This window comes from Bradyrhizobium sp. CCGUVB23 (assembly GCF_024199885.1).
In the GTDB taxonomy this organism is placed as follows: domain Bacteria; phylum Pseudomonadota; class Alphaproteobacteria; order Rhizobiales; family Xanthobacteraceae; genus Bradyrhizobium.
Window position 1 is genome coordinate 6,194,577 of record NZ_JANADQ010000001.1, and the last position, 57,671, is coordinate 6,252,247.

Consider the following 57,671-nt stretch of genomic DNA (forward strand, 5'->3'; position numbering starts at 1 on the left):
AGCGGCACCACCATCATCGGCAATGCCGGCACGGCCTATGCCGGCATGGCCTTCACCTATTCGGGGACGACCTCGCAATCGATCACGGTGACGTCGACGTCGGGGATCGCCACGCAGCTCTACCAGATCGCCAAGAATGCGTCGTCCAGCACCGGCTCGCTGCAGACGCTGATCACCAACCTGGAAACGCGCGACGACGACCTGCAGCAGAAGGTCGACGATATCCAAAGTGCCGCGTCGGCCTATCAGACGCAGCTGGAAGCGCAATATGCGAAGTACCAGGCCGCGATCGAGAGCGCGAACAACACGCTGACCTATCTCAAGGCTTTGCTCAACTCCAGCTCGAGTAGTTAATGATGCATAATCCGATGGCGTACATGGCCAATCAGGCCTATCGGGGTGCGGCCACCACCGTGCCGCCGCTCAAGGCAGTGTCGATGCTGCTTGGCGGCGCGACTACGTTTCTTCAGAAGGCGCTGGCTTCGCAGGAGGCGCGGCGCTTCGAGGAGGGGCACGAGTATCTGATGAAGGCGACCGCGATCCTGCGCGGGCTCAGTCACAATCTCGATTTCACCAAGGGTGGGGCGGTGGCCGAGCGGCTCTACCAGACCTACAATGCGATGATCCTGGCGAGCCTGCGCGCCTATGGCCGGCCGCACGCACGCGAGAGCTATCGGCGGATCATCGCAGGGCTCACCGAGCTGCGCGAGGCCTGGGAATTCGTCGATGCGACCGTGCGGACGGCCAAGCCCGGGACGGGCGATTCGGCGCAGAAGCGCTGAGGCCTTCGGGCCGGTTTCCGCTTGGAACGGCCGGGTTCCGGCGTCTCGTATTTCTCCGCTCGGGAGGACGGCGGTTTCGGCGGTTGTTCCGCGCGGCATGGCCGTTCCTTGTCGCGTCCGGACAGGCGAATTCGGTTTCCGGCGCCTCTGCAATGCTTTATGACAGGCCCGGGGGTGCGGGACCCGGGCGATGGATATCACCGAGTTTGAGGATCTGATCGATCGGTTGGGCGAGGACTTGTCCCTCTGGCCCGAGGACCGTCGTTCGTCCGCCGAAGAGCTGCTTGGTCATTCCGCCGATGCCCGCGCCCTTCTCGAATCGGCGCACGCGCTCCGCAATGCGCTGGCCACTCCTCCTGTGCGGGCGCCTGCCGGACTTGCCGATCGCATCGTCGCCGCCGCCAAGCGCACGGCCGATCCCGCCGAGCCCCACGCCGAGGGCGAGACGGCGGGGAACTGAGGCTCTTCTCCAACTCACTTCCAACGGCGTCAACGTCGAACCGGACGCTCGATGCTTCTTACCTTGCCCCGCTTGCGGGGAGAGGTCGGAATGCGCGCGTAGCGCGGATTCCGGATGAGGGGGAGCCTCCGCGAGTCGATCTGTCACCGTGATTGTGGAAACGCCGCTCACCCCAACCCTCTCAGCGCGAGCGTAGCTCGTCGCGGTCCCGTAAGAACGGGCGAGGGAGCGCACCACCGTGGCCGCGACAGCGCGATTCTTCTCTCTGCTCTCTCTTCTCCTTTCTCGCGCGCACACGGCAGATTTTGCCGCTTCGGAAAGCGCATCGTAGCGCGCGAATCCCCGCCTGAATTCACGCGCCCACGCGTTTCATCAGCACACAGATTTCAAGCGCAACCGAACGCGTTCGTTAGCCGCGCGTTGCACATGAACCGGGGTTTTCGATGACCGTTGCCGCGACGACGTCCACTTCGACAGCAACGACGACGACATCGTCGTCGAGTTCCTCATCCACCTCATCGCTGACGTCGAACGAGTTTCTCAGCTTGCTCGTCAGCGAGCTGCAGAACCAGGATCCGCTGAACGCAACCTCGACGACGGACTTCATCAACCAGCTCACCTCCTACGCCAATTTCAGCCAGCAGCAGTCGATCAACACCAATCTCAGCGCGCTCGCGAGCTCGTTCTCGAGCCTCGTGACGCTGAACTCGGTCAACTATATCGGCCACACGGTAGAGGCGAAGACCGACACCGCGACGCTGACCAACGGCTCGGCGACGTTCGGCTACTCGCTGTCTTCGGCGGCTTCGAACGTGTCTATCACCGTCAAGGATTCGTCCCGCAACACGGTGTGGACAGGAACCGGCACCGGCAATTCCGGCTCCAACACCTTCACCTGGGACGGCAAGGATTCCAGCGGCAACCAGCTCACCGACGGCGGCCAGTACACGATCTCGGTGACCGCAACGGATTCCGCCGGCAACTCGGTCCTCAACTACACGACGGTCACTGGCACGGTGACCGGCATCGACACCTCGACCTCGACGCCATCGCTCACGGTGAACGGCGTCTCGGTCAGCGCCGCCAACATCATCGGCGTCACGTCCTGATTTTTTCGGAGTTCGATCATGAGCCTCAGCGGCGCACTTTCCTCGGCAATCTCGGCGCTCAGCGCGCAGAGCCAGTCCTTGTCGATGATCAGCGACAACATCGCCAATTCCGACACGACCGGCTACAAGACGACGTCTGCGATGTTCGATGACCTCGTCACCGCATCGAGCAACGCAACCTCCTATGCCTCGGGTGGCGTCACGGTGTCCGGCCGGGCCAATATCACCCAACAGGGCCTGCTGGCTGCGACGTCCAACGCGACTGACGTCGCGATCCAGGGCTCGGGCTTCTTCGTGGCGACCAACGCGACGTCCGGCGGAACCGTGTCCTACACCCGCAACGGCGCTTTCACCATCGACAACGCAGGCTACCTCGAGAACAACGGCTACTATCTCGAAGGCTGGCGTACCGACGCCGACGGCAACGTGACGGGCAATGAATCGGCGAGCAATCTCGAGGCCATCAACACCCAGGTGGCATCGACCAGCGGCAGCGCGACCACCAAGACGACGATCGCGGCGAACCTTCCGTCGGATGCCGCCACGGGCGACACCTATACCAGCTCGATGACGGTCTACGATTCGCTCGGCGCGGCGAACTCGATCCAGATTACCTGGACCAAGACCGCCACCAACACCTGGAGCGCGAGCTTTGCCAATCCGACCTCGTCGTCGGACACCTCGACCACGACCGGCACGACCAGCGGCACGGTGGCGATCACCTTCAACAGCGACGGCTCACTGGCAAGCACCAGCCCGAGCCCGGCGACGATTTCGGTGACGGGCTGGACCGACGGCGCGGCCGACAGCACCATCACGCTGGATATGGGCACCGCAGGCGGCACCGACGGCCTGACGCAATATGCGTCAGGTGAAACCACGCCGTCCGTCAACGTCACCAGCATCACCTCCGACGGCCTGTCCTACGGAACGCTGTCGAGCATTGCCATCGGCAAGAATGGCGTGGTCGATGCCACCTATTCCAACGGCAAGACGATCGCGATCTACAAGATCGCGGTGGCGACCTTTGCCGATCCCAACGGTCTTTCCGCCAGCAGTGACCAGATGTATTCGGCGACCGTCACGTCGGGAGATCCGACGCTGCAGGCCTCCGGCGAGAATGGTGCGGGCACGGTCTATGGCAGCGAGCTGGAATCCTCCACCACCGACACCTCGAGCCAGTTCTCCAGCATGATCTCGGCGCAGCAGGCTTACTCCGCCGCCTCACAGGTCATCTCGACCGTCAACAAGATGTACGACACCCTGATCTCGGCGATGAGGTAGGCGATGCGCGGGGAAAGGAGCTATGCCGCGGGAGAGGCGCTGCTGCTGCGACTGCAGCGGTTGATCGCGCGCGCCCGCGCGGCTGGCAGGGAACGCGGAGAATTGCTCGCACTGCTCGACGACATCGAGACGGCGCGCCGCGGCCTGATCCGCGAATCCAAGGCAATCGAAGACGAGACGCGGCAGACGAGCGTGAGAACCACGGCGATCGGCGCCTATTTACGCGGCGCCCAGATAGGCCGCGGCCGGCAGCACAATTGAGACCACGAAAGCAGCGAACATGAAACAGGCTCAAATCACCAGGACCAGCGCCGCCGAGGGCGACGCGCGCATCAAATCCCTGATCGCCCTGATCGACGGCTTGACCGCGCTGGTCGCCGAAGAGAACGCCGAGCTCGCCAAGGGGCTTCCGGCCTCGCGCCTGAAGCAGGTCGACGAGAAGAACCGGCTGGCGGAAATATTCGAAAGGACCGTTGCGGAATGCGCCGCCGGTTCGACCAGCCTGCATGTCCGCGACCGGATCCTGCGCGAACAGCTCATGGAGCGGATCCTGAAGCTGCGCGCGGCGATGGATGAGAACCTGGTGCGCCTGCGCGCGGCGATCGAGGCCAGTAACCGCCGTATCGAGGCGGTGATGCAGGCGATCCGCGAGCAGATCGCCGCGGTGTCGCCCTATGGCGCGTCGGGCCGGCTCGCCGCGCGCGCGGTCTCCAGCGGCACCATTCGTCAGGCCTGAGGGCAGGGAAAGGGCAGCCGCCGTGTCGCTCGATATCGCACGATTGATCGCCTTCAGCGGGCTGTCGGCTACGCAGGTGCAGATCAGCGTGACGTCGTCGAACATCTCGAACGCCGACACGACGGGCTATACCGAGAAGACCGCAAGCCAAGCGAGCAGCGTCACCAATGGCGTCGGCACCGGGGTCACGGTGACGGGCATCACCTCGAACGTCGACAAGCTATTGTTGAAGTCGCTGATCTCTGCGACCTCCGACCTCGGTTCGGCCGACACGACCAACACGTACCTGGCCTCGCTCGAGAAGCTCTACGGCTCGACCAGCAGCTCGGACTCATCGTCGACCGGAACGTCGCTTGCCAATTCGATCGCGTCGCTGGAATCGGCATTGTCGTCGCTGGCCAGCACGCCGAACAGCGCCTCGCTGCAATCCAACGTCATCAGCGCGCTCGACGACGTCGCGAGCCAGTTGCGGGAGACCTCGAGCGGCATCCAGAAACTGCGCTCCAACGCCGACCAGGACATCTCCTCGTCGATCGACGACGTTAACACCGACCTCGAGCAAATCGCCGAGCTCAATGCCGAGATCAAGCAGACCGCGGCGGCCGGCCAGTCGACGGCGGACCTGGAGGACCAGCGCAACACCGCGCTGCAGGACGTCGCCTCCAAGATGAATGTCAGCTACTACACGGCCTCGAACGGTGATCTCCAGATCTACACCACGTCCGGCCAGGCGCTGGTCGACAGCACCGCGCACACGATCAGCTACACGACCGCGGCCAATGTCTCCTCATCGACAATCTACACCGCCGGGTCCTCCTCCAGCGGCTTCAGCGCCATCACGGTGAACGGGGTCGACATCACCTCGCAGATCACCGGTGGCGACATCGGTGCCCTCATCACGCTCCGCGACAAGACCCTGCCGGCGGCGCAGTCCCAGCTCGACCAGCTTGCCCAGCAGCTCGCCTCGGCAATGAACGGCGTCTCCAACAGTGCCTCGTCGGTGCCGCCGCCGACCAGCCTCACCGGCACGACCAGCGTGACGAGCGCGACGGCGCTGTCCGCAACGGGCACGGTGCGCCTTGCCGTCACCGATCAGAGCGGCAACCTCGTTTCCTACAGCGATCTCGACCTTTCATCCTATTCCACAGTCGGTGACCTCGTCTCCGCCATCAACGGCATCTCCGGGCTATCGGCTTCGATCGATTCTAACGGCCACCTGACCATCACGTCGACCGACTCCAGCGATGGCGTCGCGATCAACGAGATGACGAGCTCGGTGGGAAGCGCCAGTGAAGGATTCTCGGAGTATTTTGGTCTCAACGATCTGGTGACCGGCACGAGCGCATCGGATATCGCCGTCAACAGCAGCATTCTCTCCGGCACCAATGAATTGCAGCTCGCGACGCTGGATTCCTCATCCAGCCTGACCGTCGGCAGCCAGGTGCTGACGCCGGGCTCGGCAGCCGTGGTCAACGACTTCTACGACGCGCTGACGGACTCGCGGACATTCGCGTCGGCCGGCGGGCTGGCCGCGACCACCGGCTCGTTCGCCGACTACACCGCGGCGATCGTCTCCGACGTCGCGAGCAAGTCGTCGCAGGCCTCCACCAACTACACCGCCAAGGAGACCGCACAGTCGACCTATGCCAGCTCGCTGTCGTCACAATCGGGCGTCAACCTCGACGAGGAATCGGCGCGCCTGAGCACGCTGCAGAACAAGTATACGGCGGCCTCCGCGCTGATCCAGGCCATAAACACCATGTATTCGGCGCTGCTCAGCGCCGTGCAGTCGTCCTAAGGCGGGAGCGGATCCATGGTCGCGATGAGGGTGGCCACCTTCGCACAGTCGAACACGATGATCGCGGACGCGCTGCGCGTGCAGGCCGTCATGGCCAACGAGCAGATCCAGGAGTCATCGGGCGTCATCTCGAACGATTTCGGCGGCTACGGCTCGACCGCGCAGCACGTGGTCAATCTCCAGGTCTCGGTGACGCGGGCGCAATCCTATATCGACGCTGCGACGCTCGCCGACAGCAAGGTTCAGGTGATGTATTCGGCGGTGGGCTCGATGACCGATATCATCACCCAGCTCCGTTCCCAGCTCAGCGCTGCCTCGACCGGCAGCTCGACGGAGGGCAACTCCGTGATTTCCTCGGCGCAGCAGATGCTCGAGGAGATGGGATCGCTGCTCAACACGCAATATGACGGCCAGTTCGTGTTTGCGGGCGGCAAGACGGAGACGGCGCCGGTCGATCTCACCAGCTTCTCCGCCGGCACGGGATCCACCACGACGGCTGATACCAGCTATTATGTCGGCGACAGCGAGATCGCTTCGGTCCGCGTCGCGACCGACCAGAGCGTGCCCTACGGCGTGACCGCGGACAATTCGGCGTTCGAAGAGGTGATGCGCGTCCTCAAATTCGTCGCCAACAGCTCGTCGCTGTCGTCGTCCGACATCACCAGCGCGCTGGATCTGGCGAGCTCGGCGCTGGACGACACCGCCGCCGTGCAGGCGAAGCTGTCGAGCTCGGCCTCGCAGATCGAGACGGCCAGCGCGCGCCAGAGCGATTACAAGAGCTACGCCGAGACGCTGGGAAGCGATCTCACCAGCGTTGACGTCGCGGCGGTCACGGCGCAGCTATCGACCTATCAATCCCAGCTCACCGCGTCCTATTCGGCGCTCGCAAAAATCCTGAGTATGAATCTTGCGAGCTACCTGAAATAGACCCCGCTATTCCGCGGCGATCCTTTCCATGGCCATGGCGCGCAGCCTAGCGCGCTGGATCTTGACGCCATTGGCGCTGTCGGTGACGGGGAAGGCGTCGATGAAGTAGATGTGTGCGGGGATCTTGTATCCGGCCAGCCGCTCGCGCAGGCGCGCGATCAACGCGGCCTCTCGCGGCGGTTCTCCCGTTGGGATCACGAAGGCGGCGCAGCGGGCCTGTCCCTTGAGATCGACGGCGACGACCTGCGCATCGGAAATGCCGGCGCAGGACTTCAGCTCATCCTCGATCTCGCCGGGCGCGACCAGGAAGCCGCCGAGCCGCATGGCATCGCCCGCCCGCGTCTCGTAGACGAAGGAGCCATCGCCCCGCAGCCGGCCGATGTCTCCGGTGCGGAAGAAGCCGTCGGCCGTGGTCGCCTCGCGCGTCGCTTGCGGATTGTTGAAATAGCCGAGGAAGCGCGAGGGAGCGCTGATCTCGAGCTCGCCGGAGACACCGGGCCCCACCAGCTCGCCGCTGTCCGTATCGCGTATGCGCACGCGGGCGTCCGGCGACATCGGCCAGCCGCCGCCTTCGATGCGGTCGGCAAAAGCGGTACCCCGCCGGCCGATCGAGAACAGGGCCTGCACCTCGCTCGAGCCGTACAGGCCGAACAGCGGCAAGCCCCGCGCCTCGGCCTCAACCGCAAACTCGCGCCAACCCGGCTGGAACGCGGCGAAGCCAAACACTTCGGCGTGTGCGAACGGCCGTGGCGCATCGGTGAACGCCAGGATACGGCGAAACATCTCGTCCGAGCCGAAGGAATGCGTGATCCTGTACTCACTGAAGATTTTGAGCGCCGGCGCGGCCTCGAACGCGTCGAGCACGTGGATGGTGACGCCGGCTGCGAGAAAGGCGAGCAGGGCCGTCATGCCGAAGGTGCCGCAGAAGGGCAGCATCGCGAGCAGCGAATGGCGCTCCGGCGACAGCGCAAGCGCCTCGGCGACCGCGTCCGCATGCGTGGCCAGCGTCGCTTGCGAATGCGCCACCAGCTTCGGCCCCCTTGTGGTGCCAGAGGTGGTGTAGAGCAGCACGGGCAGATCGACGTCGCCGCGTGGTGGCGTAGCCGGATAGGCTCTCTCGAAGGCGTCGAAGCGTACGCAGGGCCATTGTGCGGGAATCGTATCCGCACCGGCCACGGCGAGCTTTTCAAGCGCCGGCACATCGCTCTTGGCGATACCAGCGAGAATCGCGGCAAAGTCGATCGAGCGGAACGCTGCCTCCATGACCAGAAGCTTCGCACCGGAGAGGTGGAGGAGGTGGGCGACTTCCGCGCTGCGGTAGCGCGTGTTGACCGCGGCAATGATTGCGCCAAGTCGGGCGGCGGCCAGCAGCAGCGCGATCCATTCGATGCGGTTGACCAGCCAGACTGCGACTACATCGCCTTTGCCGATACCTTGCGCGGCGAGCCACGCTGCCGTCTGGTCGATCCTGCCTGACAACTCGGGGCGCGAAACGGGCGTGCCGTCAAACACCAGCGCCGGATCGGCGAAGGTCTCGATCCTGATCAGCGATTGCAGCGAGCGATCGTTATGGCGCATGGCTACCCGCAGTAACCCGATCGCGCAAAACTGTCTACTTGGTGCCGAACATCCGGTCGCCGGCATCGCCCAGGCCCGGCACGATATAGCCGTGGTCGTTGAGCCGCTCGTCGACCGCGGCGGTCCAGATCGGCACGTCCGGATGTTCCGTCTGGAACTGCGCAATGCCTTCCGGGGCGGCCAGCAGGCAGACGAAGCGGATGTCGCGGGCGCCGCGCGCTTTCAGCAGGGACGCGCCTGCGCAAGCCGAGTTGCCCGTCGCCAGCATCGGGTCCATCAGGATGACGGTGCGATCGGAAAGATCCTGCGGCGCCTTGAAGTAGTACTCCACGGCCTGCAGGGTCGCGGGATCGCGATAGAGCCCGATATGGGCGATCCGGGCGGAGGGCATCAGTGCCAGCATGCCATCGAGGAAGCCGACGCCGGCGCGCAGGATCGGCGCCAGCGTGAGCTTCTTGCCGGCGATTTTAGGCGCCTGCATCGGCGAGATCGGCGTCTCGATTTCCACAAGCTCCAGCGGCAGGTCGCGCGTCACCTCGTAGCACAAGAGCATCCCGATCTCGTTCAGGATTTCGCGAAAGCTCTTGGTCGAGCGGTCCTTTTCCCGCATCAGCGAGAGCTTGTGCTGGACCAGGGGGTGATCGACGACGTGGACGTTGCTGCTACCCATGGTAACCGCTCTACACGGTTCCCTGAGCTTTCGCCAGATCGGCCGCAGCGTTTTCCCTGCGCATGAGCTGCCTAACCGGCGGGCATCGCGACCTCAGTCCTGGCCCGGTTGCCGGCCTCGTAGGCTAGGCCTAGACGCCCAATCCGCGCGCGATAAGCGTGATCACGAGCGTCAGGATGCCGCCCCAGATCAGGCTCAGCGTCATGGTCAAGATGGTGACCGTGAGCGCGTGCTCGAGATTTGCCTTGGCGGGCTGCATGCTAGTCGCCCGGTGCCGCACCGACGCGCATGCCGATGAGCAGCGTCCCCATCAGCGCGATCATGACGATGATCTTGAGTTCGATCATGTGCGTGCTCTCCCGCAAGGGTTACCTGGTCGTAAGCCGCGCCAGATGGCGCGTCGCGCGGACCATCCACTTTGCGAGTTCTCCAACGAGTGGATTGCCGCGGTTCTCGATATCGAGCTCGAACGTTTCGGACGGAAAGATCAGCGCGCACCGTGCAGGTCGGCTCTGCGCATGGGCGAAATGGACCGCCGAGCTCTTGAACAGGAAGAGCCCGCCAAGGCGGCCCTGCGCTTCACGCGCAACCCATAGGCCGGCCTTGTTGCGACCGATGAAGAAAGCCGGAATGGCGGCGCTGACGATTTCAGGATCGAGCGGTTGAAGATTGGGGTGCACGACCACGGCTGTATCCGCCTTCTCCCACCTCCGGCGGCGCGGACGGGTCGGACCGGCGTCGTTGAAGGTGATTGCGGCCATGGCAGCCTCCTCGAGAAATTCGCTCGCCGTATCGTGCGCCGGGAGGCCATAGGAATGCGAGAGGACCAAGGGCGGCATCGCATAGGATGGACATAAAGGCGGTTCCCGCGGCGCGATCTGCCGCCGGGCCGATCAGTAGTGGAATCGCGACATATAGATCACGGTCTTCAAGGCGACCAGCGCGGTCAGCACGCTTCCCATCGACAGGAGCGCCAGCGTGCGCAAGCAGACGCGCCGGATGGTCGCGGCGTGGGCGTTCGAGATCCAGGCTTCGGGAGCGCTCTTCCTTCCAGGTGGATGAAAGGGCTGTTCGAGGCGATGCGTGAGCATCGACATGATGAAATCCTCTTGTTGTGATGGGTATTGCGGTCAGCCGAAATGGTCGCAGTTGACCGGCTGGTAGAGCTGGCCCGCGGTCTGCTGGACCGATGGAACGCTGGGCCGGCTGGCTTCGGCGGTGAGCACTTGCGCCTCGGCAAAGGCCGAGAGCAATGCGAGCGCGAGGTCGGAATGCCGTCCCTCGACCGAGCTCTCCAGCCAATCCGGCAACTCGCGTTCGCGCGAGAGCGCGCAATACCATTCGCCTTCGTCATAGGCGATGCGGCGAACCTGCCACAGCGGCAGCTCCAGTTCCAGCAGCGCGAGCGCAGCATCGGTCCAGGCGTCGGCATCGATCAGGCGCGTCAGCCGTGCGGTTCGTTCGCTCTGTCCAAGCGAGGGGAAGCGGCGGCAGGCCTTGTCGATGAGGTCGAGCATCAGGGGCCGCGTCACCGTGTGCGCGCTGCGAAGCTGCTCGCCGAGCGAAACCGGATCGAAGTTTTGCAGAACGGAAGACATGACGGCGTCTCGATCTTGGGCCGGCCGCAGGTCCGCAACCGACGCCATCAAGATCGCGGGAAGGGCATTTGAAAGCGAGATGGGGCAGGGGAGCGAAATATAGGTATTTCATAAAGGTCGGAGCGGGCTGCGGAAGGGGCGGGGAACGCTCACCCAACCCTCAACTGTGGCGTTAGCCGGATGGTCTCCCAAGCATCCGCGTCCCCCGGCCTTTATGAGATTCCTATATCGTCGCCATAGCCTCCCTCTCGAAAACCTATGCCTTGGGTGGCACGTCTCGGCCCGACAGCGCGGCATCCGACTCCGGCCGCGTCCGGTTGCATAGGACATTCTCATGCTCGACATCATCATGCTGGCGCTGGGCTTCGCCTTCTTCGCGCTCGCGATCGGCTACACCTACGCCTGCGAACGGCTGTGACGGGAGCGACGCCATGATCTTCGATTATTCGCTCGCCGGTGCCGTCTCGCTCGGCCTTCTCTTCTACCTCACCTACGCGCTGCTGCGGCCCGAGCGGTTCTAGGGGTGTTGCTGCTCCTCAAACTGCTTCTGGCCGACGCCGCCCTCGTGGCGGTGCTGCTCGCGGTTCTTCTGCCGCTACTGCGCGGAAGGCCGGTTCTCAAGGACCAAATGCCATGACTGTTATCGGTTGGCTCCAGATCATTTTCTTTTGCGTCATCATCCTCGCGCTGGCAAAGCCGCTCGGCTGGTACATGACGCGCGTATTCAATGGCGAGCGCACCTTCCTGTCCCCGGTACTGCGCCCGGTCGAGACCGGGCTCTACTGGATCTCCGGTGTCGACGAGAAGCGCGAGCAGCATTGGTTGACTTATACGGTCTCCATGCTGCTGTTCCACGTCGGTGGCTTCCTGATCATCTACGGGCTGATGAGGCTTCAGGCCGTTCTGCCGTTCAACCCGGCCGGTCAGTCCGCGGTCGCGGAGGATCTCTCCTTCAATACCGCGATCTCCTTCATCACCAACACCAACTGGCAGAACTACGGCGGTGAGAGCACGCTGTCCTATCTGGTGCAGATGGTCGGCCTGACGCACCAGAACTTCCTGTCGGCCGCCACCGGCATCGTGCTCGCGCTTGCGCTGATCCGCGGTTTTGCGCGCGCATCGGTGCGGACTGTCGGAAATTTCTGGGTCGATGTCACCCGCTGCACGCTCTATGTGTTGCTCCCGATCTGCATCATCTACACGCTGTTCCTGGTCTGGGACGGTATCCCGCAGACGCTCGGGGCCTATGTCGAGGCGACCACGCTTGAAGGCGCCAAGCAGACCATCGCGGTTGGCCCGGTCGCCTCGCAAGTGGCGATCAAGATGCTCGGCACCAATGGCGGCGGCTTCTTCAACGCCAACGCGGCGCATCCCTTCGAGAACCCCACGGCGCTGTCCAACTTCGTGCAGATGATCTCGATCTTTGCGCTCGGCGCCGCGCTGACCAACGTGTTCGGCCGCATGGTCGGCAACCAGCGTCAGGGCTGGGCGATCCTGGCTGTGATGGGCGTGCTGTTCCTCGCCGGTGTTGCAATTACCTATTGGGCGGAAGCCAGCGGCACCTCGACGCTCCAGGCGCTGGGACTGACCGGCGGCAACATGGAAGGCAAGGAGGTTCGCTTCGGCATCGTTGCCTCCTCGCTGTTTGCCGTGATCACGACGGCTGCCTCCTGCGGCGCGGTCAACGCCATGCACGACAGCTTTACCGCGCTTGGCGGCATGATCCCGCTGATCAACATCCAGCTCGGCGAAATCATCGTCGGCGGTGTCGGCGCCGGTATGTACGGCATGCTGCTGTTCGTCGTTCTCGCGATCTTCGTTGCCGGCCTCATGGTCGGACGCACGCCGGAATATGTCGGCAAGAAGATCGAGGCGCGCGAGGTCAAGATGGCGATGCTCGCCATCCTGGTGCTGCCGCTGATGATCCTCGGCTGGACGGCCGTTGCCGTCGTGCTGCCCTCGGCGGTGGCCTCGATGGCCAATGCCGGCCCGCACGGCTTCTCCGAGGCGCTCTATGCCTACACCTCGCAGACCGGCAATAACGGTTCGGCCTTCGCAGGGCTCACCGGCAACACGCTGTTCTACAACGTCACCGGCGGCGTCTCGATGTTCGTCGGCCGCTTCTTCATGATCGTGCCGGCCATGGCGATCGCAGGATCGCTGGCGGAGAAGAAGTCGATCCCGCCGTCGATGGGCACGTTCCCGACCACCGGCGGGCTATTCGTCGGTCTCGTCGTCGGCGTGATCCTGATCATGGGCGGCCTGACCTTCTTCCCGGCGCTCGCGCTCGGCCCGATCGTCGAGCACCTCGCGATGAACGCCGGCCAAGTTTTCTGATCAACAAGTCTTCTGATCGAATTGTCTGGAGCGACCTCCATGGAAACGATGAAACTGCAAAAACGTGCTCCGATGTCGGCGATGCTCGATCCGAAGATCGTCCTGCCTGCGATCCGCGCTTCCTTCGTCAAGCTCGATCCGCGGCTGATGATCAAGAACCCCGTGATGTTCGTGGTCGAAATCGTCGCCGCGCTTACGACCGTCATCTTCCTGCGCGACCTCCTCACCGGCGGAACGAACCTTGGATTCACCTTCCAGATCATCCTCTGGCTGTGGTTCACTGTGCTCTTCGCCAATCTCGCGGAAGCCGTTGCCGAAGGCCGCGGCAAAGCCCAGGCCGAATCGCTGCGCAAGACCCGCACCGAAAGCCAGGCCAAGCTGCTGACCGGCTCCGATCGTAGCTTCAGGCTCGTGCCGGGCACGAGCCTGAAGGTTGGCGACATCGTGCTGGTCGAGGCCGGCGATACGGTTCCATCCGACGGCGAGGTGATCGAGGGCGTCGCCTCCGTCAACGAAGCCGCCATCACCGGCGAATCCGCGCCGGTGATCCGTGAATCCGGCGGCGACCGTTCCGCGGTGACGGGCGGCACGCAGGTGTTGTCCGACTGGATCCGCGTCCGCATCACCGCGGCCCAGGGCTCGACCTTCATCGACCGGATGATCAAGCTGGTCGAGGGCGCCGAGCGGCAGAAGACGCCGAACGAGATCGCGCTCAACATCCTGCTTGCGGGCCTCACCATCATCTTCGTGTTCGCAACCGTCACCATTCCGAGCTACGCGGCCTATGCCGGCGGCTCGATCTCGGTGATCGTGCTGGTCGCGCTGTTCGTGACGCTGATCCCGACCACGATCGGTGCGCTGCTGTCGGCGATCGGGATCGCTGGCATGGACCGCCTGGTGCGCTTCAACGTGCTGGCGATGTCCGGCCGCGCTGTCGAGGCCGCCGGCGACGTCGACACGCTCCTGCTCGACAAGACCGGCACCATCACGCTCGGCAACCGCCAGGCGACCGCGTTCCGTCCCGTGCGCGGGGTGACCGAGCAGGAGCTCGCGGATGCGGCGCAACTCGCCTCGCTCGCCGACGAAACCCCGGAGGGCCGCTCCATCGTCGTGCTGGCGAAGGAGAAATACGGCATACGCGGCCGCGACATGGCCGAGCTTGGCGCCACCTTCATCCCCTTCACGGCGCAGACTCGCATGAGCGGCGTCGATGCCGGTGGCGTATCGGTGCGCAAGGGCGCTATCGATGCCATGCTCAACTATATCGGCGGCGGCGCGCCGCAGGCGGTCGCCTCCGGCAACACGATGCGTGCCGTGCAACCGTCCGCGCTCTCGGAGGTCGGACGCGAGATCCAGGCGATCGCGGATGAGGTGTCGAAATCGGGCGGTACGCCGCTGGCGGTTGCCAAGGACGGTCGCCTGCTGGGAATCGTCCAGCTCAAGGACATCGTCAAGGGCGGCATCCGCGAGCGTTTTGCGGAGCTGCGCCGCATGGGCATCCGCACCATCATGATCACCGGCGACAACCCCATGACGGCGGCCGCGATCGCGGCGGAAGCCGGCGTCGACGACTTCCTTGCGCAGGCAACGCCCGAGGACAAGCTCAAGCTGATCCGCGACGAGCAGGCCAAGGGCAAGCTGGTAGCGATGTGCGGCGACGGTACCAACGACGCGCCGGCGCTCGCGCAGGCCGATGTCGGCGTCGCCATGAACACGGGTACACAGGCCGCGCGCGAGGCCGGCAACATGGTCGATCTCGACTCCAACCCGACCAAGCTGATCGAGGTGGTCGAGATCGGCAAGCAGTTGTTGATGACGCGCGGCGCGCTGACGACGTTCTCGATCGCCAACGACGTCGCGAAATATTTTGCGATCATCCCGGCGATGTTCTTGGCGTTCTACCCGCAGCTCAACGTGCTCAACGTCATGAACCTGACGAGCCCGCAGAGCGCCATCCTGTCTGCGATCATCTTCAACGCGCTGATCATCATCGCGCTGATTCCACTGGCGCTGAAGGGGGTTGCCTACCGCGCCGTCGGTGCCGGCGCGCTCCTGCGCCGTAACCTGATGGTCTACGGCTTTGGAGGCATCATCATTCCCTTCATCGGTATCAAGGCGATCGACCTCGTGGTTACCGCCCTGCACCTTGCTTAATCGTCATTGCGAGGAGCGGAGCAACGAAGCAATCCAGATCCTTCGGCAACAGCCTGGATTGCTTCGCTTCGCTCGCAATGACGGAGAATTAGGAGACGCAACATGCTCAGAGAAATCCGCCCCGCCATCGTCCTGCTGGTCGCGCTCACTGTCATTACGGGACTGGCCTATCCGCTCGCGATGACCGGCATTGCCGGCGTGCTCTTCCCAAGCCAGGCGCAAGGCAGCCTGATCGTGAAGGACGGCAAGGTCATCGGCTCCGCCTTGATCGGGCAGGAGTTCAGGGATGACAGATATTTCCACGGCCGCCTGTCGGCGACGGTCGCGCCGGATCCGAATGATTCGACCAAGACCGTGTCCGCGCCCTACAACGCTGCCAATTCCGGCGGCTCCAACCTCGGCCCGACCAGCAAGGCGCTGGCCGACCGGCTGAATGAAGATGTGGACAAGCTGAAGGCGGATAACCCGGGCCAGCCCGTGCCGCTCGACCTGGTCACGACGTCCGGCAGCGGTCTCGACCCGCACATCTCGCCGGGAGCCGCCCAATTCCAGGTGCCGCGCGTGGCCAAGGCGCGCAACATGCCGGAGGAAACCCTCAGGCAGATCGTGGCCGCCAACACCGAGGGCCGCCTGCTGGGCCTGATCGGCGAGCCCCGGGTCAACGTGCTGGCGTTGAACCTCGCGCTCGACCGCGCCGCCAAGTAGCGGCCTAGGCTCCCCGTGGCCGGATGATTATAATGCGCTGATGGTCAGAGAGCGCCGCGATCCCGAACAACGTCCTTCGCCCGAGGCGCTGCTGGAAGCGGCGCGCCGGGAGGAGAGCGCGAGCGGCAAGCTCAAGATATTCGTCGGCGCCGCCCCCGGCGTCGGCAAGACCTACGAGATGCTGCAAAGCGCGCACGCCAAGCGCAAGGCGGGTACCGACGTCGTCGTCGGGTTCGTCGAGACCCATGGCCGCGCGGAGACCGAAGCGCTGCTTCGTGGGCTCGAAGTCGTCCCGCGTAGGAAACTCGACTATCGCGGGCAGGTTCTGGAGGAGATGGACCTCGATGCGGTGATCGCTCGCCGGCCGCAAATCGCCCTGGTCGACGAACTCGCCCACACCAACGTGCATGGGAGCCGACATCCCAAGCGCTATCTCGACGTCGAAGAGCTGCTCTCGAACGGCATCGACGTCTACACCGCCGTCAACATCCAGCACATCGAAAGCCTGAACGACGTCGTTGCCCAAATCACCCATGTCCGGGTGCGCGAGACCGTGCCGGATTCGGTGTTCGACCGCGCCGACGCGATCGAGTTGATCGACCTCACGCCCGACGATCTGATCCAGCGGTTGAAGGAGGGCAAGGTCTATGTGCCCAAGCAGGCCGAGCGGGCGCTGGAGCATTACTTTTCGCCGGGCAATCTCACGGCGCTGCGCGAGCTGGCGCTGCGCCGCACCGCCGAGCGTGTCGACGAGCAGCTCCTCACCCATATGCAGGCCAATGCCATCGCGGGCCCCTGGGCCGCGGGCGAGCGTATCCTCGTTTGCGTCAGCGAGGATCCGCGCGCGGCAGGCCTCGTGCGCTACACCAAGCGTCTCGCCGACCGGTTGCACGCGCCATTCACCGCGATCTCGATCGAGACGCGGCGATCGCTCCAGCTCTCGGACACGGAGCGCGATCGGCTCGCCGACACGCTGCGACTTGCCGAGTCCCTTGGCGGTGAGGCGCTGACAATTCCCGGCGTCGGCCGCCGCATTGCCGACGACGTCATCAACTTCGCACAAGGCAACAACGTCACGCAGATCGTGATCGGAAAATCGACGCGCTCGCGCTGGTTCGAGATCACGCGCGGCTCGGTGGTGCATGACCTCGTGCGCCGCTCCGGCAACATCACCGTGCACGTCATTTCCGGTGACGAATTGCCCGGCGAGGCGGCGCCGAAAACAGCGGTGCAGACGGCGGCCCGCACGGAACCGTTCGATCCGCGTCCCTATCTCAAGGCGCTGGGAATCGCCCTGCTTGGACTCGGCGCCGCCGAGCTGATCCAGCCCTATTTCGGCATCGAGAATGTCGATCTCGTGCTGCTGACGGCGGTGGTCGCTGTTGCGGTGCGCTACGGCCTCTGGCCGTCGCTGCTTGCCACGGTGGTAGCGTCGCTTTGCTACAATTTCTTTTTCCTGCCGCCGATCTATACGTTCACGATCACAGATCCGACCAACGTCGCGGCCTTCGTGCTGTTCATGGTGGTTGCGATGCTGGTATCCAATGTCGCGGCTCGCGTGCGTACCCAGGCCGATACCGCGATCGGCCGGATCAGGATGACCGAGCAGCTCCATGCCTTCAGCCGCAAGCTGGCGGGCACCGCGACCCTCGACGATGTCTTGTGGGCGACCGCCTACCAGATTGCTCTGATGCTGAAGGTTCGCGTCGTGCTGCTGCTGCCGGAGGAGGGACTGCTGACGGTGAAGTCGGGCTATCCGCCGGAGGATGAGCTCGACCAGGCTGACCTTGCCGCCGCCAACTGGGCCTGGAGCAACGACCGCTCTGCCGGCCGCGGCTCCGACACGCTGCCCGGCGCAAAGCGCCTGTTCCTGCCGATGCGCACTGGGCGTGGCCCGATCGGCGTCATCGGCATCGACAACGACCGCACCGGTCCGCTGCTGACGCCCGATCAGCGCCGGCTGCTCGATGCGCTGGTCGACCAGGGCGCGCTCGCGATCGAGCGCGTGCTGCTGGTCGAAGACATGGATCGGGTCAAGCGCACGGTCGAATCCGAGCGGCTGCGCTCGGCGCTGCTCACCTCGATCTCGCACGACCTGAAGACGCCGCTCGCCTCCGTTCTTGGCGCGGCCTCGACCATGCGTGACCTCGCCGGCGCCCTGTCCGATACCGAGAAGCGCGACCTGCTGGCAACCGTGATCGACGAATCCGAGAGGCTCAATCGCTTCATCGCCAATCTGCTCGACATGACCAAGCTCGAATCCGGCGCGATCGTGCCGAACACGGCGCTGCACGACGTCAGCGAAATCGTCGGTAGTGCGCTGAGGCGCACGAGCAAGATCCTGACGCGCCACAGGGTCGATCTCCGGCTCGCGGCCGACCTGCCGATGCTCGAGCTCGACGCCGTGCTGTTTGAGCAGGTGCTGTTCAATCTGCTCGACAACGCGGCAAAGTATTCGCCAGCGGATACCACCATCGCAATCCGCAGCCAGCGCGACAAGGACTGTGTCGTGCTCGAGGTGGCCGACGAAGGCGAGGGCATCCCGCCGGGCGAGCTCGAGAGCGTGTTCGACAAGTTCTATCGCGTGCAGAAAGGCGATCATGTCCGGCCCGGCACCGGGCTCGGACTTGCGATCTCCCGCGGCTTCGTCGAGGCGATGCACGGCACGATCACGGCTGCGAACCGCGGGGATCGCAGCGGTGCGGTGCTGACCATTCGCCTGCCGATCCCGGCGCAGACCAACGCATTGGACACCGCCGCATGAGCACACCATCGATCAAGGTTCTGGTCATCGACGACGAACCGCCGATCCGCAAATTGCTGCGGATGGGGTTGACGACACAGGGCTATGACATCCTGGAAGCGCCGAACGGCAGGACCGCGCTGGAAAAACTCACCGAGGAGCCGGCGCTGATCATCCTCGATCTCGGCCTGCCCGATATCCAGGGCCATGAGCTGCTCCGCACCATCCGCGCGCGCAACGAGAGCGTGCCGATCGTGGTGCTCTCGAGCCGCGGCGACGAGGCCGGCAAGGTGCAGGCGCTCGATCTCGGTGCCGACGACTATCTGACAAAACCGTTCGGCATGGACGAGCTTCTGGCGCGGCTGCGGGCCGCGCTGCGGCACCAGCTCCAGGTCAAGGGCGAGCGTCCGGTGTTCCGCACCGGCGATCTCTCCGTCGATCTCGTTCGCCGTATCGTCAAGGTCGGCGAGCGCGAGATAAAGCTGTCGCCGAAGGAATACGATCTCCTGCGCGTGCTGGTGCAGCACGCCGGCAAGGTGCTGACGCACCGGTTCCTGTTGAAGGAGCTATGGGACGAGCTGACCGATGCGCAATACCTACGCGTTTACGTCCGCCAGCTTCGCCAGAAGATCGAGGCCGATCCCGAGCGGCCGCAATATGTGCTGACCGAAACGGGGATCGGGTATCGGTTGAAGGCGGGGGATTGAGCTCGCTGTCCGGGCGTCACCCTGCCTCCTCACCATGAGGGGTTAGGGCGATGCGCGTTGCGCAGGCTATCAACCTGCCTTCCGATGCCTCGCCGCCGCGCGATGTGTCTTACGCGTGCTGCGATGCCGGCTCGTGCTCCGCCGTGGATGGGAGCGCGCCGACGCCCGTCCCCTGCCTCGTCCTTTCAAGCTTTGCTTCAGCGCGTCCATCAGATTGATGACGTTGCTTGGCCGCTCCTCGGGCTCGGGCAGCTCGATCTTCTTGCCGCTCGCTTTTCGCTTTACCAGCGCCTTCAGCGCGTCCTCATACTCGTCCTTGAATTTTCTGGGGTCGAAATGCGCAGCCTTGGTGTGCAGGATATGGCCGGCGAGCTCGACCATGTCCTTGGTGATCTTCGGGCTCTTGATGTCGTCGAAGAACTGGTCCTCGTCGCGCAGCTCATAGGGGTAGCGCAGCGTCGTGCCGAGCAGGCCCTTGCCGAGCGGTTCTATGGTCATGACGTGCTCGCGGTTCGTCAGAACGATCTTGGCGAGCGCCACGCGGTCCTGGTCCTTCAGTGCATCGCGGATCACGGCAAAGGCTTCGACCGCGGCCTTGCCTTCAGGGGCGATGTAATAGGGACGGTCGAGATAGCGCTGGTCGATCTCATCTCGCGGCACGAAGCTCTCCATCTCGATCGTGTGGTTGCTCTCGATCTGGACGGCTTCGAGCTCCTCCTTGTCGATCTCGACATATTTGCCCTTGCGCAGCTCATAGCCCCGCACTTTCTGGCCATCCTCGACGACGTCGCCGGTCTCGGAATCGACCATCTGCTGCTTCAGGCGGTTGCCGGTCTCGCGGTTGATCATGTGAAAGCGCGTCTTCGCAGCGAAGGTGGTCGCGGGGTAGAGCGCGACCGGACAGGTGACGAGCGACAGCTTCAACGTTCCTTTCCAATAGGCGCGGGGAGCCATTGCAATCTCCAGCGGTTTCAAGGTGTTTTAGGAACTCCAACCAATGCTATGGGTTTTGGTTCCTGATGCGGCTTTGGCCGTGATAGGCTCGAATGCACTTACGAAAATGCGGGACCGGTCGTGCTGAGAAACCTCTCCACCTATCGGAAAAAGCGGGACTTCGAGATCACCCCGGAGCCATCAGGCGAGACGAGGGTAGCGCCGTCGAAACAGCGGCGTTTCGTAATCCAGAAGCACGACGCGACCCGGCTTCATTACGATCTCCGGCTGGAGTTCGACGGCGTCTTCAAGTCCTGGGCGGTGACGAAGGGCCCTTCGCTCGACCCGCATGACAAGCGGCTCGCGGTCGAGGTCGAGGATCATCCGCTCGACTACGGCGATTTCGAAGGCACCATACCGGAAAGCCAGTATGGCGGCGGCACGGTGATGTTATGGGACCGCGGCTATTGGGAGTCTGAAGATCCCGAGCGCGGCTTCAAGAAGGGCGACCTGAAGTTCACGCTGCACGGCGACAAGCTGCATGGAAGCTGGGTACTCGTGCGCATGCGCAACCGCGGCAGCGAAAAACGCACCAACTGGCTGCTGATCAAACACCGCGACGACTATGCCCGCGAAGGCAAGGGCAATGACATCCTGGACGCGGACAAGTCGGTCGCCTCCGGCCGGGCGATGGAGCAGATCGCCGAAGGCAAAGGGCGCCCACCAAAGCCGTTCATGCTGGCGAAGGGCACCAAGGGCCAGGCCGATGCGGTCTGGCAGTCCAATCGCGCCGAGCAAGAGACGCGCACCATCAAGCCTGCGCCGCGCGCGGCCCTGAAGAAGGGCAAGGCGACGACAGCAACGACCGCGAAGAAGGTGTCGGCGATGCCCGACTTCGTCGCGCCGCAGCTCTGCACGCCGGTGGAGCGGCCGCACCCGGGCGAGGGCTGGTGCCACGAGATCAAGTTCGACGGCTACCGTGTGCAGCTTCGCGTCGAGGATGGCGAAGCGACGCTCAAGACCCGCAAAGGCCTCGACTGGACCGAAAAGTTCGCATCAATCGCCAAGGAGGGCGGCGCGCTGCCGGACGTGCTGATCGACGGCGAGATCGTCGCCCTCGACCACAACGGGGCGCCGAGCTTCTCCGCGCTCCAGGCGGCGCTTTCGGACGGCAAGACCGATGACCTCATCTTCTTTGCTTTCGATCTCCTGTTTGCCGACGGCCTTGACCTGCGCCGGTTGCCGCTCGGCGAGCGCAAGACGCGGCTTAAGAAGTTGCTGGGCGCGCGCAAGAAGAAGTCGAGCCAGATCCGCTATGTCGAGCATTTCGAGAGCGGTGGCGATGCGGTACTGCAATCGGCCTGCAAGCTCGAGCTCGAAGGCGTGGTCTCGAAGAAGCTCGACGCACCCTATCGTTCGGGGCGCACCGAAAGCTGGACCAAGGCAAAATGTCGCGCCGGCCATGAGGTCGTGATCGGCGGTTACAAGACCACCAACGGCAAATTCCGCTCTCTGATGGCTGGCGTGCACCGCGGCGATGATCTCGCCTTTGTCGGCATCGTCGGCACCGGTTTTGGTGCCGACAAGGTCAAGCGCATCATGCCGCTTCTGAAGGCGGCGGAGGCCAAAGAGAGCCCGTTCGGCGGCAAGAACGCGCCGAAGAAGACCCGCGACGTGCACTGGCTGAAACCCGAGCTCGTGGCCGAGATCGAGTTCGCGGGCTTCACCGCCGACGGCAACATCCGTCAGGCGGCGTTCAAGGGCCTGCGGCAGGACAAGCCGGCCGAGGAGGTCGAAGCCGAGAGGCCGGCGAAGACGGAGCTTGCTGAGCCGTTGCCGCGGACGAGCAAGGCGAAGGCAGGTCGGCGGCAGAAGGAGTCCGGCGCGGCCGAAGTGATGGGCGTCGTCATCTCGAAGCCCGACAAGGAGCTGTGGCCGGATGGCGGGGATGGCGATCCCGTCACGAAGCTTGATCTCGCGCGATATTTCGAGGCGGTTGGCGAATGGATGATCGCGCATCTGAAGGGGCGGCCGTGCTCGCTCATTCGCGCGCCCGACGGCATCAATGGTGAGAAATTCTTCCAGCGCCATGCCATGCAGGGCACGTCGAATTTGTTGGAGCTCGCAAAGGTCTCCGGCGATCGCAAGCCATATTTGCAGGTCGATCGGATCGAGGGGCTTGCGGCGGTGGCGCAGATCGGCGGCGTCGAGCTGCATCCCTGGAATTGCGCGCCTTACGCCTATGACACGCCGGGCCGGCTGGTGTTCGATCTCGACCCCGCGCCGGACGTGGCGTTCCCCGATGTGGTCGAGGCGGCCAGGGAGATGCGGCAGCGTCTGTCCGATGTTGGCCTGGAGAGCTTCTGCAAGACCACCGGCGGCAAGGGCATGCATGTTGTCGCGCCGCTGCTTCACGGTGCGCGGGACAAGGTGGATTGGAAGGAGGCGAAAGCCTTTGCGCAGGGCGTATGCCGATGGATGGCCGACGACGATCCGGAACGATATCTGCTCAACATGTCGAAAAAGCTGCGCAATGGAAAGATCTTCCTCGACTACCTGCGCAACGATCGCCTCTCGACGGCCGTGGCGCCGCTGTCGCCGCGTGCCCGCGACGGCGCGACGGTGTCCATGCCGCTGACCTGGGCGCAGGCGAAGAGCGATCTCGATCCGAGGCGCTACACGCTGCGCACCGTGCCGGGACTTCTGGCACGATCAAAGGCGTGGGATGGCTATGATGATGCGGCGGCATCGATCAAGGCCGCGATCAAGAAGCTGGCAGGGAAGGTGAAGTAGGGCTTTGCCGAGATCTCGGTGGGGACGGCATCTGTCCGGTGGGTTAGCGAAGCCTAACCCACCACTTCTTCCGCAGTGACAAAAGCGGTGGGTTACGCCTTACGGCTAACCCACCCTACCAAAGCGTGTGCGCGGCTAGATCCTTCCCATCAGCAGCAATATCAGCAGAATGACGATGATCAGTCCCAGTCCGCCGCCACCGTAATAGCCGGTGCCATAGAACGGACCGCCGCCGATGCCACTGAAGCCGCCGAGCAGGGCTATGACCAAAATGATCAGAATGATGGTACCTATGGACATGCAAATCTCCTCCCGCCCTCTCAAAGAAGGGTCGTTGTCTTGACCGATTTTCGTCGGGGCAACTTGCCGTCATAGTGAAAGTTCCTCGCGCGGATCGTGATAAGAAGGCACCACGCAGCGGAACCTTTGTGTTCTGACGCGGCCCGATTTACATCAGTGGGCAGAGGTCATTGCCATGTCAGCACCGCTCGTCGTTTCGATCCCGCACCGGCTCGGTCGCGAGGAGGCAGCGCGTCGTCTGAAGTCCGGGCTTGGCCGTGCAGCGGCCAGCATTCCGGTGATGCAGGTCGAGGAAGAGCGTTGGGAGGGCGACCGCATGAATTTCCGCATCCGCGCGCTCGGTCAGGTCGCAGCCGGCCAGGTGGACGTTGGCGAGGATCAGGTGCGGGTCGAGGTGACGCTGCCCTGGCTGTTGCAGCGCTTCGCCGAGTTGGCGCAGACCACCATTCGCAAGCGCGGTCAGTTGCTTCTGACCAAAGGCGACGAAAAGTAGGTCTCGTCGTCAGGCTTGCACGCGGGGGCGCGCGAGCCTTGCTGCGCTCGCAACGCGCGCCTTGAGCACTGTTGCGGGGAGTGCGCGAAATGCCAGCGAGAGCCGCAGTTCATCACCGTCGCGCCCTGCGATCGCGTACCCCTTCACGTTGACGCTCGCGTCGAATGCTTGCGCACTCGGCCATTCACGGCCACCTTGGGTAAATGGAGCGAATAACCGTCCGACCGCGATGATCGCGGCATCGCGGCCGTGGCGCCGCGCGAAGGCGATGACGTGGTCGCCGTGCGGCCCGCTCACCTCGAGCGGTTGGTAGTCGCCACGGGTGAACACATCGACAAGCTCGGTGCGCAGTTCGAGGAGCCGCCGCGTCCAGGCGAGCTTGAGCCGGCCATCATGCCAATGCTTGGCGAGGCTGTCCCAATCCGGACTTTTGAGCGAAGCGAGTGCATCACTTCGCGCGGCAAAATCAACGGGACGACGGTTGTCGGGGTCGACCAGCGACAGATCCCAGAATTCGGTGCCTTGATAGAAATCCGGTACGCCAGGCAGTGTCGCCTTCAGAGTGAGCTGGCCAAGTGAATTGAGCGCGCCGAGCAGGGCGAGGCGCCGGGCGAGGGTCTGGAGCGCGTCCAGGAATTCGGCGGAGACTGTGGGGTCGAGGACTTTCGCGATGAAATTCCGCAAACCTTGCTCGTAGGCCTCGTTCGGATTGAGCCAGCTCGTCTCCTCCTTGCCTTCGCGGGCAGCCTTGAGCGCGTAGGCCTGGATGCGGTCGACGAAGCTCGCGTCAGGCGGTGCGGACACCCATGCGCCGAGCAGCGTCTGGTAGAGCATGTATTCGAACGTCGCCGACGGCGTGCGCATCTCGCCATGCGTCGTGATGTGCGGCGCGTTCAGCACCTTCCAGCGTGCCACCGCGCTGGTCCATTCGCCCGGGATCTCGCTCAGTGCGGCAAGCCGCGCTCGCGCGTCCTCGCCGCGCTTGGTGTCATGCGTGGCCGTGGCTGTCATGCCGTGCGGCCATTCCCTTGCGCGCGCCTTCATGGCCTCGTGAAACATCGATAGCGCGAGAGCCTTTGCGGCGGGATCACCACCGACCTCGTTCAGCGCGAGCAGGCGGTGATAGCGATAGAAGGTCGTATCCTCCAGGGACTTCGCCAGCATCGGCCCGGTGAACTGCTGCACCTTCAGCGCAAAGCGGCGCACGCGCGGGGTGCTGTGCGGCGGCCGATCCGGCTTGAGCAGGTCCATGGTCAGGGCGTCGTGCAGGAAGTCGAAAATGCCCTCGTCGGCCGCGAACCATTCCGCGCGGGCTCGCGCGATGGTGTCTTCGATCAGCTTGCGGTCGTGTGCGGTTGGTCCGCTCGTCGTGATGTAGGTGCGGTAGACCGGGAAATGCAGCACGTAGAGCTCGAGCGCCTGCCGCAGACTGTCGGCCGAAAAGTCCCGCGTCGAATAGTGCCCATTGGCGATGCGGGCGAGCAGGCGCGATAGCACGGTGAATTCGCTGGTGAGGAGCGTGTCCAGCACGCGCCGCTTGGCTTCCGTGAGATAAGGAGCAAGCCGCGGCGAGCGGTTGCTGAGTTGCCGCCAGGTCTCGTCGAGCGCGTCGAGCCCCTTGGCATCGACCATCACCTGGGTGATGACGTTCATCCATTCATAACCGGTGGTGCCGTGAACGCCGGCGAAGCGCGGCAGCCGTTCGTGCTCGCACAGGATCTTTTCGATCACGGTGTAAAACGGCTTTGCGGGGCCTTGCGCGTCGCGGACGATCCGGCGCAGCCGCTGGCAATATTGCGCGGGATCGCGCAAGCCGTCGATATGATCGAGCCGGATGCCCTGCAGCCTGCCGTCCGCGACCACTTGCTTGACCAGCCGGTGTGTGGCCGCAAACGTGCTCGCGTCCTCGACCCGCAGGCCGGCAAGACCGTTGACGTCGAAGAAGCGGCGATAGTTGATGTCGCTGGAGGCCAGCCGCCAGTGCCCGAGCTTGTAGTGCTGGCGCTCGAGCAGGTGATGCAGGGCAAGCGTTTGGGTCGGGCGGTCCTTGGCCGAACGATAGGCGGCAAGACCTCGCTCCATGATTTCGGGAGCGCCGGCGATCGCCGTCAGTTCGGCCTTGAAGGCCGGCGCTTCCTCGCGGTTGGGATGACGCAGCCCCTTGTAGCGTTCGGCGAGCACCAACAGGCGCTTTCCCGCGTTGCTCTCGGTAGCATCCGCCTCCTTGACGATCATCCGCAGGACTTCGCCATAGCGCTCCGGCGCGATCGGCAGGCGATGCTCGAAGTACCAGGCCGAAAAGGTGCCTTCGCCCGCATCAAAGCGCAGCTCGATCTCGCTGCGCTCCAGCGCTTCGCCATAAGCCGAGCCGAGGATCGGCAGCAGTACGCCGCCGCGGGCGCGATACGGCAACTGGTCCCAGTCGATGTCGAAGGAAGCTGCGTGCGGCGAGGCCGGTCCCCATTCCAGCACGTCCAGCCAGTACGGATTGTCGGCAAAGTGGACGCCGACGTGGTTCGGAACGAAGTCGATGATCAGGCCGAGGTCATGTTGCTTCAGCGTGTCGCTGAAACGGACGAAGCCGGCTTCGCCGCCGAGCTCTGGATTGAACTGGCTGTGGTCGACGATGTCGTAGCCATGGGTCGAGCCCTTGCGCGCCTTCATCAGCGGCGAGGCGTAGACATGCGTGATGCCGAGCGCCCGGAGATAGGGGACGACGGTTGCAGCGTCGTCGAAGTTGAAATCGGCGGTGAATTGCAGGCGATAGGTGGCGAGCGGGATTGAGGGAGGCATGCTCACCTCTCAAGGCGCCAGACCACCGACCAGGGCGCAAGTCGGTCACCGGGCTCGCCGCCCCAGATCGGCGTGCCGGTCGATTTTGGTGAGGTGACGTGGCGATCGGACAGGTTGGCGGTCAGGCGCAGCGTCGCGCCGTCCCCCATGCGCCAATGCGCGGTCAAGAGGCCGCTCTCCTCAGCCTTGGCCTCGCCAAAGGCAGCGCCCGCAAGCCGTGGCATGATCGCCTCGCGGCGAATCTGCAAGAGCTCGCGCACCAGCGACAGCCGTGCGTCTTCCTCGGGCGTGCGGAACTCCCAATCGAGCACGGCAGATTGCGGCGTCGCCGGATCGAGCGGATCGGGCACCTCGTCGCCATACTTTGCATAGGCCCAGGCATATTCCTGGCGCCGTCCCTTGCGGACGGCATTGGCGAGATCGCCATGGAAATCGCAGAAGAACGGGAACGGCTTGTTCGAGCCCCATTCCTCGCCCATGAACAGCATCGGCACCATCGGCGCGAGCAAGGTGACGGCGAGCGCCGCCTCGATCGCTTGGGGGCTAGCAATGCGCTCCAGCCGATCGCCGAATGGCCGGTTGCCGATCTGGTCGTGGTTTTGCAGGAAATTGACGAAAGTGTCCGGCGGAAGCTGCCGGCTCGGCTCGCCGCGCGGCTTCTTGCCCCAGAACGCGGAGACCTCGCCCTGGTAGACAAAGCCTGACGCCAGCGCGCGGGCGAGATCGCCATGCGGCGAGTGCTGATAGTCGCCATAATAGCCGGAGGATTCGCGCGTGAGCATCACGTGCCAGACGTGATGATAGTCGTCGTTCCACTGGCCGCGATATTTTCCGTTCGTCGGCTCCTCGGTGGGATCGAGCAGGCTCGCGCGATTGTCGCCATTCTCCAGCACGAGATGGATGTGCCGCCCGGTCGCCGCCGCAAGCTGGCCCGCGGCGACGCTGAGATCGTGCAGCACCGACTGCTCGCCGGGGAACGCCATGATGTGATTGGCGGCGTCCAGCCTCAGTCCGTCGAAGCGGAAGTCGCTGAGCCAGTAAAGCGCGTTCTCGACCGCGAAGGCGCGGACCTGCGGCACGCGATAATCGATCGCGCTGCCCCACGGCGTATGCGCATCGGTGAAGAAGTTCGGCGCGTAACGGCCGAGATAGTTTCCCTCGGGTCCGAAGTGGTTGTAGACCACGTCGAGAAAGACCATCAGGCCGCGCAGGTGCGCTTCGTCGATCAGCGTCTTCAAGTCTTCGGGCCGGCCATAGGCGCTGTCGGGCGCGTACCATAGCACGCCGTCATAGCCCCAGCCGTGCTTGCCCGCGAAGTCCGCCAGCGGCATCAACTCCAGCGCGGTGATCCCGGTCGCGACGAGATGATCGAGCCTGTCGATCATGGCGCGATAGCTTCCTTGCGGCGTGAAGGTGCCGACATGGGATTCCAGCAGCACCGTCTCTTGCCACGGGCGGCCGCGCCAATCTCTGGCACGCCATTCAAAACTGTCGTGGTCGATCACCTCGCTCGGCCCGAACACGTCCTCGGGCTGGAAAGCCGAGGCGGGATCCGGCACGTCAAGTTCGTCGTCGATCCTGAACTGATAGCGGGCGCCCGCCTTCAGCCCGGCAATATCGGCCACATACCAGCCGTCCTCTCGGCGCTGCATGGCATGGCGCTTGTCGAGCACAAGGTCGACGTGCCTCGCGCCGGGTGCCCAGAGCCGGAACGACACGCCCTCCTTGCTTGCCTTGGCGCCGAAGGATGGCCTCATAGCGCGCCCGCGAAGGCGAGCACCGAGCGCGGCGGCGCCTTGCTGTCGGTGCCGGGCAGGAAGTCGACCGTGTTCAGCTTGGCGCCGGTCGTATTCAGGATCTGCTGCCAGCTCTTGTATTCGGCCATCTTGGGCAATTTGAATCCGATCTCTTCCGGTGCGGCGTTCAGGACAATAAAGATCGCGGGCACGCCGGGTTCCAGCGGGCCGAGCACATAGGCGAGAAATCTCCCTTCCGGGAAATTCCAGTCGCTCTCCTTCATCTCCTCGGCCGCCGGTGTCAGCCACAGGACTCCGTAGGAGCCGTCGGCGCGGCGGCCGTCGAGCCAGCGCTGGCTGCGGAGCTGCGAGAAGCGGCGGCGGATCTCGGCGAGCTGGCCGACGAACTCGACCATGTCCTCGCCGTTGTTGCCGAGATTGTCCCAGAGCACCCAGCCCACCTCATTGTCCTGGCAATAGGCATTGTTGTTGCCGGACTGGGTGTTGCCGACCTCGTCGCCGGCGAGCAGCAGCGGCGTGCCCTGCGCAAGCATGAGGCAGGCGAGCACGTTCTTGCGGAGCTGGCGGCGCAGCGACAGGATTTGCGGGTCGTCGGTCGGGCCCTCGACACCGCAATTGTTGCTGTGGTTGTCGTTGGAGCCGTCGCGATTGTCCTCGCCATTGGCCTCGTTGTGCTTCTGGTTGTAGCTGAAGAGGTCGGCGAGGGTGAAGCCGTCGTGCACGGTGATGTGGTTGATGCTGGCGCGCAGCTTGCGGCCGTCATGGTGGAACAGGTCGGATGAGGCCGTCATGCGGCTGGAGATGTCGCCGATCAGGCTGCCTTCGCCGCTCCAGTAGCGGCGCATGGCGCTGCGGTAGCGGTCGTTCCATTCCGACCATTGCGAGGGAAACGCGCCGACCTGATAGCCGCCGAGGCCGAGGTCCCAGGGTTCTGCGACGAGTTTTACGCCCTGGAGCACCGGATCCTGGCGGACCGCGGTCAGGAACGAGCTGCCGCGATCAAACCCGTTCGGTCCGCGCGCGAGCGTGGTAGCGAGATCGAAGCGGAAGCCGTCGACATGGCAGACCTCGACCCAGTAACGCAGCGAGTCCGTCACCATCTGCAGCACGCGCGGATGGGTGAGGTTCACCGACGAGCCACAGCCGGTGAAGTCGTCGTAGTAGCGCGGGTTCTCGCGGTTCAGCCAGTAATAGGAGGCGTTGTCGATGCCGCGGAAGGACAGCGTCGGGCCGAGATGGTTGCCTTCCGCGGTATGGTTATAGACGACATCGAGCATCACCTCGATGCCGGCGTCGTGCAGGCGCGCCACGGTGGTGCGGAAGGAGTCCAGCGGATTGTCCTGCGCGTAGCGTGGCTCCGGCGCGAAGAAGGCGAGGGTGTTGTAGCCCCAGTAGTTGGCGAGCTTCTTCTCCACCAGCACGCGGTCGTCGATGAAGCCGTGGATCGGCAGCAGCTCGACGGTGGTCACACCTAACCGTTTCAGATGCTCGATCATTGCAGGCGAGGACAGTCCGCCAAACGTGCCGCGCAGGTTCGGCGGCACGTCGTCGCGCCTCTGCGTCAGCCCCTTGACGTGGGCCTCGTAGATGATCGTCTCGTCCCAGGGGATGTTCGGGCGGATTTCGCGCCGGCCCCAGTTGAAGGTCTCGTCGACGACGACGGCCTTGATCATGCCACGCGCATTGTCGCGCCGGTCGAAGGATAAATCCTCGCGCGGGCTGCCGGTGCGATAGGCGAAGTGCGCGTCGCTCCACACCAGCCGCCCGGCGAGCCGCTTGGCGTAGGGGTCGAGCAGGAGCTTGTTGGGATTGAAACGGTGGCCGTGCTCGGGCTCGTAGGGGCCGTGCACGCGGTAGCCGTAAAGCTGACCCGGCGAGACGTCGTTGAGATAGCCGTGCCAGACGTCCTCGGTGCGCTCGGGCAATTCGATGCGCTCGAGCTCGCGCCGTCCCTGGCTGTCGAACAGGCACAGCTCGATCTTCTGCGCGTTGGCGGAGAACAGCGCGAAGTTGGTGCCGCGTCCGTCCCAGCTTGCACCGAGGCGTGCGGGCGTTCCGGCGGTCAGTCGCATGCGTCAGCTTTCCGGAACGAGGAAGATCGCAGCCAGAGGCGGAATGGTCAGGCGGAGCTCCGGCGTCTTGCCGTCAACCGCCTGCACCTCTCCGACGTTCCCGACATTGCTGCCGCCATAGTGAGCGGAGTCGGAATTGAGGACCTCGTGCCATTTGCCGGCGAACGGCACCCGGACGCGGTAGTTGCGATAGACGTTCGGCGAGAAATTCACGATCACGAGACAGCGCGCGCGGGCGTCGAACCCCTTGCGCAGCCAGGCGAACACGTTGCGGTTGGCATCATCAGTAATCAGCCATTCGAAGCCGGCCTGATCGCAATCCATCTGATGCAGCGCTGGCACGGCGCGATAAAGCCGGTTGAGATCGCGGACCAGCGACTGGATGCCGGAATGGTTCTTGTCTTCGAGCAGATGCCAGTCGAGCGACTGGTCGTGATTCCATTCCTTGCCTTGCGCGAACTCGCCGCCCATGAACAGCAGCTTCTTGCCGGGATGGCCGAACATGAAGCCGTAATAGGCGCGCAGGTTCGCAAAGCGCTGCCACTCGTCGCCGGGCATGCGGCCAAGGATCGATCGCTTGCCGTGAACGACCTCGTCGTGTGACAGCGGCAGGATGAAATTTTCCGAGAAGGCGTAGTGCAGGCCGAACAGGATTTCGCCGTGATGGTGCTTGCGGTAGATCGGATCCTTGCTGATGTAGCTCAGCGTGTCGTGCATCCAGCCCATGTTCCACTTGTAGCCGAAACCGAGGCCGCCATATTCGACGGGCCGGGAAACCTGCGGCCAGGCGGTGGATTCCTCCGCGGCGGTCGTGGCCTGCGGAAAGCGCGCGAACACTTCCGAATTGAAGCGCCGCAGGAAAGCGATCGCCTCGATGTTCTCCCGTCCGCCATACTGGTTCGGGATCCAGGCGCCCGCAGGACGGCTGTAATCGAGATAGAGCATCGAGGCGACCGCGTCGACGCGCAGGCCGTCGATGGAGTAGCGCTCCAGCCAGAACAGCGCGTTCGACACCAGGAAGTTCGTCACTTCGGTGCGGCCGTAATTGTAGATCAGCGTGCCCCAGTCGAGATGGCGACCCTGTAGCGGATTGGCATGCTCGTAGAGAGCCGTGCCGTCGAAATGGCCGAGCCCGTGCGGATCGTCGGGGAAATGTCCGGGCACCCAGTCGAGCAGCACTCCGATGCCCTCGCGATGGCAGGCATCGACCAGCGCGGCGAAATCCTCCGGCGAGCCGAAGCGGCTGGTCGGCGCATAGAGGCCGGTCGGCTGGTAGCCCCAGGAGCCGTCAAAGGGATGCTCGCTGACGGGAAGGAATTCGAGATGGGTGAAGCCCATGTCGCGCGCATAGGCCGGAAGCTGCTCGGCGAGCTCGCGATAGGTCAGCCATTCGTTGTCGCCCTTGCGCCGCCAGGAGCCGAGATGCACCTCGTAGATCGACATCGGCGCCGAGAGCGCGTTGATACCTTCGGGCGCCGGCTGTGGGCGCGGCAGATGCGCTTCGTCGAACACGATCGACGCCGTCTTCGGCCGCACTTCGGCGGCAAACGCCAACGGATCGGACTTCAGTGGCAGATTGTGGCCGTGCGGTCCGACCATATCGAACTTGTAGTGATCGCCAGCCTTTGCGTGCGGGATGAACAGCTCCCAGTAGCCGACGCCGCGCACGCGCATCGGGTGGCGCCGCGCGTCCCAGAAATTGAAGTCGCCGACCACACTGACCCGCCGCGCATTGGGCGCCAGCACGACGAAACCGACACCGTCGACGCCGTCGAGCGTCATGGGATGCGCGCCGAGCTTGTCATAGAGCCGCTGATGCGTGCCTTCACCGAGCAGATAGAGATCGAAATCGGTCAGGATCGGCGGAAAGCGATAGGGATCTTCGAGCTCGACGACATTGCCGCCGAACGTCGCGCGCAACTGGTAGCGCTTGGCGCCATTGGGCAGCGCGCCTGCGAACAGACCGGACTCGTGGATGCGGTCGAGCTTCGCCACCTCGCCATGCTCGCCGACCGCCTCGACTTTGGAGGCCTCGGGCAAGAAGGCGCGCACCACGCTTTTGTCGCCCTCGGGATGGAGCCCGAGATAGTGGAAGGGATCGGAGTGGCGCCCCTCGATGATCGCATAGGCTTCGGCAGATAATTTAGGCATGTGCTTCGCTCTCCGCATTGGACAGAATGCGAAGCAGCCCGGTCAGCGGCGCATTGAGCGCCTCCGGCCGGTGCGACAGTTCGTACTCCACCTCATCGAACGATTTATCAAGCAGGAAAAATCTTAACAGGCCGTCCGCCGAATGCGGATCATTTGTCTGCAGGCGCTGGTCGGTCATGGCCTCGCGATAGGCGGTGAGGAACGTCGCCGTGGCGCGCTCACGCCATTCGCCGAGCGCGGTCGCGAGCCGTCCTCGTTCGTCCGCCGCGCCCTTGAGCGCGCGGTCCACCGCCGCGGTCACGGCAAGGTCGATCGAGCAGACGAGGCTCGCGACGTCGCGCGCCGCGGGCGCCTTGCGCCTTCGCTCGGCCAGCGGGAGATGGGGATTGCCATCGAAGTCGATGATGAAGATGTCGTCCTTCACGATCAGAATCTGCCCGAGGCGGAAGTCGCCATGATGACGGATGTTCAACCCGCCGATGTCGGATGGCAATAGCTTCGTGAGCAAGTCGGGAAGGGTCGAACGCCGGTCCATGAGCAGGTCGACCAGCGGGCGATCGGCCTCTCGCAAGCCGTTGCGGCTTTGGGCCAGCGTTTCAAAGGTACGTTCGGCGCGCTGGTGGAGATCCTTGGCCCATTGGGCGACGTGCGCAGAGGTGACCGGCTCGGGCGCGAGATCGGCGCCCTCGGCCCTGGCGAGCGCGATATGCAGCTCAGCCAGGCGCCGGCCGGTCTGGGCGAGATAATGCAGATAGGGCACCTGGTCCTGGTTCTCGCGCGGGGCTTCGCTTGCGGCGAGCAGGCGCTGCTCGTCGATGTAGCGATCCAGATAGCCCGACGTCACCGCCCAACCGTCGCCCTGGTTCTCGACATAGGCATGCACGACGCCGACGGCGCTCCGCCCATTACCTTCCACCAGCTCGGCGCTGCCAAGCAGCGCGGGCGCATTGGCGTACTGGGCGACCTCGGTGAGGTAGTGGCCGAGCTCGATCTCGGGGTTGGTGCCGGTTTCGAGCCGGCGATAGATCTTGGTGACATATCGATTGTCGACCAGCGCGGTGCTGTTGGCCTGCTCGACGGCGCGGATCTGCTCCGGCTGCTTGACGGTGTCCGCACCGAAGCGGCTGGTCGGCTTGAAGTCCAGCCGAAGGTTGTTTTCCTCGACGATCAGGGACTGGCTGAGATTACGCAGGAACAGGCCGATGAAGATCTGGTCGGTCGCGACGTCGAGCAGCGTTCCTTCGCGCGCGCCCTGGCGCACCGCGGCCAGCGCCCTCGGGTTGAAGCGTTCGCGGTCGAAGCGAACCCATTCGATCTGCATCGGCATCACATAGCGCGACGTGACGCCGCGCTGCGTCGCCTCGAAGAATGCGAGCCAGGGCCGGTTGTCGCCGATGTCGCAGAACGGGACCGCCGAAGTCAGGGTCGGCCGGATCTGCGTGGGACTGCGCTCCGGATACCAGCGGGTCCGCGACAAGAATCCCGGCAGCACGTCGCGCTCGAAGACGCCGCGCTCGCGCGCAAGCGAGACCCAGGTCGAGTTGACCGGCACGACCAGCGTCTCGAATTCGGGCACCGCGCGCGGCGTCACCGGCTCGGACTTGTCACGCTCGCGGAGCTGGAACCAGTAGTAGCCGTAAGGCCCCAGCGTAATCATGTAAGGCAGCTCGCCGATCGCAGGGAAGCGCGTGCGGCCAAGCATCTCCTGCGGGACCCGGTCTTTCCACGGCGACAGATCGAGCTCGGTCGCCTGTGCTGCGCGCGAGAGATTGGCGACGCAGAGGATGACCTCGTCGCGATATTGCCGGACATAAGCCAGCACGGAACGGTTGGCCGGTCGTATGAAGGTCATGCTGCCGCGGCCGAAGGCGAGCGTCGACTTGCGCACCGAGATCAGGCGCTTGGTGGCGCTGAGCAGCGAGGAAAGGCTGCGCGACTGCGCCTCCACGTTGACCGCCTCATAGCCGTAGACGGGGTCCATGATCAGCGGCGCGTAGAGGCGTGCCGGGTCGCAGCGCGAGAATCCGCCATTGCGGTCCGGACTCCACTGCATCGGCGTGCGCACGCCGTTGCGGTCGCCGAGATAGATGTTGTCGCCCATGCCGATCTCGTCGCCGTAGTAGATGATCGGCGTGCCCGGGAACGACAGCAGGAGCGAGTTCATCAGCTCGATCTTGCGCCGGTCGTTGTCCATCAGCGGCGCGAGTCGCCGGCGGATGCCGAGATTGATGCGGGCCCGCGGATCGTTGGCATAAGTCGACCACAGATAGTCGCGCTCGACGTCGGTGACCATCTCCAGCGTCAGCTCGTCATGGTTGCGCAGGAACAGCGCCCATTGGCAGCTCTGCGGAATGTCGGGCGTCTGGCGCAGGATATCGGTGATCGGAAAGCGGTCCTCCTGCGCGATCGCCATGTAGATGCGAGGCATCAGCGGGAAGTGATAGGCCATGTGGCATTCGTCGCCGCGGCCGAAATATTCCTGCACGTCCTCCGGCCATTGATTGGCTTCCGCCAGCAGCAGCTTGCCCTTGGAGTAGGCGTCGAGCTCCTGGCGCAGCCGCTTGATGATGGCGTGCGTCTCGGGAAGGTTCTCGTTCGAGGTGCCCTCGCGCTCGCAGAGATAGGGGATTGCATCGAGCCGGAATCCGTCGACGCCGGCGTCGAGCCAGCGCTTCATCACCTGAATGATGGCGCTGACCACCCGCGGATTGTCGAAATTGAGATCAGGCTGGTGTGAGAAGAAGCGGTGCCAGTAGAACGCGCCGGCCTCCGGATCCCAGGTCCAGTTGGATTTCTCGGTATCGGTGAAGATGATCCGCGTACCCTGATATTTCTGGTCGGTATCGCTCCAGACGTACCAGTTGCGGGCGCTCGAGCCGGGCGGGCTGCGGCGGGCGCGTTTGAACCACCTATGCTCGTCGGAGGTGTGGTTGACGACGAGCTCGGTGATCACCCGCAAGCCGCGCCGCTGTGCCTCCTGGATGAAACGCTTGAAATCCTTCATCGTCCCGAAATCGGGATTGACCGAGCCGTAATCGGCGATGTCGTAGCCGTCGTCGCGGCCGGGCGAGGGATAGAACGGCAGTAGCCACAGCGTGGTGACGCCGAGATCCTGCAAATAAGGCAGTCTTTCGGTCAGCCCGGCGAAGTCGCCGATGCCGTCATGATTGCTGTCGGCAAACGCCTTGACGTGGAGCTGGTAGATGATCGCGTCCTTGTACCAGAGCTCGTCCACGACCTCGGCAGCTTCGACCTTCTTCTCGTCAACGGAGGAAAGAACGTTCATGCCGTGGATCCTCACGCCAGGCAGCGGAACAAGAGCGCCGGATCGCGATAGGGATCGATGCGCAGCCGGATTCCGCCCCATTCAATTGCGGACTGCTCGCCGGTGAGAAGGTTCTCAACGCGCGCAATGTGGCGACGTTCCCCGTTCACGCTGGTCGTGACGCCGCCAAGCGGGAGCCAGAACTCGCGCACGTTGGGCGACAGCGCGATGGCCACGAGGACGGTATTGGTATGGTCAATCGACTCCTTGATGAAGGCGATCACGTCGCCATCGTCGATGCCGAGAAAGCGCAAATTCGACGTCTGCTGCAGCGCCTCGTTGTCGCGCCGGATGCGATTGAGCTCGGCGACATAGGACTTGATGTTGCCAGGCCGGTCCCAGTCGCGAACCCTGATCTCGTATTTTTCGGAATCGAGATATTCCTCGAGCCCGGGAACGGCCTGGTGTTCGAGCAGCTCGAAGCCGCTATACATGCCGTAACTGCCGGACAACGTGCCCGCCAACGCGACGCGCGACTTGAACATCCAGGGCTCGCCGCTCTGGAGATGATACGGCAAGACGTCAGGCGTGTTGACGAACAGGTTGGGGCGGCAGAAGTCGCGCTCGGGATAGCCGGTCATCTCAGCCAAATATTGCTCCAGTTCCCATTTTTGCGTTCGCCACGGAAAATAGCTGAAGGACTGGGCGAAGCCGAGCTTGGCGAGTCCCTTCAGCGGTTTCGGCCGGGTGTAGGTCTTGGAGAACAGGATCACCTCGGGATGCTGGCGGCGGATGTCGCGGATCAGCCACTCCCAGAAGCTGAAGGGCGCCGTGTCGTGATTGTCGATCGCAAAGATGGTCACGCCATGGTCGATCCAGAACAGCATGATGTCGCGGAAGGCGTTCCACAATTCGCTTCGGGTCAGGCAGGAGAAATCGGGAACGACGATGTCGGGATAGTCCGCTGTCCGCATCGAGCCGTCTGGCCGCCATTTGAACCATTCCGGATGCTGAGTCAGCCAGGGATGATCGGGCGAACACTGAACGGCGAAATCGAGCGCGAGTTCGACGCCGTATTCCAGACAGGTCGCAACCAGCGCACGGAAATCCTCGATGGTGCCGAGCTCCGGATGCAGTGCGTCGTGGCCACCCTCAGGCGCGCCGATGGCGTAGGGGCAGCCCGGATCGCCTGCAGCGGCGACCGGGGAATTGTTGCGGCCTTTGCGGCGGGTGCGACCGATCGGGTGGATCGGCGTGAAATAAAGCACGTCGAAACCCATCGCGGCGATGTCGGGGACACGGGCGATGCAATCCCTGAGCGTGCCGTGCTGGCCCGTACCCTTGCCCTGGCTGCGCGGCATCATCTGGTACCAGGTGCTGAAGCGTGCCTCCTCGCGGTCGACGATCAGCGGGAAGAGGGGCGAGCGGGTGAGGTCGGGCCGCGACTGGCTGTTGGCCATGGCATCCCTCAGCTCATCCGCCATCAGCGGGGTGATCTCGCCGGTTTGCAGGAAATCCTCGCATTGCCGCAGGATGATCGCGGTGGCTTCATCGTCTGTGCCATGGGCCTTGGTCAGGAGGGCCGCGCCCTCGATTGCATCGAGCGTGACATCTGCTCCGGATCGCTGCCTGAGTGTGAGCCCGTGACGCCAGGTTCCGAATTCGTCGGTCCAGGCCTCGATGGCGTAGACATACTGGCCCGGCTCGGGCGGAGTGAACGCGCCGACCCAGCGGTCATTGCCGTGATGGAGCATGGGCGTGCGCTGCCATTCCCGATCCTGCTCGCGGCGCCAGAGCAGTGCGGCGCTGGCCGCGTCGTGGCCGCCGCGGTAGATGTCCGCCCAGACGTCGACGCGCTCGCCTGCGACCCGCTTGACGGGAAAGCGGCCGCCATCGACCAGCGGATAGACGTCTTCAATAAGGAAAGTGCCGCCGGCTGCGACACTCCCGACAGTTTGAATTGTCTTGTTCACGGTGATGCCATTGACAACAAACCAGCGTCTCGTTTCCCTTGCTGGGAACCGACGCTTGGTACCTATATAGAAAGCCTCTTGTGTGTCATTAGTTCCCGTCAGGAACGATAGCCGCTGTCAGCGCGTTAATCTGGACTATCCTATTCCTCCGTCTCACAAAAATGAATGCCGCCCGCTCTTGGTGGCCTGCAAACTGCGTGCCGAATGGATCATTTAGCTGAAGCCGGAACCAAGGGCGTCCAGTCCGAATTCGTGGATGCCTTGGGCAAGCTGCGGGTCACGGCGCCCGATGCCCTCGCGTCGATCCTCAATGCCCTGCCGGAGAAGCGCGCCTACCTCTTCGTCAGCGGTGCTGTCGTGGTTCGCACCGGCCGGCAGTCATGCACCGACCTCACCGAGGCTGCCGAGGCCCCGCTGCGTTGGTCCGTCGCCAATGGCACCGTGCTGGTCGCGCAGGGCGAGGCGCGCGAGCGCGTCATTGTCTGGCCCGACAATCTGCCGTCGGGCTACCATCGGCTGAAACTCGTCGATGCGTCCGGGGCCGAGGAAGAGGTGCCGCTGATCGTGGCGCCCGAGCGCGCTTTCGCCGGTGATTTCGACCGCGGCTGGCTCCTTGCGGTGCAACTCTACAGCGTCCGCTCCGCGCGCAATTGGGGCATCGGCGATTTCACGGACCTGGCCGATCTCGTTGCGCTTGCCAACGAGCTCGGCGCCGATGGCGTCGGCCTCAACCCGCTGCATACGCTGTTCGACGACCGGCCGTCCGATTGCAGCCCCTATTCGCCGAACAGCCGGCTGTTCCTCAATCCGCTCTACATCGACGTCGAGGAGATTCCGGAGTATTCGCCCGAGCTGCTGCCGGAGGCGCGCGCGACCGCGGCATCCTTGCGTGAAGGCGACCGCGTCCGGTATCGCGAGGCAGGGCCACTGAAATGGCGCGGCCTGCGCGCCGCGTTCGAGGCGTTCAAGGCCAAGGCCGGTCCCGGGCGGCGCCAGGCATTCGATGCCTTCCGCCTCGAGCGGGGTCCCCTGTTGTCGCACTTTGCCTGTTTCGAGGTGCTGCGCCATCGCTTCACGGGACGACCGTGGTGGGAATGGCCGTCGGAGTGGCAGCGGCCGGACGAGACGAAATGCGCGGAGCTGCGCACAGGCCCCGATCACGACGAGGTCGAGTTCGTCGAGTTCGTGCAATGGACGGCCGATCGGCAGCTACAGGCGGCCAAGGAGCTCGCAGGCCAGCTCGGCATGAAGGTCGGGCTCTATCTCGACGTCGCCGTCGGCGTGCAGTCCGATGGGTTCGACGCCTGGAACGAGCAGGGCGCAATCTCCCGCCATCTCGCGGTCGGCGCGCCGCCCGATGTGCTGAACACGGTGGGCCAGGATTGGGGCCTCGCCGGCTTCAATGCCGGCGGCCTCGAGGCGCAGTCGTTCGTGCCGTTCGCTGACATGGTGGCCGCCTCGATGCGCCATGCCGGCGCGATCCGGCTCGATCACGTGCTCGGGCTGAAGCGGCTCTACCTCGTGCCGCGCGGTTTCAAGCCGGATAACGGCGCCTATGTGCAGATGCCGTTCGAGGCGCTGCTGGCGGCGGTCGCGCGTGAGAGCGCCGCTCACAAATGTATCGTGATCGGCGAGGACCTCGGCACCGTGCCCGAAGGTTTTCGCGAGACCATGCAGGACTGGGGCATCTGGTCCTATCTCGTGATGATGTTCGAGCGCGATGACGCCGGCCGCTTCCGCAATCTCGATCATTACCGTTCCAACGCGCTGGTCACGTTGAACACGCATGATCTCTGTACCTATGCCGGCTGGCGCTCGTTCAGCGATCTCAAGATGAAGCTCTCGCTCGGGCTCGATCCCGGCGAGAACGAGGAGGCGCGCTGGCACGCCCTCGGGATGCTCGACGAGATCCTGCGCTTCAACTCCATTCAAGCCAATGATCTCTATTCTGTGCTGGCCTTCCTGTCCCGGACGCCATCGCGCCTTCTCGCGGTGTCGCTCGAAGATCTCCTTGGCGTGGTCGACCAGCCCAACATCCCCGGCACGATCGACGAGCACCCCAACTGGCGCCAGCGGCTGCCGGTCGTGCTGGACAAGATTGCGTCGAGCATCGATCGCGCCGCTCTGAAAGCAGCAACGCGGGAGCGCTCGCACCGTTAGAGTCCGGCAACGACAATTTCAGGTGGGTCACACGGAATTGTCACAGAAGATCGAAGACTATGCGCTGATCGGCGATTGCGAGACCGCGGCCCTCGTCGGCCGCGACGGCTCGATCGACTGGCTGTGCTGGCCCGCCTTCGATTCCGACGCCTGCTTTGCTGCGATCCTCGGCACCAGAAGGAACGGGCGCTGGCAGATTGCCCCAAGCGAAGCACTCACGGCCCGCTCCCGCCGCTATCTCGGCAGCACGCTGATCCTTGAGACCCGTTTCGAAACGGCCGGCGGCTCTGTCGCCTTGATCGACTTCATGCCGCCGCGCGGCAAGGCGTCCGACATCGTGCGGCTGGTACGCGGCCTGAAAGGCCGCGTCAAGCTCAGGATGGAGCTCATCATCCGCTTCGGCTTCGGCGTCGATATTCCCTGGGTCAGGCGGACCGAGGATCGATCCGCCGTGCTTGCGATCTGCGGGCAGGACATGACGGTGCTCCGCACGCCCGTTGAGACTCGCGGCGAGGATCTGACCACCGTGGCTGAGTTCGAGGTCAACGCGGGCGAGACAGTTCCGTTCGTGCTGACCTATGGCCCGTCGCATCTCGCGCCGCCCGAGGCAATTGACCCCGAGCGCGCATTCGCGGAGACAGAAGCCTTCTGGAAGGACTGGTGCAGCCACGGCAATCGCGACGGCGAGTATCACGATCTCATCATGCGTTCGCTGATCACGTTGAAGGCACTGACTTTCGCTCCGACCGGCGGCATCGTCGCGGCGCCCACGACCTCGCTGCCCGAGAAGCTCGGTGGCGCCAGAAACTGGGACTACCGCTTCTGCTGGCTGCGCGATGCGACCTTCACGCTGCTCGCGCTGATGAACTCGGGCTATACCGAGGAAGCATCCGCCTGGCATAGTTGGCTGCTGCGCGCGGCCGCCGGTGCGCCGGACCGCATGCAGATCATGTACGGAATCTGGGGCCAAAGGCGGCTGCTCGAATGGGAGGCGGAATGGCTCGACGGCTATGAGGGCGCGAAGCCGGTTCGCGTCGGTAATGCCGCGCACGCGCAATTGCAGCTCGACGTCTATGGCGAGCTGATCGACGCGCTCCACCAGTCGCGCATGGCGAAGCTGAAGCTTGACGACCAGAGCTGGGCGCTGGAATGCACCGTGCTTCAGCACCTGGCCGAGGTCTGGGACCATCCCGACCACGGCATCTGGGAGCGGCGCGATAAGCCCAAGCATTACGTCTTCTCGAAGGTGATGACCTGGGTTGCCTTCGACCGTGGTATCAAGAGCGCCGAGACCTTCGGCTTCAAGGCGCCGGTATTGCACTGGTGTACCTTGCGCGATGCCATCCACCGCGATGTATGCCAGAAGGGCTTTGATGCGCAGTTGAACAGCTTCGTCGAATCCTACGGCTCGAAACTGCTCGATGCCAGCTTGCTGTTATTGCCCGCCGTCGGTTTTCTTCCGACAAACGACCCGCGCGTCCGCGGTACCATCGCGGCGGTCGAACAGCACCTGATGCGCGACGGATTTGTGCTGCGGCATGATCCCCGCGAAGTGTCCGAGGAGATCCAGCCGATCGAGGGTGCGTTTCTCGCCTGCAGCCTATGGCTTGCAGACGCCCATGCGCTCGCCGGCGACCTCGACAAGGCGCAAGTTCTGCTCGATCGCGTGGTCGGCATCGCCAACGACGTCGGACTTTTAGCGGAGGAATACGACTCTCTGGCGCGACGCCAGACCGGCAATTTCCCGCAAGCGCTGACCCACATCGCGCTGATCAATACGGCACACAATTTGTCGGCAGCGCGGACGCGCAGCGAGAAGCCGGCGGTGCAGCGGTCGCAGTGACTGCCGTGCCTCCTGTCGAAATTCAGGCTGCAGGCCTTGTCATGCCGGACGTCTGTGGCGCGAGATCCGGGCACAGCACGAGCTTGCCCTCTAGGCCACCGGCTTCGAGGTGTCGGTGCGCCTCGGCAACTTCATCCAGCGAGATCCGCGCGGCAATGCGCGGCTGGATGGCGCCACTGGCCAGCAGAGTGAACAGGCGCTTCAGGTCTTCCGTAAACCATTCAGGATGCTGCAGCCGCATCGCGTTGATCGAGTAGAAGAAGGCACGCCTGCCGCCGGGCAACCACCGCCAGAGATAGAGCCGCGCGATCCACATCAGCATGGTGAGCATCCGTTGCTGATCCTGCACGCCCGCCGAGTAGCCATAGGCGCAGAGCAGACCGCCGCGCTTGAGCGCTGAAAATGATCGGCGATAGCCATCCTCCCCGATGCCATCGAAGACGACATCAAATCCACCTGGCAGGACGCGCGTGAAGTCTTCGCGTTGATAATCAACCGGCGTGGCCCCGAGCTCGCGGATCAGCGCAGCGTGCCTTCCATCGGCTCCGCCCCACAGCTGAAGTCCGGCCATGCTACCGAGTACGAGAAGCGCCTGTCCGACCGCTCCGGCAGCACCATGCACCAGCACGCGCTGCCCCGGCTGCACCCGCGCGGCGCGGTGCAGGAGCTGATATGCGGTCATCCAGCTGAGGATCAGCGCCGCCGCTTGCGCCGAATCAATGCCCACCGGCACGCGGGTCAGGTGGCGCGCCTGGAGCGTGCGATAGGCAGCATTCGATCCGAGCACGGTCATGTCGGCCACACGGTCGCCAAGCTGAAATCCGCTCACGCGATCGCCGAGCTGATCGATTTCCCCAATAACATCGTAGCCCATGACCAGCGGTGGCCGACGGGAGGCGGTTTGCGGGTAAAGATGCCGTCGGATCAGAGTATCGGTGTATTCAAGCCCCGAGGCGAGCACACGGACCCGCACCTCGTCCGCTCCAGCCGTCGGCAGCGGGGCGTCGACGACTTCCAGCTCCTCAGGTCCGCCAAAGCGGCGAAGCTGAACAACGCGGTTGCGCGGTTCGATCACACGCCGATCCCTGCAAACTCAGATTCGAAAACTGCGTCACGAGTATTGCAATTTGATAGTCCGACACCCTCAGGTCTCTTGGAAAGAATCAGCTCGAAATCGGGTCTTGTAATTGATGCAGATCAATTCCGCTCGTGGGCCCATACCAGACATCGCGATCGGTCGCTTCAATGGACTTCTCGGCAGCAGAGTGGACGTCTCGGGAATTGCTTCAAGGATAACGAGCAAGCGCCTTAGCCGATCCCGTTCCGCTTCAGGATCATCTCGATCGCGCCGGCGAAGCCTTCCTGCTCGTTGGTCGCGGTCACGTGCAACGCCTGCTGCTTGACGTTGTCGGCGGCATTGCCCATGGCAAATGAAAGGCCGCTGATGCGGAACATCGCGAGGTCATTCTGCATGTCGCCGATGGTGGCGATCGCGTCAGTCGAGATGCCGAGGCGCTTGGCCATCGCCTGCACGAAGGTGCCCTTGTTGAAACCGGGCGGCGTGATGTCGAGGTAGTAGGTTTGCGAGCGGACCGCGGTCGCCTCGTCGCCGAGTGCCTCCTGCATCACCTTCTCGCAACGCTCAAGGCCCGCCGCATCGGCGCTCGCGCCGACGATCTTGCAGCCGTTCGCGAGGTATGGCGCAAAATCCGCCACGACGGTCGGGTCGGACCGAATGGTGTGCTGCTCGTGCGCGACGTAAGCGCCCTTTGGATTGTCAATCAGCCATTTGTCGGCGGTGAAGACCCAGATGTCGGCGCCGAACTCGCGGAGTATCTGCAGGCAGCGCTCGGCCGCCGCTTTCGGGATCAGGTGCTGCTCGACCGGCTTCATCTGTGGATCGATGATCGAGGAGCCGTTGAACGGGCCGACCGGCAGGGTGATCGCGAGCGGCTCGATCAAAAACCGCATGCCGATCGCAGGACGGCTCGAAGTGATGGTGAAACCGATGCCGGCCTTGTGCAGCAGCTGCACCGCGGCCCTGGCGCGGTCGGTCAGCGTCTTGTCCTTGGTCAGCAGCGTGCCGTCGACGTCGGAAACTACGAGTGAGATGGGCGTCATGACATGGCCTTGTGCTTCTCGCTGCCGAATTTCAACTGTCGCAAGACGCCATCCACGATCGTCTCGACGGTCTCGTCGATCGAGACCGTGATCACGTGTTCGCTCGCTTCCGGCGGCTCCAGTGTTTTGAACTGACTGGTGAGCAACTCGGGTGGCATGAAATGGCCCTTGCGGTGGGCGAGCCGGTCGGCGATCAGCTCCTGGGTGCCTTTCAGGAAGACGAAACGAACGTCGTCGCGGCCGCGCAGGAGCACGTCACGATAGGCGTGCTTCAGCGCCGAGCAGGCGATGATGACATGACCGTCCGCCTTGCAGGTGCGCTCGATCTCGTCGGCGATGGCATTGAGCCACGGCCAGCGGTCCTCATCGGTCAGCGGATGACCGGCGGCCATTTTTGCGACATTGCTCGCGGGGTGAAAGCTGTCGCCGTCCGCGAAACGCCAGCCGAGACGCTTGCCGAGTGCCTCCGCGACCGTGCTCTTGCCCGAGCCCGAGACGCCCATGACGATTAATGCGCAGGGTAGTTCAGTGCCCGCCACGAAAGTCCTCCGGAAGCGCGGCTTCGTCGACCAGCCAGACGGTCTCGCCGTTAGAGCGCGCGCGTGTTGCGGGCAGATTCTCGCCATTGAGCAGGCGCGTCAAGATCGGCCGCTTGCCGGCGCCTTCGATCTCAAACAGCATTTCGCGGCAGGAGGCGAGGGCCGGCAATGTCAGGGTCACCCGCGGCACGAAGGGCGCGACATTGGCCTTGGGCACGCCGACCACCCAGCGGTCGGCTTCCTCGATCGCGGGGTAGCCGGGAAACAGCGACGCGGTGTGGCCGTCGGGACCCGCGCCCATCAGGACGAGGTCGAACAGCGGCTTGGACGGGGCGAGACGGTCGGCCCCGTAGAACGTCTGCAGCTCCCGCGCATAGGCGGCCGCGCTCTCGTCCGGTCCACCGGCCGTGGTCGGGATGGGATGGATGTTGGCCGGCGGTGCATCGCGGTCGAGAAACGCCGCGCGCGCAACGTTCATGTTGTTGAGGGCATCGCTGTCCGGCACGAAGCGCTCGTCACCGATGAACCAGTGCACGCGCTCCCACGGAAGTTGGCTGCGATACGCGTCGCTTCCGAGCAACTGATAGAGTTGCTTCGGGCTCGATCCGCCGGTGAGGCAGATCGCGATGCGGCCCGGATTGGCCGATATCCGCGCCATCACCCGTTCGGCAGCTGCACGCGCGAGCGCCTCGCCATCAGCGACGACGATCAGCCTGGGCTGGTCAGCAGGTGCCATCAGGTGAACTTCCGCCAGCTTCGCCCGTCTCGCCTGAGCAATTCGTCGGCGCCGAGCGGGCCTTCGCTTCCAGCGCGGTAGAGTTCGAGGCCACTGGCGCCCGCCTTCCTCCATGCATCGAGTAGCGGCTGCACCGCCCGCCATCCCGCCTCGATGGCGTCGGCACGCTGGAACAGGATGTTATCGCCGATCATGCAGTCGTAGATCAGCGTCTCATAGCCGGTGCTGGGCTCGGCCTTGAAATAGTCCCCGTACCGAAATTTCATCTCGACGCCGTCGATCGAAACGCTGGGGCCAGGCAGCTTGGCGTTGAACTGCAGCTCGATACTTTCGGTCGGGGCAATACCGATGGTCAGGAAATTCTGCGACAGCCGATCGATCGGCGTGCCGCTGAACATCGCGAGCGGCGCCTGCTTGAACTTGATCGCCACTTCCGTGCGCTTGCTGGCGAGTGCCTTGCCGGTGCGCAGATAGAAAGGGACGCCGGCCCAGCGCCAATTGTCGATGGCGAGCTTCAGCGCGACAAAGGTCTCGGTGGTGCTGTCCCGATTGACCTCGGGAGTGCCGCGATAGTCGGAAAGCTCCTCGCTGCCGACACGGCCTCCCACATATTGCGCACGGATCGAGTTCTTCAGTGCTTCGGCCTCGCTCTGCGGTTGGATTGCTGCCAGCACCTCGGCCTTCTCGTTGCGCACCGCGCGCGCCTCGAAACGCGTTGGCGGCTCCATCGCAACCAGCGACAAGAGCTGGAACAGATGATTCGGCACCATGTCGCGCAATGCGCCGGTCGAATCGTAGAAGCCGCCGCGATGGCCGACGCCGAGCCGTTCCTCCACGGTGATCTGGATGTGATCGATATGGTTGCGATTCCAGATCGGCTCGAACATGCCGTTGGCAAAGCGCAGCACCAGGATGTTCTGCACCGTCTCTTTGCCGAGGTAGTGATCGATTCGGTAGATCTGGTGTTCCTCCATGATCTTCAGCAGCTCGGCATTCAGCGCGCGCGCCGAGGCGAGGTCGGTGCCGAAGGGCTTTTCGACCACGAGTCGCCGCCAGGCGCCGTTGTCTTCCTTCATCAGTCCGGTGCGGCCGAGCTCGCGCGCGGTCGGTGCAAACGCCGCCGGCGGGGTCGCGAGATAGAACAGCCGGTTGCCGCCGGTGCCGCGGGAGCATTCGAGCGCGTCCAGATGCTCGCGCAGCGCGTCGAAGGAGGGTGGATCCTTTGGGTCCGCCTCGACGAAGGTCACGCATTGCAGGAGTTGCTGGGCGACGACGTCGTCCACCGGACGGGTGGCATGCTCGCGCAGGCCCTTCAACAGGCCGTCGCGCAGCTCGTCATTCGACATACCCTTGCGGGCGGCGCCGACGACACAGAATTTCTCCGGCAACAGGTTCTCGGCGGCGAGATTGTAGAGCGACGGGATCACCAGGCGATGGGTCAGATCGCCGGTGACGCCGAAGATGACGAAGGCGCAATTTTCGGGTTTGCGTTGGGGCTGCGGATCTTTTGTCACGAATGGCCGGCCTTCAGGCTTTGGGCTTGGATGCACCCGGTTGTTTCGGCTCCTTGTGCCCTCCGAAGCCGGCACGCATGGCGGAGAGGATCTTCTCCGCAAAGGTATGCTCCTTGCGTGAGCGGAAGCGGGCAAACAAGGCCGCGGTCAGCACTTCGGCCGGCACCGCCTCGTCGATGGCCGCATTCACGGTCCAGCGCCCTTCGCCGGAATCCTCCACGAACCCCGAATACTCGGTCAGGGCCGGGCTGTCGGCGAGCGCGGTCGAGGTGAGGTCGAGCAGCCAGGACGGGATCACGCTGCCGCGCCGCCACACCTCGGCAATGTCGGCGAGATCGAAATTGAAACGATGATCCGCCGGCAGCGCCTCGATGTCAGCGTTCTTGAGGATGTCGAAACCCTCGGCATAGGCCTGCATCAGGCCGTACTCGATGCCGTTGTGGATCATCTTGACGAAATGACCGGCGCCGATCGGCCCGGCATGGATGTAGCCTTGCTCGATGCGGGGATCGCGGCCCTCACGTCCCGGCGTGCGCGGAATGTCACCTGCGCCCGGCGCCAGCGTGCCGAAGATCGGATCGAGCCGGTCGACGACGGCCTTGTCGCCACCGATCATCATGCAATAGCCGCGGTCGAGCCCCCAGACGCCGCCGGAGGTCCCGACGTCGACATAGTGGATGCCACGCTCCCTGAGCGCTTTGCCGCGGCGGACGTCGTCCTGCCAGAAGGTGTTGCCGCCGTCGATGATGACGTCGCCGGCTTGCATCAGCTTTGCGAGCGTCTCGATCGTCGTCTCGGTGATGCGGCCGGCGGGCAGCATCACCCAGGCGGTGCGCGGCTTGTCGAGCTTGGCGACGAACTCTTCCAGCGTGCTCGCGCCTTGCGCGCCGTCGGCGGCAAGATCGGCGACGGCCTTGGCGTCCTTGTCATAGACCACGGCCGAATGGCCATTCCGCATCAGCCGTCGGACAATGTTGCCGCCCATCCGGCCGAGGCCGATCATGCCGAGCTGCATTGACGTATCCTCTTTCAGTTCAACGCTTGCGAGAGCGCGGCGTTCAGCGCGGCAAGGCCTTTCTTCAGCCCGCCCTTCAGGTGCACGCGGAGCGCGCGCCGTCCGCGCTCGGTGAGCACGTCGAAGTCGCCGCGCGCCTGCGCCGCCTTGATGACGCCAAAGCTCGCCTTCTGGCCCGGCACCGGAAGGTCCTTGGCGTCGTCGGTCGTGATTTGCAGGAATACGCCGCTGTCGGGCCCGCCCTTGTAGGCCTGTCCGGTCGAATGCAGGAAGCGCGGACCGAATTCCGCGGCGGTGGCGACATGGCGCTTTTCGAGCACCTCCGTCCGCATCGCCTGCAAGGCCTCGATCGTGGCCTTGTCGCGCGCGATATAGCCGAGCAGCGCGACATAGTCGCCTTGCCCCGAGCGGCCGAGATGCGCTCTCAGCCACGAGGTGAGGTCGCCGTTCGCGCCGGCGGCACGGAGCGCCGCCGCATTGGTGTCGTCGGTGTAGAGATCGGCGTCCGCGGTGCTGACGACCGGCTTTTCGGGCGGCAGCGCGCCGGTCTTCTCGAACGCGGCGGTGAGCTCGCGGGTCTTGATCTTGGCTGCTTCCACGTCCGGCTGGTCGAACGGGTTGATGCCGAGGACGGAGCCCGCGACTGCGGTCGCCATCTCGAAGCGGAAGAACTCCTGGCCGAGATGGTCGACCGACTTCATGACGATACGCACCACGGGGTGACCCGCGCGCTCGAGCGCGGCGAGCTTCTCGTCGTGAGCCGCGTCCGTCTCACTCTCGGTACGGATATCGACGAAGAAGCGGTCGTTGCCGTAAACGTGCGGATCTCCGAGCGGTTCGCCGTCGATCGGGATCAGACCCTTGCCCTCCTTGCCGGTCGATTCCGCGATGAGCTGCTCGGCCCAGGCGCCGAAATCAGCGATCTTCTTCGACGAGAAGATGGTCACCTTGTCACGGCCCTCGAGGCCGGCGAGCCCCATGGCAAGGCCGAGCTGCACGCCGGGATTTTCATGCGGCGGCACGTCCGGTCCGCAGGAGCGCACCATGGCGAGCGTGTGCTTGATGAAGCTTCCGACATCGATGCCGGCAGTCGCGGCCGGCACGAGGCCAAAGGGCGAGAGCACCGAATAGCGTCCGCCGATCGAGGGCTCGCCGTAGAAGATGCGGGCATAGTTCAGAGTCTTGGCGGCCTTCTCCAGCGACGAGCCGGGGTCGGTAACCGCGATGAAACGATGGCCGGTCTTGACGGAGGAGCCGACCGCTTGCGCGACACGGTCGTAGAAATAGTCCTTCATCGCGTTCGGCTCAGTGGTGCCGCCGGACTTGCTGGATACGATGAACACGGTGTTGGCGATGTCGATCTTGGCTTCCATCGCCCGTACCTGCGCCGGGTCGGTGGAGTCGAGCACATGCAGCTTCGGGAAGCCCGCCTTCCGCGCAAACGTCTCGGCCAGCACTTCGGGCCCGAGGCTCGATCCCCCCATGCCGAGCACGACGGCGTCGGAGAATTTCTGGCCCTTCACGCGACCAGCGTAATCCGCATAGTCGGCGATGTCGGCCTTCACCGCGGAGTCGAGCCAGCCGAGCCACTTGTTCTCATCCGCGCTGGTCCAGACCGATTTGTCGTGCCGCCAGAGCCTGCGGATCTTTGCCGAGGCCCGCCACTCTTCGGTGTTCTTGGTCACGGCCTTGCCGAGGCCCTCGCCAAGGGCAAGGTGCTGGCGGTCGATCGCGGTCCCGAGCACGGTGGCGCGCTTGGAGGCGACCGCGCCATAGAGCTTGTCGGCGGCGTCGGCAAACAGCTTCACGCCCTCCTTGACGAGCTCCTCGGTGATCTCGTCGAGGGAGATGCCGGAGCGCTCGAGCTCCTCCAGCACGCGGGCAGCCTCCTCGACATTCTCCTCGAGGCTGTCGCGCAGCTTGCCGTGGTCGCGGAACGCATCGAGCGTCGCCGGCGGCACGGTGTTGATGGTGTTCGGGCCGATCAACTCCTCGACATAGAGGACGTCGCTATAGTCCTTGTTCTTGGTGCCGGTGGAGGCCCACAGCATCCGCTGTGGCCTCGCGCCCTTGGCGGCGAGCTTGTCCCAGCGTGGCCCGGAGAACAGGCGCTTGTAGTCCTGATAGGCGAGTTTTGCATTCGCGATCGCGACCTTGCCCTTGAGCGCCGCCAGGCGCTCCTTTTCGCTCGGGTCATTGGCGCGGGCGATCTTGTCGTCGAGCTGCTTGTCGACCACGGTGTCGATCCGGCTGACGAAGAAGCTTGCGACACTTGCGACATGCGACGGATCGCCGCCGCCGGCTACGTACTTCTCAAGGCCCGCAAGATAGGCCTCGGCAACCTCCAGATAGACCTCCTTGGAGAACAACAGGGTGATGTTGACGCTGATGCCTTCGCCGATGAGCTGCTCGATGGCCGGCAGGCCCTCCGGCGTCGCCGGCACCTTGATCATCAAGTTTTTGCGATCGACATCCTTCCAGAGCCGCCGGGCTTCCGCGACCGTCCCCTTGGTGTCCATCGCCAAATAGGGCGACACCTCCAGGCTGACGAAGCCGTCCTGGCCCTTCAGATGGTTATAGACCGGGCGCAGCACGTCGGCGGCATTCTGGATGTCCTCGACCGCGAGCTGCTCGAAGAGGTCGGCGACCGGACGGTCGCCGCGCTTCAGCGCCTTGCCGATCGGGGCGTCATATTCGTCCGAGCTGCCGATCGCCTTTTCGAAGATCGACGGGTTGGAGGTGACGCCCTTGACGCCGTCGGTCTCGATCAGCTGCTTCAGGTCGCCCTTCGCGATGAAGCCGCGGGCCAGGAAGTCCAGCCAGACGGCCTGTCCGTGCTTTTCCAGTTCTTTGACGGGATTCATGGTCTCTCTTTTCTCCGAGCCGGTGGCGGGCGAGGGGTTCCAGCGCCGGTCCTGACGCGCTATGGTGTGTTAACATGACCCTGGGAGGGAACCAATCAAGGGTAGTTGCGTCCTACTCTCGGCATAACTCTGTTGAGATCATAGCGATCCAGCCGATTGGTTGTCCGCTTGCGTGAAAGTCGTTGGCCGTAAGCGTTTCGGCCAGAGTCTGTAGCGTAGCGTCAGCCTTCGCTGAACGGAGTTTTGTCTCGCGGGCTCAAGCATTGTCCGTTGGGCGGGTGGCGTTAGTTCATTCATGAACTGCCATGCTGGGGGATAAGCATGCACGCAAATTCTGGCGGCCGTGCGATTGCCGTCACGCCGCGTGGATCGGCCTCTCCTGCCGGGCTTGAAGCGTCCGACGATCTCGAGATCTTGCCTTCGAGTTGTGGGGTGGACTCGGCGCCTATGAACGGGCGGCAGGCTGCGCGGGTGTCGTGCTGTTCGGGCTCGTCACCTGCCGGCTGATATGGATGTTGCCGGCCGAGCGGGGGCCGGTCGTCATCGTCAGCCGTTACGGCATCCGCGACTTGCGTATCGGCAATGAATTCCTGCTCTGGGACTCGATCGAAGACGTTTCGGTGCGCGAAAGCCGCGGATGCAAAACCGTTGTGCTGACGCCGACGCCGGCGCTGCGGCGGCGACTTCGCTGCGTCAGGAGCAGACGCGCGATCTCGCCACAGAGCGATACGGATTTCATCGTCATCGATCCGGCTGGGCTGGCGACGGACCTCGCGACGCTCCTGCGAGCCTGCCAGGCTTGTCACGACGCGAGCGAGCGGCGCACCGCATTGCAACAGAAGAGCCGTCACGACGCTCAAAGCTTCGCCGTCAAAGCGTCATAAGTTTGCCGTCGGCGGGCCGCTATGCTGCGCTGCCGGATGGACACATCCCCGGTAATGCCCGGATGTTGCGGTGGGGCGACATTTGCTGGAAATTAGCGAGTACGGGTATAGATTCGCATAAATAACAGGCAAGTGCCTGTTCGTAACTCACCCGGTGCCTACGTTGTGCGTTGCGCCGAGAAGGCGCCCGGGTGTCCAATGATCGTCATGTGCTCACGCTGATTCGAAACGGGCGCTGAGGAACGGTCCAGCAACTGCTTTCGTTTCAGCTTGGGTAAGCGGAAATCACGCGGAGAGGGATCATGTACAACGATTCTTTGTTCAACGCTTTCGCTCGGTCGTTCGAGGCGAGAAGCCAGCTCGACATGTCGATGGCGGAATATCTGGAATCGTGTCGAAGCGATCCCATGAAATACGCGAATTCAGCCGAGCGACTACTAGCTGCGATCGGTGAACCCCAGACGATTGACACGGCCAAGGACCCACGCCTTGGCCGAATCTTTTTGAACCGCACGATCCGCACCTATCCAGCGTTCGCCGGCTTCTACGGCATGGAAGAAACGATCGAGCGCATCGTTGGTTTCTTCCGTCATGCCGCGCAAGGCCTCGAAGAACGCAAGCAGATCCTCTATCTGCTCGGCCCGGTCGGCGGCGGCAAATCCTCGCTCGCCGAGCGGCTCAAGTCGCTGATGGAAGTGCAACCCATTTATGTGCTGAAGGCCGGCGATGAACTGAGCCCGGTGTTCGAAAGCCCGCTCAGCCTGTTCGATCCCGATCAGCTCGGGCCGATGCTGGAAGAGAAGTACGGCATTCCGCGCCGCCGTCTCACCGGCCTGATGAGCCCGTGGTGCTACAAGCGGCTGGAAGCCTTCGGCGGCGACATCTCGCAATTCCGCGTCGCCAAGATCCAGCCGTCGCGGCTGCGCCAGATCGCGATCGCCAAGACCGAGCCCGGTGACGAGAACAACCAGGACATCTCCTCGCTGGTCGGCAAGGTCGACATCCGCAAGCTGGAGACCTACGCGCAGAACGACCCCGATGCGTACAGCTATTCCGGTGGCCTCAACCGCTCCAACCAGGGCATCCTCGAATTCGTCGAGATGTTCAAGGCGCCGATCAAGATGCTGCACCCGCTGCTCACCGCGACGCAGGAGGGCAACTATATCGGCACCGAGAACATCGGCGCGATCCCCTTCACCGGCATCATCCTCGCGCACTCGAACGAGGCCGAGTGGGCGAGCTTCAAGTCCAACAAGAACAACGAAGCCTTCATCGACCGCATCTGCGTGATCAAGGTGCCCTATGTCCTGCGATACACCGAGGAGCAGAAGATATACGAAAAGCTGATCCAGGGCTCAGAGCTTGCCTCGGCACCTTGCGCGCCCGCGACGCTGGAGACGATGGCGCGGTTCTCGGTGATGTCACGTCTGCGCAGGCATGAAAATTCCACGCTGTTTGCCAAGATGCGGGTGTACGATGGCGAAAGCCTGAAGGAATCCGATCCCAAGGCGCGCAGCGTCCAGGAATACCGTGATGCCGCCGGTGTCGATGAGGGCATGGACGGCGTTTCCACTCGCTTCGCCTTCAAGATCCTGGCCGCGACCTTCAACCACGATCCGCAGGAGGTTGCAGCCGATACCGTGCATCTGATGTACGCGCTGGAACAGGCGATCCGCCGCGAGCAACTTCCCGAGGAGACCGAGAAACGCTACCTGGAATTCATCAAGGCCGAGCTTGCGCCGCGTTACGCCGAGTTCATCGGTAACGAGATCCAGAAGGCCTATCTCGAATCCTACTCGGATTACGGCCAGAACCTGTTCGACCGCTACGTGGACTATGCCGATGCATGGATCGAGGATCAGGACTTCAAGGATCCCGATACGGGACAGCTCCTGGATCGCGAACTCTTGAACCAGGAGTTGACCAAGATCGAGAAGCCCGCCGGCATCGCCAACCCGAAGGACTTCCGGAACGAGGTGGTCAAATTCTCGTTACGGGCCAGGGCTCAGAATAGCGGCAAGAATCCGAACTGGACCTCTTACGAGAAGATTCGCGACGTGATCGAAAAGCGGATATTCTCTCAGGTCGAGGACCTGCTTCCGGTGATCTCGTTCGGGTCGAAGAAGGACGGCGAGACCGAGAAGAAGCACGGCGAGTTTGTCGCACGTATGGTGGAGCGCGGCTACACCGAGCGTCAGGTTCGCCGGCTCGTCGAGTGGTATATGCGTGTGAAGCAGGCCGGTTGAGGCGGATGAGAACGTGGCCCACATTATTGACAGGCGCCTGAATCCGGGCGGCAAGAGTCTTGAGAACCGCCAGCGGTTCTTGCGTCGAGCCAAATCCCTGGTGCAGGGCGCCGTCAAGAAGACCTCGCAGGAACGCGATATCAAGGACGTCCTGGAGGGAGGGGAGGTCACGATCCCCCTCGACGGGATGCACGAGCCGCGCTTCCGCCGCGAAGGCGGCACACGCGACATGGTGCTGCCCGGGAACAAGAAGTTCATCGAGGGCGACTATCTGCAGCGTTCGGGGCAGGGCGGCGCCAAGGACTCCGGTCCCGGTGAAGGCGACAGCGAGGACGCCTTTCGCTTCGTCTTGAGCCGCGACGAGTTCGTCGATCTCTTCCTCGATGATCTCGAGCTTCCCGATCTCGCCAAGCGTAAGATCACCCAGACCGAGAGCGAGGGCCTCCAGCGCGCCGGCTACACCACGTCTGGCTCACCTGCGAACATCTCCGTCAACCGGACCGTCCAGCTCGCGCTCGCTCGCCGTATCGCGCTGCGCCGTCCGCGCAAGAGCGAGATGGATGAGCTGGAAGCCAGGATTGCCGAATGCACCGACGAAGACGAGCGCGCGGCGCTCGTCGCTGAACTCGAGAGGCTGAAGGCGAAATCCAAGCGCATCCCTTTCATCGATCCGCTCGACATCCGCTATCGCCGCTTCGAGACGGTGCCGAAACCGGTGGCGCAGGCGGTGATGTTCTGCCTGATGGACGTCTCCGGCTCGATGTCCGAGCACATGAAGGACCTGGCCAAGCGCTTCTACATGCTGCTCTACGTCTTCCTGAAGCGCCGCTACAAGCACGTCGAGATCGTCTTCATCCGTCACACCGACCGCGCGGAGGAGGTGGACGAGCAGACCTTCTTCTATGGTCCGGCCTCGGGCGGCACGCTGGTGTCGAGCGCGCTCCAGGCGATGCATGAGATCGTGCGCGAGCGCTTCAATCCATCGGACTGGAACATCTATGCAGCCCAGGCTTCCGACGGCGACAACTCCTATTCCGACGGCGAGCTCGCAGGCATGCTTCTGACCGAGAAGATCCTCCCCGTTTGCCAGTTCTTCGCTTATCTCGAGGTCGGCGAGTCCGGCGGCAGCGCCTTCGATCTCTCCGACTCCTCGCTCTGGACACTCTATGAGCGTCTGCGCAATAGCGGCGCGCCGCTGTCGATGCGCAAGGTCAGCGAGCGCAGCGAAATCTTCCCGGTGTTCCACGACCTGTTCCAGCGCCGCGAAAATCAGGAGAAGGCCGCTCCATGACGGACAAGACCGGGCGATTGTTCGAAGGCGCGGACTGGGACTTCCACACTTTGCAGCGTATCCACGATGCCTGCGAGGATGTCGCGAAGAAGGAGCTCGGCCTCGACGTCTATCCGAACCAGATCGAGGTGATCACCGCCGAGCAGATGCTGGACGCCTACTCCTCCGTCGGCATGCCGCTGTTCTACAAGCACTGGTCCTTCGGCAAGCATTTTGCGTTTCACGAGGCCTCTTACCGCAAGGGCCTGATGGGCCTCGCCTACGAGATCGTGATCAATTCTTCGCCCTGCATCTCCTATTTGATGGAGGAGAACACGGCGACGATGCAGACGCTGGTGATTGCGCATGCCGCGTTCGGCCACAACCACTTCTTCAAGAACAACTATCTGTTCAAGCAGTGGACCGATGCCGACGGTATTCTGGATTATCTCGACTTCGCCAAGAACTACGTCTCGCAATGCGAGGCGCGCTATGGTCGCGTCGAGGTCGAGCGCACGCTCGACGCGGCGCATGCGCTGATGTCGCACGGCATCGACCGGTATCCCGGCAAGAAGAATATCGATCTGCGAGCTGAGGAAAAGCGCGCCGGCCGCCGTCGCCAGCACGAGGAGGAGGTCTTCAACGACCTCTGGCGCACCGTGCCGACAGGTCCGAGCAAGAGCCGGTCGGTGCTGAGCATCGAGCGGCGTCGCAAGCTGCTCGGCCTGCCGCAGGAAAACCTGCTCTACTTCCTGGAAAAGAGCGCGCCGCGGCTGGCGCCCTGGCAGCGTGAATTGCTGCGCATCGTCCGCCACATCGCACAGTATTTCTACCCGCAGAGCCAGACCAAGGTGATGAACGAGGGGACGGCGACCTACGTTCACTATCGCATCATGTCGACCCTGCATAAGCAGGGCCGTATCACCGACGGTAACTTCCTCGAATTCCTCCAGTCACACACCAACGTGGTGTTCCAGCCCGAGTTCGACGATCCGCGCTTCTCCGGCTTTAATCCTTATGCGCTCGGTTTTGCGATGATGCAGGATATCGAGCGGATCGCTACGAATCCCGAGGCCGAGGACCGCGAGTGGTTCCCGGACATTGCCGGCAAGGGCGACGCCACGGGCGTGCTACGCGACGTCTGGGCCAACTACCGCGATGAGAGCTTCATCGGGCAGTTCCTCAGCCCCAGGCTGATGCGGCACCTGCGCATGTTCCATCTCCACGACGATCCCGAGGAGCGCGCCGGCATCCGGGTCGACGCCATCCACGACGAGCGCGGCTTCCGCCGTGTCCGCCGTGAGCTCGCGCGGCAGCACGATGTCGGCTTCATCGACGCCAATATCGAGGTGGTCGACGTCGACCTCGCCGGCGACCGCCGGCTGATCCTGCATCACCACGTCATCAAGGGCTCGCAGCTCAACGAGACCGACGCCAAGCGTGTGCTCCAGCATCTCGCCGATCTCTGGACCTACGACGTGTCGCTGATCGAGGTCGATGCCAACGACAAGGTTTTGCGGGAGTACGTAGTCAGCCCGCGGCCGATCCCCGCGGCGGCGTAACGCTCATGCGTGAAGCGTACACGGCGATTCCGGCAAGCCGCGTCCCCATTTTCGCCGTCATGCCCCGGCTTGACCGGGGCATCCAGCACGCCGCGGCTTCTCGGCTGAATCTCTGCGCCTCTGGAATACTGGATCGCCCGGTCAAGCCGGGCGATGACAGCTGAGCTTGGGACGGCGACACCAACCTCCGTCGAACTCACGGCCTCAAATACAAATACCCCTGCGATTGCAGCTCCGCGAGGCGGACCACGCCGCCTTTCACCGCGCTGACGAAGCCGGGCAAGAGATCCTTCAGCGTGATGTTCTGCGCCTTCATGGTGTTGCTGCAGGCAGCGAGCTCTACACCGTCCCTGGCGAAATCGCCGACGCGCTTGCTGACGTCGGGATTGGCTTGCGCCGAGTGAAACGCCTTGAGCGCCGGGCCGTGGATGACGAGCGCGATCGTCACGTGCTCGGGGCCGCCGACACCGTCGATGTGGTTCTGGATGTTGCCGAGAACGAAATTGACCTTCTCGGCATCGCTCAAATGATAGACGACCTTCAGCCTGTCCGCTGGCGTCGGTTCGGTCGCAGCCTTTTGCGCGCGACGCGGCGAGGGCCGTGCCCAAAGCCGATGCTGCGCTCCACAAAATATTACGGCGGTTCATGGCGGTTCTCCAGATCGGGGCGAACCTATCATTTGTGACGAAGCGCGGCGAGTTCCTTGCGGTCGGTCACGAGCGAGGCGCACTCGCTGGTGTCGGTGCGGTCGAGGCGGAAAATCTTGTCGTCGGCGCCGGCGACCAGCGATTCCTCGGCG

At 63.9% G+C, this 57,671-nt stretch carries 45 protein-coding genes and 1 pseudogene (2 of these 46 cut by a window edge); 23 read left to right on the top strand and 23 right to left on the bottom strand.

The genetic code is table 11. From position 1 onward, the window contains the following. From fliD to NLN62_RS28645, 9 genes are all read left to right on the top strand, one after another. On the top strand, window positions 1–354 hold the 3' portion of the coding sequence (gene fliD, locus NLN62_RS28605) for a flagellar filament capping protein FliD (RefSeq protein ID WP_027524693.1). The gene continues 1,347 nt to the left of window position 1, outside the view; 354 of the gene's 1,701 nt are visible here — the last part of the coding sequence; its start codon lies off the left edge, out of view; it ends in the stop codon at window positions 352–354. Continuing rightward, window positions 354–782 carry a flagellar export chaperone FliS gene (gene fliS / locus NLN62_RS28610; protein ID WP_027524692.1) on the top strand — a complete coding sequence of 143 codons (429 nt, stop codon included), beginning with the start codon at window positions 354–356 and terminating at the stop codon, window positions 780–782. Before fliD ends, fliS begins: the two co-directional genes overlap by 1 nt. Window positions 783–972: 190 nt before the next feature. Continuing rightward, window positions 973–1,242: a hypothetical protein gene (locus NLN62_RS28615; RefSeq protein WP_254111107.1), complete on the top strand. Its 270-nt coding sequence runs from the start codon at window positions 973–975 to the stop codon at window positions 1,240–1,242. Between the two features lie 443 nt (window positions 1,243–1,685). Further along, on the top strand, window positions 1,686–2,351 hold the full coding sequence (locus NLN62_RS28620) for a flagellar hook assembly protein FlgD (protein WP_254111108.1): 666 nt from the start codon (window positions 1,686–1,688) through the stop codon (window positions 2,349–2,351). A gap of 18 nt (window positions 2,352–2,369) precedes the next feature. Continuing rightward, complete coding sequence (flgE, locus tag NLN62_RS28625) at window positions 2,370–3,635, top strand: flagellar hook protein FlgE (RefSeq protein WP_027524689.1); 1,266 nt, start codon at window positions 2,370–2,372, stop codon at window positions 3,633–3,635. Between the two features lie 3 nt (window positions 3,636–3,638). Continuing rightward, window positions 3,639–3,896 carry a hypothetical protein gene (locus NLN62_RS28630; protein WP_027524688.1) on the top strand — a complete coding sequence of 86 codons (258 nt, stop codon included), beginning with the start codon at window positions 3,639–3,641 and terminating at the stop codon, window positions 3,894–3,896. Window positions 3,897–3,915: 19 nt separating this feature from the next. Next, window positions 3,916–4,371 carry a hypothetical protein gene (locus NLN62_RS28635; RefSeq protein WP_027524687.1) on the top strand — a complete coding sequence of 152 codons (456 nt, stop codon included), beginning with the start codon at window positions 3,916–3,918 and terminating at the stop codon, window positions 4,369–4,371. 22 nt (window positions 4,372–4,393) lie between these two features. Beyond that, window positions 4,394–6,169, top strand: coding sequence for a flagellar hook-associated protein FlgK (flgK, locus tag NLN62_RS28640; RefSeq protein ID WP_254111109.1), 1,776 nt, complete (start codon window positions 4,394–4,396; stop codon window positions 6,167–6,169). Window positions 6,170–6,184: 15 nt separating this feature from the next. Then, the gene (locus NLN62_RS28645) at window positions 6,185–7,096 is read left to right on the top strand and encodes a flagellin (protein WP_027524685.1); all 912 of its coding nucleotides are present in this window, start codon (window positions 6,185–6,187) and stop codon (window positions 7,094–7,096) included. A gap of 6 nt (window positions 7,097–7,102) precedes the next feature. Here the strand turns inward: NLN62_RS28645 and NLN62_RS28650 are convergent, their stop codons facing one another. The 6 genes from NLN62_RS28650 to NLN62_RS28670 form a co-directional block, all read right to left on the bottom strand. Continuing rightward, a complete protein-coding gene (locus NLN62_RS28650; protein ID WP_027524684.1) occupies window positions 7,103–8,674 on the bottom strand; it encodes an AMP-binding protein in 1,572 nt (523 codons plus the stop codon). 34 nt (window positions 8,675–8,708) lie between these two features. Further along, the gene (gene upp / locus NLN62_RS28655) at window positions 8,709–9,344 is read right to left on the bottom strand and encodes a uracil phosphoribosyltransferase (protein WP_027524683.1); all 636 of its coding nucleotides are present in this window, start codon (window positions 9,342–9,344) and stop codon (window positions 8,709–8,711) included. Between the two features lie 130 nt (window positions 9,345–9,474). Beyond that, window positions 9,475–9,603 (bottom strand): hypothetical protein, encoded by a 129-nt coding sequence (locus tag NLN62_RS53025; protein WP_256375295.1) that lies wholly within the window; start codon window positions 9,601–9,603, stop codon window positions 9,475–9,477. Window positions 9,604–9,712: 109 nt separating this feature from the next. Next, complete coding sequence (locus tag NLN62_RS28660) at window positions 9,713–10,105, bottom strand: hypothetical protein (RefSeq protein ID WP_027524682.1); 393 nt, start codon at window positions 10,103–10,105, stop codon at window positions 9,713–9,715. 132 nt (window positions 10,106–10,237) lie between these two features. After that, the gene (locus NLN62_RS28665) at window positions 10,238–10,441 is read right to left on the bottom strand and encodes a hypothetical protein (RefSeq protein WP_254111110.1); all 204 of its coding nucleotides are present in this window, start codon (window positions 10,439–10,441) and stop codon (window positions 10,238–10,240) included. 33 nt (window positions 10,442–10,474) lie between these two features. Then, window positions 10,475–10,942 (bottom strand): hypothetical protein, encoded by a 468-nt coding sequence (locus NLN62_RS28670; RefSeq protein ID WP_027524680.1) that lies wholly within the window; start codon window positions 10,940–10,942, stop codon window positions 10,475–10,477. A 431-nt stretch (window positions 10,943–11,373) separates the two neighbouring features. Between NLN62_RS28670 and NLN62_RS28675 the strand changes: the two genes are divergently transcribed. The 6 genes from NLN62_RS28675 (at window position 11,374) to NLN62_RS28700 (ending at window position 19,588) form a co-directional block, all read left to right on the top strand. After that, entirely contained in the window at window positions 11,374–11,463 is a 90-nt protein-coding gene (locus tag NLN62_RS28675; RefSeq protein WP_018454042.1) for a K(+)-transporting ATPase subunit F, read from the top strand. A gap of 112 nt (window positions 11,464–11,575) precedes the next feature. After that, window positions 11,576–13,279, top strand: coding sequence for a potassium-transporting ATPase subunit KdpA (gene kdpA, locus NLN62_RS28680; RefSeq protein WP_027524679.1), 1,704 nt, complete (start codon window positions 11,576–11,578; stop codon window positions 13,277–13,279). A 39-nt stretch (window positions 13,280–13,318) separates the two neighbouring features. Next, window positions 13,319–15,433, top strand: a complete 2,115-nt coding sequence (kdpB, locus tag NLN62_RS28685) for a potassium-transporting ATPase subunit KdpB (protein ID WP_027524678.1) — start codon at window positions 13,319–13,321, stop codon at window positions 15,431–15,433. Between the two features lie 102 nt (window positions 15,434–15,535). After that, entirely contained in the window at window positions 15,536–16,138 is a 603-nt protein-coding gene (locus tag NLN62_RS28690) for a K(+)-transporting ATPase subunit C (RefSeq protein ID WP_254111111.1), read from the top strand. Between the two features lie 40 nt (window positions 16,139–16,178). Beyond that, the gene (locus tag NLN62_RS28695) at window positions 16,179–18,902 is read left to right on the top strand and encodes a sensor histidine kinase KdpD (RefSeq protein WP_254111112.1); all 2,724 of its coding nucleotides are present in this window, start codon (window positions 16,179–16,181) and stop codon (window positions 18,900–18,902) included. Beyond that, complete coding sequence (locus NLN62_RS28700) at window positions 18,899–19,588, top strand: response regulator (protein ID WP_027524675.1); 690 nt, start codon at window positions 18,899–18,901, stop codon at window positions 19,586–19,588. Before NLN62_RS28695 ends, NLN62_RS28700 begins: the two co-directional genes overlap by 4 nt. 69 nt (window positions 19,589–19,657) lie before the next feature. On the opposite strand, the gene NLN62_RS28705 is transcribed toward NLN62_RS28700, so the two are convergent. Beyond that, window positions 19,658–20,542 (bottom strand): Ku protein, encoded by an 885-nt coding sequence (locus NLN62_RS28705; RefSeq protein WP_254111113.1) that lies wholly within the window; start codon window positions 20,540–20,542, stop codon window positions 19,658–19,660. Window positions 20,543–20,662: 120 nt separating this feature from the next. Here NLN62_RS28705 and ligD point away from each other — a divergent pair, with 120 nt between their 5' ends. After that, entirely contained in the window at window positions 20,663–23,314 is a 2,652-nt protein-coding gene (ligD, locus tag NLN62_RS28710; RefSeq protein ID WP_254111114.1) for a DNA ligase D, read from the top strand. Window positions 23,315–23,449: 135 nt separating this feature from the next. Here the strand turns inward: ligD and NLN62_RS28715 are convergent, their stop codons facing one another. Beyond that, complete coding sequence (locus tag NLN62_RS28715; protein ID WP_211384334.1) at window positions 23,450–23,614, bottom strand: DUF3309 family protein; 165 nt, start codon at window positions 23,612–23,614, stop codon at window positions 23,450–23,452. Between the two features lie 175 nt (window positions 23,615–23,789). Between NLN62_RS28715 and NLN62_RS28720 the strand changes: the two genes are divergently transcribed. Further along, a complete protein-coding gene (locus NLN62_RS28720) occupies window positions 23,790–24,107 on the top strand; it encodes a polyhydroxyalkanoic acid system family protein (RefSeq protein WP_254111115.1) in 318 nt (105 codons plus the stop codon). 9 nt (window positions 24,108–24,116) lie between these two features. On the opposite strand, the gene treY is transcribed toward NLN62_RS28720, so the two are convergent. From treY to NLN62_RS28750, 6 genes are read right to left on the bottom strand one after another with little or no spacing between them, the layout of a single operon-like run. Beyond that, window positions 24,117–26,900, bottom strand: coding sequence for a malto-oligosyltrehalose synthase (gene treY / locus NLN62_RS28725; protein WP_254111116.1), 2,784 nt, complete (start codon window positions 26,898–26,900; stop codon window positions 24,117–24,119). A gap of 2 nt (window positions 26,901–26,902) precedes the next feature. Further along, on the bottom strand, window positions 26,903–28,657 hold the full coding sequence (gene treZ, locus NLN62_RS28730) for a malto-oligosyltrehalose trehalohydrolase (protein WP_254111117.1): 1,755 nt from the start codon (window positions 28,655–28,657) through the stop codon (window positions 26,903–26,905). Continuing rightward, window positions 28,654–30,729 carry a glycogen debranching protein GlgX gene (gene glgX / locus NLN62_RS28735; RefSeq protein WP_254111118.1) on the bottom strand — a complete coding sequence of 692 codons (2,076 nt, stop codon included), beginning with the start codon at window positions 30,727–30,729 and terminating at the stop codon, window positions 28,654–28,656. Before glgX ends, treZ begins: the two co-directional genes overlap by 4 nt. Window positions 30,730–30,732: 3 nt before the next feature. Continuing rightward, on the bottom strand, window positions 30,733–32,880 hold the full coding sequence (gene glgB / locus NLN62_RS28740) for a 1,4-alpha-glucan branching protein GlgB (protein WP_254111119.1): 2,148 nt from the start codon (window positions 32,878–32,880) through the stop codon (window positions 30,733–30,735). Beyond that, window positions 32,873–36,166 carry a maltose alpha-D-glucosyltransferase gene (treS, locus tag NLN62_RS28745; RefSeq protein ID WP_027524667.1) on the bottom strand — a complete coding sequence of 1,098 codons (3,294 nt, stop codon included), beginning with the start codon at window positions 36,164–36,166 and terminating at the stop codon, window positions 32,873–32,875. The genes glgB and treS overlap by 8 nt, the downstream gene beginning before the upstream one ends. An 11-nt stretch (window positions 36,167–36,177) precedes the next feature. Then, entirely contained in the window at window positions 36,178–38,118 is a 1,941-nt protein-coding gene (locus NLN62_RS28750) for a maltotransferase domain-containing protein (protein ID WP_254111120.1), read from the bottom strand. Between the two features lie 204 nt (window positions 38,119–38,322). Between NLN62_RS28750 and malQ the strand changes: the two genes are divergently transcribed. Continuing rightward, a complete protein-coding gene (malQ, locus tag NLN62_RS28755; RefSeq protein WP_254111121.1) occupies window positions 38,323–40,278 on the top strand; it encodes a 4-alpha-glucanotransferase in 1,956 nt (651 codons plus the stop codon). A 37-nt stretch (window positions 40,279–40,315) separates the two neighbouring features. After that, a complete protein-coding gene (locus tag NLN62_RS28760) occupies window positions 40,316–42,121 on the top strand; it encodes a glycoside hydrolase family 15 protein (protein ID WP_254113742.1) in 1,806 nt (601 codons plus the stop codon). 22 nt (window positions 42,122–42,143) lie between these two features. Here NLN62_RS28760 and NLN62_RS28765 read toward each other — a convergent pair whose 3' ends face one another. The 7 genes from NLN62_RS28765 to NLN62_RS28795 form a co-directional block, all read right to left on the bottom strand. Continuing rightward, the gene (locus tag NLN62_RS28765; RefSeq protein WP_254111122.1) at window positions 42,144–43,196 is read right to left on the bottom strand and encodes a medium chain dehydrogenase/reductase family protein; all 1,053 of its coding nucleotides are present in this window, start codon (window positions 43,194–43,196) and stop codon (window positions 42,144–42,146) included. 233 nt (window positions 43,197–43,429) lie between these two features. After that, a complete protein-coding gene (locus NLN62_RS28770) occupies window positions 43,430–44,242 on the bottom strand; it encodes an HAD family hydrolase (protein WP_254111123.1) in 813 nt (270 codons plus the stop codon). After that, the gene (locus NLN62_RS28775) at window positions 44,239–44,781 is read right to left on the bottom strand and encodes a gluconokinase (RefSeq protein ID WP_254111124.1); all 543 of its coding nucleotides are present in this window, start codon (window positions 44,779–44,781) and stop codon (window positions 44,239–44,241) included. The genes NLN62_RS28770 and NLN62_RS28775 overlap by 4 nt, the downstream gene beginning before the upstream one ends. Further along, window positions 44,768–45,517: a 6-phosphogluconolactonase gene (gene pgl, locus NLN62_RS28780; RefSeq protein WP_254111125.1), complete on the bottom strand. Its 750-nt coding sequence runs from the start codon at window positions 45,515–45,517 to the stop codon at window positions 44,768–44,770. Before pgl ends, NLN62_RS28775 begins: the two co-directional genes overlap by 14 nt. Continuing rightward, complete coding sequence (zwf, locus tag NLN62_RS28785) at window positions 45,517–47,031, bottom strand: glucose-6-phosphate dehydrogenase (RefSeq protein ID WP_027524659.1); 1,515 nt, start codon at window positions 47,029–47,031, stop codon at window positions 45,517–45,519. Before zwf ends, pgl begins: the two co-directional genes overlap by 1 nt. Window positions 47,032–47,044: 13 nt before the next feature. Beyond that, complete coding sequence (gene gnd / locus NLN62_RS28790; RefSeq protein WP_027524658.1) at window positions 47,045–48,046, bottom strand: phosphogluconate dehydrogenase (NAD(+)-dependent, decarboxylating); 1,002 nt, start codon at window positions 48,044–48,046, stop codon at window positions 47,045–47,047. A 14-nt stretch (window positions 48,047–48,060) separates the two neighbouring features. Then, window positions 48,061–50,910, bottom strand: a complete 2,850-nt coding sequence (locus NLN62_RS28795; RefSeq protein WP_254111126.1) for a bifunctional transaldolase/phosoglucose isomerase — start codon at window positions 50,908–50,910, stop codon at window positions 48,061–48,063. Between the two features lie 425 nt (window positions 50,911–51,335). Here NLN62_RS28795 and NLN62_RS28800 point away from each other — a divergent pair, with 425 nt between their 5' ends. From NLN62_RS28800 to NLN62_RS28815, 4 genes are all read left to right on the top strand, one after another. Then, entirely contained in the window at window positions 51,336–51,794 is a 459-nt protein-coding gene (locus NLN62_RS28800; protein WP_371933034.1) for a hypothetical protein, read from the top strand. 302 nt (window positions 51,795–52,096) lie between these two features. Next, on the top strand, window positions 52,097–54,040 hold the full coding sequence (locus NLN62_RS28805; RefSeq protein ID WP_027524656.1) for a PrkA family serine protein kinase: 1,944 nt from the start codon (window positions 52,097–52,099) through the stop codon (window positions 54,038–54,040). Window positions 54,041–54,053: 13 nt separating this feature from the next. Further along, entirely contained in the window at window positions 54,054–55,331 is a 1,278-nt protein-coding gene (locus NLN62_RS28810) for a YeaH/YhbH family protein (RefSeq protein ID WP_027524655.1), read from the top strand. After that, window positions 55,328–56,872, top strand: a complete 1,545-nt coding sequence (locus tag NLN62_RS28815; protein WP_254111127.1) for a SpoVR family protein — start codon at window positions 55,328–55,330, stop codon at window positions 56,870–56,872. The genes NLN62_RS28810 and NLN62_RS28815 overlap by 4 nt, the downstream gene beginning before the upstream one ends. Window positions 56,873–57,068: 196 nt before the next feature. Here NLN62_RS28815 and NLN62_RS28820 read toward each other — a convergent pair. Together NLN62_RS28820 and NLN62_RS28825 are read right to left on the bottom strand one after the other, a co-directional pair. After that, window positions 57,069–57,519: pseudogene (locus NLN62_RS28820) on the bottom strand (DsrE family protein). A gap of 28 nt (window positions 57,520–57,547) precedes the next feature. After that, window positions 57,548–57,671, bottom strand: partial view of a hypothetical protein gene (locus NLN62_RS28825; protein WP_254111129.1) — the 3' portion only. Its footprint extends 479 nt past the window's final position; only the last 124 of its 603 coding nucleotides appear in the window; the start codon falls outside the window, past its right edge; its stop codon occupies window positions 57,548–57,550.

Excerpts from the sequence above, each read along its gene's own strand:
- fliS (WP_027524692.1), top strand. The coding sequence starts at position 354 with ATGATGCATAATCCGATGGCGTACATGGCCAATCAGGCCTATCGGGGT.
- NLN62_RS28615 (WP_254111107.1), top strand. The coding sequence starts at position 973 with ATGGATATCACCGAGTTTGAGGATCTGATCGATCGGTTGGGCGAGGAC.
- NLN62_RS28620 (WP_254111108.1), top strand. The coding sequence starts at position 1,686 with ATGACCGTTGCCGCGACGACGTCCACTTCGACAGCAACGACGACGACA.
- flgE (WP_027524689.1), top strand. The coding sequence starts at position 2,370 with ATGAGCCTCAGCGGCGCACTTTCCTCGGCAATCTCGGCGCTCAGCGCG.
- NLN62_RS28630 (WP_027524688.1), top strand. The coding sequence starts at position 3,639 with ATGCGCGGGGAAAGGAGCTATGCCGCGGGAGAGGCGCTGCTGCTGCGA.
- NLN62_RS28635 (WP_027524687.1), top strand. The coding sequence starts at position 3,916 with ATGAAACAGGCTCAAATCACCAGGACCAGCGCCGCCGAGGGCGACGCG.
- NLN62_RS28645 (WP_027524685.1), top strand. The coding sequence starts at position 6,185 with ATGGTCGCGATGAGGGTGGCCACCTTCGCACAGTCGAACACGATGATC.
- NLN62_RS28650 (WP_027524684.1), bottom strand. The coding sequence starts at position 8,674 with ATGCGCCATAACGATCGCTCGCTGCAATCGCTGATCAGGATCGAGACC.
- upp (WP_027524683.1), bottom strand. The coding sequence starts at position 9,344 with ATGGGTAGCAGCAACGTCCACGTCGTCGATCACCCCCTGGTCCAGCAC.
- NLN62_RS53025 (WP_256375295.1), bottom strand. The coding sequence starts at position 9,603 with ATGCAGCCCGCCAAGGCAAATCTCGAGCACGCGCTCACGGTCACCATC.
- NLN62_RS28660 (WP_027524682.1), bottom strand. The coding sequence starts at position 10,105 with ATGGCCGCAATCACCTTCAACGACGCCGGTCCGACCCGTCCGCGCCGC.
- NLN62_RS28665 (WP_254111110.1), bottom strand. The coding sequence starts at position 10,441 with ATGTCGATGCTCACGCATCGCCTCGAACAGCCCTTTCATCCACCTGGA.
- NLN62_RS28670 (WP_027524680.1), bottom strand. The coding sequence starts at position 10,942 with ATGTCTTCCGTTCTGCAAAACTTCGATCCGGTTTCGCTCGGCGAGCAG.
- NLN62_RS28675 (WP_018454042.1), top strand. The coding sequence starts at position 11,374 with ATGATCTTCGATTATTCGCTCGCCGGTGCCGTCTCGCTCGGCCTTCTC.
- kdpA (WP_027524679.1), top strand. The coding sequence starts at position 11,576 with ATGACTGTTATCGGTTGGCTCCAGATCATTTTCTTTTGCGTCATCATC.
- kdpB (WP_027524678.1), top strand. The coding sequence starts at position 13,319 with ATGGAAACGATGAAACTGCAAAAACGTGCTCCGATGTCGGCGATGCTC.
- NLN62_RS28690 (WP_254111111.1), top strand. The coding sequence starts at position 15,536 with ATGCTCAGAGAAATCCGCCCCGCCATCGTCCTGCTGGTCGCGCTCACT.
- NLN62_RS28695 (WP_254111112.1), top strand. The coding sequence starts at position 16,179 with ATGGTCAGAGAGCGCCGCGATCCCGAACAACGTCCTTCGCCCGAGGCG.
- NLN62_RS28700 (WP_027524675.1), top strand. The coding sequence starts at position 18,899 with ATGAGCACACCATCGATCAAGGTTCTGGTCATCGACGACGAACCGCCG.
- NLN62_RS28705 (WP_254111113.1), bottom strand. The coding sequence starts at position 20,542 with ATGGCTCCCCGCGCCTATTGGAAAGGAACGTTGAAGCTGTCGCTCGTC.
- NLN62_RS28715 (WP_211384334.1), bottom strand. The coding sequence starts at position 23,614 with ATGTCCATAGGTACCATCATTCTGATCATTTTGGTCATAGCCCTGCTC.
- NLN62_RS28720 (WP_254111115.1), top strand. The coding sequence starts at position 23,790 with ATGTCAGCACCGCTCGTCGTTTCGATCCCGCACCGGCTCGGTCGCGAG.
- treY (WP_254111116.1), bottom strand. The coding sequence starts at position 26,900 with ATGCCTCCCTCAATCCCGCTCGCCACCTATCGCCTGCAATTCACCGCC.
- treZ (WP_254111117.1), bottom strand. The coding sequence starts at position 28,657 with ATGAGGCCATCCTTCGGCGCCAAGGCAAGCAAGGAGGGCGTGTCGTTC.
- glgX (WP_254111118.1), bottom strand. The coding sequence starts at position 30,729 with ATGCGACTGACCGCCGGAACGCCCGCACGCCTCGGTGCAAGCTGGGAC.
- glgB (WP_254111119.1), bottom strand. The coding sequence starts at position 32,880 with ATGCCTAAATTATCTGCCGAAGCCTATGCGATCATCGAGGGGCGCCAC.
- treS (WP_027524667.1), bottom strand. The coding sequence starts at position 36,166 with ATGAACGTTCTTTCCTCCGTTGACGAGAAGAAGGTCGAAGCTGCCGAG.
- malQ (WP_254111121.1), top strand. The coding sequence starts at position 38,323 with ATGGATCATTTAGCTGAAGCCGGAACCAAGGGCGTCCAGTCCGAATTC.
- NLN62_RS28770 (WP_254111123.1), bottom strand. The coding sequence starts at position 44,242 with ATGACGCCCATCTCACTCGTAGTTTCCGACGTCGACGGCACGCTGCTG.
- pgl (WP_254111125.1), bottom strand. The coding sequence starts at position 45,517 with ATGGCACCTGCTGACCAGCCCAGGCTGATCGTCGTCGCTGATGGCGAG.
- gnd (WP_027524658.1), bottom strand. The coding sequence starts at position 48,046 with ATGCAGCTCGGCATGATCGGCCTCGGCCGGATGGGCGGCAACATTGTC.
- NLN62_RS28795 (WP_254111126.1), bottom strand. The coding sequence starts at position 50,910 with ATGAATCCCGTCAAAGAACTGGAAAAGCACGGACAGGCCGTCTGGCTG.
- NLN62_RS28805 (WP_027524656.1), top strand. The coding sequence starts at position 52,097 with ATGTACAACGATTCTTTGTTCAACGCTTTCGCTCGGTCGTTCGAGGCG.
- NLN62_RS28815 (WP_254111127.1), top strand. The coding sequence starts at position 55,328 with ATGACGGACAAGACCGGGCGATTGTTCGAAGGCGCGGACTGGGACTTC.